The organism is Paenibacillus abyssi (assembly GCF_014640295.1).
In the GTDB taxonomy this organism is placed as follows: Bacteria; Bacillota; Bacilli; order Paenibacillales; family Paenibacillaceae; genus Paenibacillus_D; species Paenibacillus_D abyssi.
In genome coordinates this window covers 115,343-168,558 of record NZ_BMGR01000001.1, presented here as the reverse complement: position 1 = coordinate 168,558, position 53,216 = coordinate 115,343, and the positions used below count along the sequence as shown (strand labels likewise).

Here is a 53,216-nt window from a genome sequence, read left to right as displayed (position 1 = left end):
AGCCGCACATCCACGTCCTGCCGCCCGAACTCGATCGCGCCGTCATACGTTTCGTGCAATACGTCAATCCTGCGCCCTTTAATGTCCCCGCCGATGTCCTGCGCCGTCGCTTCGAATGTGCTTCCGTCGGCTAAACGCACTTCCACGACGGAGCCGAGCGGTATGACGGCGGGATCGGTCGCGATGATATTGCGTCCATCTTCGTCAAATATCGTGTGCCTTACGTCGAGTCCGCTCTTCGTGATTCCGATGCAGCCGCGGCATTTGGCGGTGTACGCGGTCGCCTCGTACGTTTGCCACGTTTCGGTCACGGGCGGATCGGGCGTTGGCTCTACGTTCATTCCCGCTAACAATGCGAGTAGTAGCGTGATGATAGCGGAAATATTAGCGGTCATCACCTCCGAATGCTTCGTCCAATTCACGGTCAATATCCGCAATTAAGCGATCACGTGCAGTTTCTCGCGTAACAACTTCGAGGTCTTCGTAGCGGAAGAAATCGTAGTCTGAACCGTCGATACGTTCACATCTAACCGGATGCTCGTCATCGTCGTCGTCGTAATCAACGTCTGTTACCTTTGCGATACAGCCAACCGGGATATCTTCGTAAACCCCCGTTTGTAATACTATTACTACGCTACCTACCGTAATCTCTTCGCGCATCTTCGCCTCCAACTCCGCTACCTCTGCGCGTTTCTTAGCCAACAATTGCGCCGTCGTTAATTTCGCCATTCTATCGTCCCCTTTTCGTTAATTTATCCGCGAGCCATTCGCAGACTTGACGTAATCGAAGCGATTCCGCGAATGCATCGAATAGTCCGCGCCAAGCTTTGCGCAGTTCTTCTAATCGTTCCTCGAACGTCACGCGGAACATCCGAAAAAGCCCGCTGTCCACGCGTCAACATTTACGATCTCCTCGCGGAGCCTTTCCGCCAGGTCAGCGATTTCCCACTGCGCTCCGTTGCCCGGACGCCGCTTACCGTAAAATTCGATCAGCGCGCGCAGATTAGCGGTCATAACGAGATTGCACGCGGCGGCATTCGGGAGGACATACCGGGCATCCTCCGCGAGCACTCCGCAAGCGCGCAGCCTATCGTACACGTCCTGCGCGTAGTCCATTACGGATTCGTACAGTCCTGCCGCATCAGAATCGTTATACGTGCGGTCCGGCTCGATTTTATCCGGCGTGATTGACGGAGGCGTAACGTAATCAAAGCCTTGGGAGCGGTCTTTGCTACCGAACTTAACGTAGCGCTGCGACTGGACGCTGAACGAGAATTGACGGTGACGCGTGAGTTGCGCGAGTAGCGACCGCGATACACCTTCGATTGCGAACGTATAACTGACGTGCTCCAAAGTAGACGAGTGCTTGCTCCGGATAATATGGCGGAATAACCGGTCAGCGTCCGTACCACCTTCGCCATCTGACGCGGAGGAACCGAAGTATTTATGCGACTCCTCCGTGATGATTTCGGATGGTTTCAGCGGTGAGTAACACGTTCGGATAGCGGTCAACGCTACGGCTGCGCGGTCAGACGGTTTATCGACCGTGTACATTTCGAGCAACTGCGCGAATCCGTCCGATAGCGCCGTGTGGGCGATGAGTTGTACGTTCAATTTGCGTCCTCCTTCGCTACTAATTCGTTGTATTCCGTAATCCAATCCGTAGGAATCCGAATACCGGCGTCCAGATAGCGGGTAATCGCATTTTGTATTTCGATTCTACGTTGTTCGTCGCGTACGAAACGCGGCACGAGGCCAATCGGTGGTTTAACGTTCATTCCGCTACCTCCTCAACCCGTACGTTTACGTCAACTTCCGCATTGTCATCCATTTCGCGGAGGAACATCTGTTGAGTATCCGCCTTCACTTCGGCGACACGTTCCTCGCGTTGTTCTGGCGTAAGAGATTCGTAGTACTGCGTCGTCTCTTCGTCAAGCACGGACCGAGCGTTCACTTCGATGGTCATTACGTATTTCATCCGATCGCCTCCTCGTTATAATACGTACACATTCGCGCTATTTCGGGACATCGCGCATCAAACGTTCCGCCGCCGCAATCGCCCACGCATTCCACGGTAAATCGTAGCCGGTCGTACCGTCCCATGCCGCGAACTCATCCGCAAAGGGAGCCGCCGCGCTTTCGTCCGGATAAAGGGCCTGCAGGTCCCGCAATTCGTACGCCCACCGATCGAACGTTGCATCGTCGATAACGGACGTACAGAAACGGTAGTATAGGACGGAGTGGACGTAGAGCTGGCGTCGGCGATGCGTTATGCGTGCGGTGATGTCCGCGCTACCCAACGTTGCCTCGCGCTTCTAGCTCCGCGAATTCCACCGGCATATCGTGATTCCGTAAGATACGCTCAACCACGTCGACGACCGGATGGCGCTGTACCTCCGTTAGATTAACGTGGTCAAAGTATTCGTGAGCTCCGACTTCGTATAATCCGGAGAGTAAGCGATACAAACCGTTCGTCTCCGGCTTACGCAGGCGTTCGTCGTCAATCTGCGCGAAGTTGCCGAGAAATACGATCTTGGTGCCGGTCGACGGACGCGTTGCGATCGTACCGATAACGTGGGGATCGAGATTTTGCGATTCATCCGTTATGACAAACGTATGGAGGAACGAGCCGCCACGCATCGTCTGGATCGGATCGAAAAAGAGCCTACGTTTATCCTCGCCGCCCGACGTTAAATAGTGATACGTTTGTTTGGCGGCCGGTGCCATCGCGTCCAGATTATCGAGGAACGGACGCATAAACGGGTACGTTTTCCCTTCGTGTAGGTCGCCCGGCAGGAATCCGAGATCTACGCCAACCTGCGTCTGCATCCGCGTGTACATCATCTTCCGGAAGTCCTGCGCGTCAGTTAGACGGTGAAGGCCGACCGCCTGCGTGATTAGCGTCTTACCCGTACCGGCAGGTCCCGTAAGAAACAGTAGCGGCTTATCGTTCATGAGTGCGCTGATTGCCGCACGCTGTCCGTCATTCCTTGCGCTGATTCCGTAGTATGCCATATGGCCGCGCCTCCTCGTTTATTTCGTAAACTTATCGTCAATCTTACGTGACTCTTCCGGTGTAACTCGGTCGATATCCGTAAACCTCCGGAGAAACGGATGCAGCCGTATAGACCGGAGAATTTCGTACATTTTTATCGATGCCATACGCTGCATCCCTCCGAAATTTAATCGCTATCTAATCGGACACGCTCCGGTAGAACAATCCGGATCACCCGCGTCAAGTTCAGAAATTCCCGTCGTCTCGTAGCGTGTCAGAATCGCGGGATCGAACGGCTTCATTTCGGTCGCCATCCGCTCATACGTTTCGCGGTCGATCGCTTCGTACGGAGCCAGCGCGTAGGAGCCGCCATCGAGCGCGAGGAACGATACCGCCGTAAATTCGTCCCACTTTTCGTATACGATCGATTCGACTTCCGCCCACTCATGCGGACGCACCGTAATCGTATTCGACGAGTTATGCTCGGTATAATAACGCTGGAATGCGAAGTACGTATCGAGCTGACGCGCGGCGCTTACGTCGTCCTTCGTTTCAGTCGCGCCGGACGCAACGGGGAAGTCGATTACGTACGTTCTCGCGTTTTTCATCCGTTCTTCGTGCGTTTCGCCCGGCGTTCCCACCTCCGGATTGACCGTCCATCCGAGATCGAGTACGGCGCGCGCTAACGGATCGGCCGCGTTAATGCGGATACGGCGGATATAATACGGCGAGTGTGACCAGTGGAGTCCGGACGAAACTCCGCCCGCCACTTGCGATATCGTACCTTCCGGCTTAACCGTCGTAACGAGTAGCGGCGATGATACGCGGAGTTGCTTGGCGTAACGGTCGGCCTCTTCCCTCGCCATCGTTCCGAGACGTTTAAGTAGCGATCTCCCCATAAACGAGGCATCCCCGGCAAACTTAGCGGTAGCGTCCTTTACTCCGGTCAATGACGTTCCTAGCAGTCTATCTCGTTGCTGTACCGCATCCCAATGCGGAATCTCAAGCTGCGCGAGTGTCATACGAAGGCCGGCCCGTGCGGACAACCGTTGCGCTTCGTAAATACCGTGTTTGTCCAATACGCCTCCGTCACTCATGAACGCCGTCATATTAACGGTTGTCAAGTTGCACACGCCGTATGAATCGAGCAGTATCTCCGCGCACGGATTAAGCCCCTCCGCATTCGGACGCCGTCTACGCGCTTCTTCGAGATTAACGAAGCCTGGCTCGCCTTCCGCCTGCATCATCGTGAACACAAGGTTCAATTGTTCGCGCGACGGCTGCGTTTCGAACGCGATCGAGTTATTCGACATCCGACGGTGATGTAGCGGCCGCGCATTCGGATCGAACAACGGTAGCGATTCGAGAAACGCCGCTTCCTTTTCGAGTCCGAGCGCGCGTGTCTTCCGGACAACGTCCGTGTGCTTATCTGCGTCCCATATACCGTTGAGTCCGTACTTAGCGAAGATACACTCGTAATCGTCCGCGTCCATAAGGAAGATTTCCGCTGTCCTACGCACCCCGCCGATCACTACGTTGTTACCAATGAGATTCGCGATATCAAGGATATGAATCGGCCGAACCCTTGCGTAACCTTTTTCAGCGTCGACGATTTCGAGCGGCTCAAGCAACGGGTCGATCCGGTTCTTTATTACGGAGTCGATGCCGTCAAACATTTCACGCAATGGTTCCGGTCCCGATGCCGTTCCGCCGAAAGTCTTCAAACGTTCACCGTGCGGACGTACGGAGTTGTACGAAATCTTAACGGTGTGGATATGTTCATACTCCGACTTCGTCAAGATGTCGAAGTAAATACGTAGGGAGTCCACCCAACCGAGCTTTGAATCACCTACGTAAAGCTTCGCGTATCCATTTCCCATATCACGTAAAACGGTATCCTCGTAACGGGCCGACTCTGGAACCGGATCATATTCCGAGTGAAGAAGTGTTGTATTCGCACGGATCGGCGCCATCTCTCTTGCGAATTTCTTCGTACTCTTCAGTCCGCAGCCGGTTCCAACCATTAGCAGATAAAAAATATCACCGAGGTCTGACCATGACCGAACGTTCGAGAAGGAGCAATTAAAATTGGATAGTGCTGACATTTCTGCTACCGGAGTTCCGCCGACCCATAACGTACGGCCAGATAAGAACTGGCGCAGATTGAACATGTTATCGAATAGCAACTCCGCCTCTTTACGGTGCCACTCGTAATCGACCGGATAGCCGATGCGCGTAAGGTGCTTTACCGCCAGGCTGACGTTATATTCCGCAGCGCGGCGGCACGTCTCGCGCCAGTTCTCGCGGCGGCCCTGCGTCGGAAGCCAACGTGAATAGGTGCGGTAGTATACGAATTGACCGAGCGCGTTCATGTGCGTTGGAAACTCGGGATAAGCGGCGATAAAGTCTTCCGTAAGTAAGCGTTCATTTTTCGTCAAAATTGGCGTTCTCCCCTTCGATTCGTTGTAGTTGCGCCTCAACTTGCGCCTTCCTTTCGTTCAGCCGCGCGATGTCCTCCGTACGAATCCGTAAGCAGTATTCGATTTCCGCGAGTTCGTGACGGAGGGAGCGCGCGTATCTGGCGTTGAATTCTACGTTCATTTGGCGTCCACCGCATTTACCGAATCCAACCGGATGTTGCCTACTGTCACATAATCCGTTTCGAGTTCGAACGCGATGAAATCGCGCCCTTCTTCCGCAGCCGCTACGCAAGTTGATGCGGTACCTGCGAATCCGTCTAATACAACGTCGCCCGGATCGCTTGAGTTGCGGATGAATCTACGCAACAACTCCGTCGGCTTTTCGGTCGGATGCGTCAGTTTTAAACTCGGGATCTTAGCGCAGTCGATCACGTCCGGCAATCGTTTGTCGCGTAAAAGTGACCGTCCTTTGTGACCGAACAGAACGAGTTCGTGCTTCGGCCCATACGAACCCTTCAGGTCGCCTGTACCGTGGACGTTCTTGTTCCACACAATAAGATTCTTTAGTTTAAAATGGCGTTCGAATTCTTGTTTAAAGAAATCGATATGATGCCAACTGCAGAACATATAAATCGCCGTATCGTCCTTCAGTACGCGATGACATTCGGCTAGGTATGCGACGATCAAATCCGTTGAATCGACGTCGTTAGCGATGTGACGGAACTTCTCGTTAGCAACGCGCCGATTGCTACGATAATTCATCAAGTACGGCGGATCGGTTACGACTAGATCAACGCTACCGTCCGGAATCATCCGCATGCCTTCGATGCAGTCACGTTGATATATCCGATTTAGTTCGAGTGAGCCAAGCAGTTTCTTCGTCAGATTACGTCACTCCTTCGTATCGATTAAGTTTTCCCGTATCAGCCACGCCAGTACCACAGCGGCCGCATCGCTATCATCGTAGCCCGCCGCGAATTTGTACTCCGCCGGTAACCGTAGCAATTTACGTACAGCCTCCGCTACTTCCGGCTTTTCGGCGCGACCGTTACCGGTTATGATCTTTTTGACCGACGTAGGCGATAGCGGCGGCTTAACGTCAGCGACCGTGTATCCGTACGTATGGAGCGCTCTGTCCGCCGCTGTCCACGCGTTAAATATCGTTTGCGTTGCGCGTTTATTACGTCCGGCTATGAAGTCCTCGCGAAGTACGAGATCGAACGGGCGGTATGCGTATATATTCGATGCGACGAACGATTCGACTACGGATGAACGGACAGCATCGTTATCGTCCGTAGACGTTGCGACCGACCCCGCGTAGACTAGCGTTGGGATGCGGTTTTTAACGTCGATGACCGCAAGGCCGGGGCTTAGCGAGAGGTCGAGTCCGAGATAGCGCGCTGTATCATTCCGTTTCTTTGCCGCCGTCGTCATCACGCTCCTCCCGTAAAAAGTCCGCGGCGATTGCGACGATCAAGGCGGCCGCGATAAAGATGCGTAACCATAGCGAAGTGTCAACGTCAAATATCGCTATAACTCCGAAGCCGATTCCGAACCCCGCCGCCATTCCCACGCCGAACGTGATGAAACCGTTTAGGATTGCGTGGAAGATACGTTTAATCATTCGGTCACCTCCAACGCGTCGAGTACCGCGGTCAATTCGTCGGCGAACTCGTTACGTCCGCGATAATCACGGCCGAGATTGCCCTCTACGAGACGGTGACGTAACACTGCAATACCCGTCTCTTCTGGCGACCACTGACCTTCGAGTCCGTAGCACGAGCAATGGCCCCCGTTGACCTCGTATAGATTGCCGTCGGATATCTTACGGGCTAAAACGAAGGCTAGACCCGAGTAGTCCTCGTACGAGTAATAACCGAACAACACTTCGTAATCCTCACGGTCGGATACCGGATGCTCATTACCGTAACCCTCGAAATCCTCAAACATCGAGTCCGTGTTCGACCAAATCCCTAAAAATTCCGCCATTACGCAATCGCTCCCTTCCGTATTTCGCGTATTTTATCGAACGCCTCCGCATACTGGCGCTTTTTAAAGTCCGGCAGCCCCGAGCGCATTGTCGCGGCCACTTCCCGTTCAAGTTGCGCCATCTCTTCGTCAGATAACGATAAGGCACACGCGCGCTTAAAGTTATTGAACGTGAAGTTACCGAGATCCAGCGGCGGCGGGCTTCCGTTATCCACCGCGTCGAGTATGTCCGCGAACCGGTCGAGTACGCCCGCCCGCATCTCGTCCGTGATGAAAAGCCCGTGCGCTTTGATATCCGGATTCTTCGCGTACTCATCGTCCGTCATCTCCCATGCCTTTTTCGAGCCGTTAACGTAGAGGATGACGTAATAATCGAGAGGAGCGTCGGCATTTCCGTACATGAGCGAATAGCATACGCATTGCTTAACGTGATCTTCCTTCGGACCGTTACGTTGCGAGTAATCGGACGTTTGCGCCGCCGTCGTTTGCTTCGATTTGATTTCGAGGCCGACGCGTATAGCCTCGCCGTCCTCCGTCACGTAGCGCAGGATGCCGTCGCAGAATCCGTACAATGCGAATGTCTTACCGTTATGCGTTAGCGTCTTGTTGCCGGGCGCGAAGTCCTCGAACATCGGCTCGCCGTATGCGTTGCGTTCGAACGTGAAGCGCGGCTTATCCCCGGTCAGCGCTTCGTAATGTTTCTCCGCGAACAGAATATCGCGCTGAATCATATCGCCTATCGCCGTTCCGACACGGGTCCAGCGCCCTTGGTGCGGAGGCTGACCGCCGCCGTCGCGTTTAGCACCGCGTAACTTTTCGTAAAGACCACGCGGATCAGCGTTGGCACTCGACGGGGAGAAATACGGAATGTCGCGCGGCGGCCACACTTTACGTTGCCTATTCGTAAGTATGTCCGCGTACCACTGGTGAATCTGCGCGTCGAGTGCATCGTCGTACGTTTCCGGTGCGCTGTGCCATGCGTCCAGAAACGCGGTAAAGTCGGCCGCGAGTTGTTCCGGGAGTGATTTCGTAGCCGCTGCGTTTCCTATACGTGTGAATATCGAGATTTAAACCGCCTCCCTTTCGTTTATAATCGTTCGCACAACGGCCGGCAGCGTCTTGCCGATCGCTCGGCGCAGCGCTTTTTCCCCGTAACCTTCCGGAAGGGAGTCCGCTTCTTCCTTCAGTATGTCGTCATATACGCGATTGCCTAGTTCGCGCAGCATAACGCCCATGTCTTCGAGCCCAAAGTCTTCCGGGATAACACGTTCGTCGACGAGTTTGTGCGCCAGTTTCTCGACGCGAGCTTGTGTCATAAACGTTTTAACGAACGTGCTCTCCGCCGTCTCTACGTTTGGGTCACGCGGAGCCTTCTGCGGCTGTATCTCACGGAACGAATCGGATACGAGTTTAACGAACGTTTGCTTGCCGTACTTGTCGCGGAAAGCCACGTTTTTAACGACAATACCTTCGCCGCCGTCCGGTTTCACTGCCAACGCTGACCGACCGACAAGCGACGTCAGGTGATCGTATGATATGAACGGGCCGGCGTAAAGTATCGGTGCAACCGCGATACCTAGGCGCGCAGCTTCCGCAATTACGAAATCAGTCGGCGCGTATGATTGCGTACCCTCGTCGTATATATCGAAGAGGTAAAACGTGCCTGCGTGCTGTCCGTAATCAACTTTATGCTTAACGAGCCATTCACCGTAGTAAACGTAATCAGGTTCCAATTCTCCGGTGTCTATACGCTGTGTCCATTCGTAGAAGCCGCGTAAGTTATTTTCCGGAGATAATTCCGTATTGCGCGAGAACGCTAGTGTCAGCGAATTGTCCCCATCCTCCGATACCCATACGCGAAATGACGCGTTCGCACCGTCAAGCTTCTCGTAAACGGTGATGTACGTTCCCTCGACGATAACGCCGGCTGAATCGCGGTGTCCCATCCGGATAACGTCCGTGTACTTACGTTGGTTATCGCTCATTCTCCGTCCTCCTTCGTATATTCTTCGTCTAACAACCGCTGTATCTCACGCCCCGGCACGCCGCCGTACTTACGTCGATGTAACGTACTGAACGCGAATGCATCCGGCTTAACGTTAATATCGCGGCAGTAATCGACGTAATCGCGTACGTCCTCCGGATCTAGCGCTTCTATAGCGGACGCGTAAGGCTCCCATCCGCAGATACATCCGTGGTCGCCGTATTCGTCCGCAAGTACACGGTGCTGACGTCGGCATTGCGGGCAGCGGTACGTGGCGGTTTCGCGGTTCATTACGAGATACCTACGATTGCTTTCGCCTGCTCCAACGTTTCGCACATCCAAAGTTGCGTACGTTTCTGTTCGAATTGTTTCGCTAGGTCGTCCAGCGGTTTTTTCCGAAGCTGCTCCGTTAGTTCTTCTACGCGTTTCTTATACGCCCCTCCGTCAATATCACGCTGACGACTGTAACTGTGACTGATCTGCGCGTAGGAGCCGTTACCAGTTACCTCATTCAATCTCGCTAGAATTTCGGATGCTTCCTCGACCAACTCTTTAACACGCGCCCGATCCGAAGCGATGCCGAATTCCTCGTCAACCATACGCGTAATCTCTTCGGAAGACGGAATTATAAGCGCCGCCTTCTCCTGTTTCTCCTTCGCGTCCAATACAGCCAACAATGCCTCTACACGTTTAACACCGAGAATCTTCAGTTCTGCCATCGTTTAATCACGTCTCCTATTCGTTCTCATCTTCGTTAAACCACGCGTCCGCATCGACCTTCTTCAGCCAGCGCTCCGGGTTGATCTCGACGTCACAACGGACCGGGCAACGTAGGTTAACCGCGTTCTCCATCGTTGACCGGATGTGGTCGAGCGCCGTCGCCGTAATCGTACGCGGGCAATCGAAGAGCAACTCGTCATGCACCTGTAATAGTATAAACACGTCATATTGCGGAAGGATTAGCTCTAGGTCCGCGATCGCCTGTTTTAATATAGTTCCAGCACCGGCTTGAATCGGAAAGTTACCACCCATACGTTGAGCCGCGAACACCTTCCACCTTTCTTTCGCCTTGATGTCCGTATGCAGCCGCCTTTTACGCCCGTACAGATCCGTTACGAATCCGTCCCTCATTACCTTCGCATGCTGTTCGTCCATATAGCGCTTGATGCCGGGATAGCCGCGGAAGTAATCGTCGATAATCGTTTGTGCGTCCGCCTTCGTAATTTCGAGCGTATCAGCGAGTTTGCCCGCGCCCATTCCGTATACGATACCGAAGTTAACGATTTTCGCCTGCTTTCGGAATTTCGCCGCGGCGTGACCGTCCGTATCCTTATAGCGCTCAATATCCTCGTAAGTGTACGCGCCTTTTGATATTAGCGCAGCCGTTGTCGAGTGGATATCGCGTCCCTGTTCGAACGCTTCGATGAGCACCGTCTCATTTGCCATGTGCGCCAGGACACGCAGCTCAATCTGCGAATAGTCGATCGAGACGAGGATACGGTCGGGACCGGACGCCATAAACAGGTGGCGTATCTCTGGACGTTTGGCGGGTATCTGCTGCGTGTTAGGGTTAGAACACGTAAACCGGCCTGTGGCTGCGCCCCACGTGTTATGCCACGGATGAATTTTACCGTCCGACTTAACGTTGTGCGGTAGTTTTGACGTGAACGCCTGGCGCAGTTTACCTACCGCGCGGTATTCGAGGATCAGCGGAACAATCGGATGTTCCTTCTTAATCCGTTTCAACGCGCGTACACCCGTCGAGCCGTTATCGTTGTCCGGCAGTTTCAAGTCCGTGAACAACTTACGCGATAACTGGACGGGAGAGTTAAGGTTGATATCTTCGCCCAGTAATGTGTAAATTTGCGTCTGCAGCTCCGATTCTTCACGCTCGAACTGCGCATCCAGAGCGTTGGCCATCTCCGTATCAAATCGTATACCGCGAATGTCCGAGCGGATGAACTGGCGGCATACCGGCATTTCGACGTTAAACACTAGCTGCTCGATACGCTTAAGGTCATCGCGCTTACCGTAATGGCCGCGAATCCAGTCGTACAGTTTTAACGTCTTTTCCGTGTCGCCCGCCGCATATGCCAGTGCAACGTCGAGCGGAATTTGGTTAAACGGTGTGCGTCCGAATAGTTGGTCGAAATTATCGCCGGGCATCCGTAGCCAATCCGTACACAGGTCCTTCAGCCGATGACTACGGTTTTCATCGAACGCCATCGCCATGATGCGCGTATCTGCGTGGAGTGTATCGATTAGGTTGACGCCGTATTTGACCGCGAACCATTTGCAATCGAACGGCGCGTTGTGCATGACGTTTGGAATGCGCTCCAGCAGCGGCTTTAGCCGCTCGAAAACGCGTGCCTCCGTCAACTTCGTACGCTCATCGTGGTTCAGCGGAATGTAGAACGAGTAGTCGCGCGTCGATACCGAGAAGCCCGCCATATTACCACTCCACGGATCGAGTGCGCCGTCCGGATTATCCGCGCTACCAAACGTCTCGCAGTCGATCGCGATTATGTCGGCCGCCGCGATAACGTCATGTGCCTGCGTTAACGTCTGATCGTCCCGTACTAATACGTAATGTGTCGGCGTGTTTTCGACTAGTACGCGCAGCGTCTCCGCCTTGTTGCGCTCATTTAATTCCGCCCACATACGGAGCGCTTCCGCCTTACTAAACCGTTTACCGGCGAGGGAGGGTGCTCTGCCTATAAGCCCCTCCGCCATTGCCGCACGCACTTGCCGTAATCGCTCCGCGTCGATATCCGTATTCTTCATCGATAGAATCCGTTGCCATGCGTCCTCTATCGGTTCCGGCACCGCCTCGGCCTTACGTTTGGCAGCTACGCGGAGAGCCACCTTGAGCGCGTTCTTGCCGGCGTCGTCATCCTCGCCAGGTGAGCGTATGTTAAGCGTTAGTTTAACGTCTATTTTCGCTCACCTCCGTTACTTATCGAAACGTTGCTCGACGGGTACGACGAGTTCTACATCGCCGGTATGATCGCGCACGTTCCCGCCGAACTCTACGGCAGTACGTTTTCCGCCACACCAAGACGCCGGCTGATCAACCACGAAACCTACCGTACCTACCGGATGACCGACGCAGCTCCGTACACACCGCACGATATCGCCCGCCTTATACTCGTTCACCTTACGTCCGATTGCGGCCCATTTCGCGGCTTCCTCCGCTTGCTTGCGTTCTGCCTCCGTAACCTTAGCGATTTGGTCCGGCAATGCGTACCCCTTACGGCCGCCTTCTTGCGTTATCTGAACGCGTTTTCCGCTACGGAACGTCGTCTTCGGATCGGAAACTTCGTATATCTCCCCGTTGCTGAATCCGGTTAGCGGATGGTCGCTGCCTCCGCTAATCAAGCGCACCTTATCGCCAATAGCAAATTTGTTGCGCGGATCGAGAGCGTATTTAGCCGCCGCAACCTCTTCGTCCGTGGCACGAACGAGCTGCGATAACAAATGTACGTCAGCTGACTCGCCGCTTAATTTCTCCGTCTGATATACGTATCCGGCGATGCTTTTACGGTCATTTTGCGTTACCTTGACGACTTTATCGTGGTTTCCGTGGCCGGGCTGGTCGACCTTCGCGTACTCTCCGACTTTCAGGCGGGGTGGTTTCGGTGGCTGAGCGGCCTCTACCGGTTCGAGTACGACGTATTCTTCGGACATCAGCGAATAGCCATCGTCAGCGATCGGTGCAAATGCGCCCATCCTCACGGCTTTCACTACGGTACCGCCGCGTCCACCGACGAAATCACGCGTCCTGTAAGCCAACTCACCAACGTTAGCCTCCCGCGCCACTTTACGGTAAGTCACTCCGTTGTGTACGACGAGGTCGGGGGCGGCGGGCTCCGCTACCTTTTCGAATACGGAGAAGTCGTCATCCACTTCGAGTTCGTCATCATCTTCATCTAGAATACGCGCTGACCCGTCCCGAGCTACACGGTAAATGTCGTAGAACGTTCCCTCCGGCAAGTAATTGTCGTAACCACTCGCGTCCATCCGTACGATATCGCCCGCCCGCGCCTCACGGTCAACCTTCGCATACTCTGCGCCCTCAAATTCGATGTGCTCCGCTACCACTTTAACGCCGGTCAATTTCGCCACTTAATCCGCTCCCTTATCGTTTAATTAACGTCACTGTTCGCGTCGATTACGCCGACCGCATCGTACACGCGTTCCATTGCGTATTCAGCCGCGCATTTCGTGCCCCAACCGTTGTGTACGAAGTCAAAGCTGTCGTCTATCCGCAAAACCTCGTCGCCTACGTATATCTCGCCGCGACAATGCGCACAGAACGCGATTACAGCGGCTTCACGCGGATACATCGAATACACTCCGATCTAACGCGATTGGCAACTCGATCCAACGGTTCGTCGCGTCGGCTTCTCCGCACCAGTACTCCCCGCAGAGCCGATTCTCGAACATGAATACGCGGGGAATCTCGCCATCCGATGCCCAGACGGCAACGAAGTAGTCAACGTCGGCTCGGTCGTAAGTGGTCCCGTTCCCTTTCTTCGCGTATACGACGAGGTCGCCGCCGCGGTCCAAACGTTGCCTAATCGTTTTGACCTGTATCTTAACGTGTGCGCCGGTTAGCGGGTCCGTCGCGAGTATATCGTACGCCTCGTCGGTCTCCGCCGTGTGAATCGTCCACCCCGCGGCGAGCAGCGCCATACGCGCCGCCAGCTCCGAATATCTACCGACTATTTCCGTTACATGTGCCGTGTTAATCACGCTCCCCTTCGTCCGGTACGAATATAATCTCGATATCACGCGGCGGCTCCTGCGGATACTCGATCGGACCAATCGCGGCGGCAGGCGTTGGATTCACGCTCACCGCCAGGTTAATATCGGCCGGCCCTACGTACTCCTCAATCGCGCTGAAGAACGCCTGTAACTGCGCGCCCAACCTCGGAAGAGACGCCGCGCTCTTAACGTTAATGCCGACGCTGATCTTGCGTTCGTTACGGTCATCCATCCGACCGCCTCCTCTCGTTAGTCACTACGTTTAATCCCGCTGAATACGAGGTTGGACGCGCTGGATACGAGGAACATTGCCGCGACCGTCCGCCAAAAGCCGATGTCATAATCGAACACGAACGCGATTAGTACGGACACGCCCCACGCTATCAGGGCGTACAGTCCGAGCGATACCAGTACCGCGGCGAGAATAACGATTCCTTTCACGCAATCACCTCCGTTTTATTAAAACGTCATTTCCGGTTCGTCGCCGTCTTCAATCGGAGTCGATTCGTCGGATTGCGTCGAGCTTGCGTTAGAAGCCGCGCCAATCGAAAGGCCTAATCGTGCGATATCAAATCCGGCGATGACGAGATTTTTCGTTTGTTCCGCCTCGTCCAGCATCGTTACGAAGCCTTCGAATTTCTCGAAATCGAACGGCTGGCCCGCTACTTTCACGAAGTTCTCTCGCTCCTTATCCGTCAGATCCTCGTCCATATCAAGGATCGGCGTTAGCGAAACGACCGTATTCGTAGACGCCCCTGTCTTCGATAACTCGAACGCGACTTTATCGAGTTTCTTGGCGTACTTAGCCAGGGCCGCGAAAATGCCGTCCGCCTGTTTTTTCGTCAGGTCGACGAAGCCTTGTTCGCCGTTCTCGAGGTTAACGAAGCCGACAAGATAACGCGGCTTGCTTTTCAGATTACCGGCCTGTCTACGCAGTTCTTCGGCCTTCTTCGCGTCCGACTCTGCTTTTGCATCGGCATAAAGCAAATCCGCGGCACGATCCCAGACCGAGGGATTCGATGTAACGTAGCCCCGCGCGTTCCGTTCCGGCGTTACTTTCGGTGCGAAAGTCGGAACTGTCGGGCTGTATAGACCATGCGCGAAATACTCGACGCTGTCCGTCGTAGACAGGAACCGTACCTTCAACGTCGTGCCGGCGTTAAACTTGACATGTGCGCTAACCTTTTCCTCTTTCGTTGCCTGCGCTGACGTTACGGCTTCTGCGCCTTTCTTCGTGAACAATGACAATTAACAACACCCCTCATCTTAGGTATGATCTATTTCTATACAAAACCCTCTCGGCCGTCCTTCTTGCTACGATTGCTTCCTCGACTGATGCATACCGCCCGACGTGCAGTCTCTTGCCGCCGGAATAAACGCTAACCAGCCATTTCAAATGAAACCTGTCCCAAGCTACGCCGGGATACCCGCTCTTGTCTTGTTGTCGCATCTTGTTCGAGCGTTCTGTTGATTCTCCGCACTTGTGACTCTCTGTAGCGCCCATCGGCAATTGTCTAAGGTGTCATGTAGGACGTGATCGATTTGAACCTTTGAGTCGTCTTCATTCAATAGCCAACGGTGCAATTGCGCTGTGGTCCTAACTCCTCGGTCATTGATGTACGCACCCTTGACATAAAAGCTAGCAACGTCTCTGCTCCAGCCGGCATACCATGTTCCTTCATACTCCTGCGCTCGCGGAAGATCACTCGTAGCAATCAGAGTCTCCATACGCCCGTATTTCGGACTGTTCAAGAATATGGCGGTCGTATCTCCGCGTATTTCGTACTCGTTCTTCAAGTACGTCCTCCTTTCGGATTATCTGGCGTAGTCGATGCGGTCTACATCGTACTCACTCCTCCATAATAAATTTGCGGTAGCGGTCCGGATAATCTCCGGACGGGACGGCCGCGCCGCTACCCTTACGCGGTGGACATAGGATTGCGCTAATCTACGTGTCGACTCCGTAAACTTGCGTCTTACGCTTCGGCAGATGCGCGGCACTAGGCGTACACATCTTTTACGCGTTGACGGATCAAGTCCGCCATTGGTACGCGGCTCCTACGCCCGCCAGACGGTATCAACGCAGATTAACGGTTAACACCGCCTGGCCGACGTAAGAATACGTGCGGCTTCTTACGTTATATGAATGCGCATATACCTTTCGCGATTGTCGTCTTCTCGCGCTTCACCGCGAATATATCAGCATCAACTCGCGCAATCTCAGCGTTAATGCCTGCGATTTCTTCGTCAATTTTGCGTATTAAAACAGTTCGCGTTGCGGTTAGACGCTGCAGATCGGCCTCGGCGCGTTTTACGGCTAGCTCCGCCTTCTTAATCGCCAGACGCTTCAGCTCGCGCGCTTCTGTCCGCTGGGCCGCCTTGAGCGCACGTTTAAGAACTTTCGCCATCGTTTCGCGTAAATCTTCCGGAGCAATATCGCGCGGGTATATCGTAATAACAGTGTCCTCCTGCGGAGCGACGACGATTGCCGTCCGTTTATATGCGTAGAGGCGGCCGCGATTACCGTCCTCGGCGAGAACATCGGAGTCAACTAGCGCAGCTTTACGTAAAAGGTCCATTACGTACATAGGCGCTTGGGAGCGTTCGATACCGAAATGCTCAGCGGCACGATCGCAGGCGTGTGGCTTTACGAATATCTTACCGGTAAAATGCGTGCCGGCCTTCGGATCAATGACGTGGCTCATCCGATACGCACCGCCCTTATCGTACGGATGTTTACGTAATCGGCCGCGTCTTCGTACAACTCGCAGCCTCCGTTATATAAAAACGTAGGATCGGCGGAAAATTTCGTGAAGATACGTTTATTTTTTGAAACCCTTGCGTGAGACTTGCGTATATTATCGTGTAACATCGTTAACGCCTCCTCTACCCGTGTTGACAACGGATATAAATTTAACGTATAATTAGCGAAGAAAATGAATAAAACATAAGACGGCGGGCCATAATTCTAAGAAACACCAAGCATTCAAGAGTATTTATGACTTAATGCCTAAAAGTCGAAAATATTTAGTTGATATGCCGGCTGTTTCAAACAAGCACCGCCGTGGTATAATATTACGTAAGGTTAAACGGCAAGGTACTCGCGGTAATCTCCGAAACGATTAGCGTCGTATCGACGAGACAATGCGCGTAGCTTTCGTTTAACAACCTCGTGGTGAAGTCCTAGCGCTTTAGCGAGCGCCGTGATGGACGGATACTGCGGAAACTTCGTTACAATTAGCGTTGTAACGGGGTCGACCTGGTCAGGGTCACTATTTACGAGGAAGTCGATCAGTTGGCGCTGGTCGGCTTCTTTTTTTCTATGCATTCGTTCGATTACATACTCTTCTAGACTAGGTCCGCTTTCTGCGACTTCGGATGTTGGCGCATCCTCATCTTCGTCTGTCTTTGCGATAGCTGATATCAAGCTAACTCTGCGGTAATATGTGCCGTCCCTCTCGCGGATAACGTCCATTGCTCTTCGCCGTAAGCATCCATTAATCCACGTAATTAGTGTCGCCCCATACGCACTGTCGTAGTCCCTATAAGCGACCCATATCTCTTCACTAAGCTGACTTACAAACTCTGCTGCCGGAACCCCGCTCTGCTTGCTATAGCGTAGACTAATATTATGTATGGTCCTCTTCATCTCGAGGAACACACGGTCAAACTCATTTTCCATTTGGCCATCTCCTTTTCGCTCTATATAGTATTATTCGGATATACTTCTCACTTCGCACACTTCGCATGAAAATTATGTTAATATATTTTTGAAGACTTTTACGGAGGGGCGCGCCGATGCGATACACAATCGGACGCTGTTACATTCCGGAATTACTACATAAACGTGGTTGGACACAACGCCGATTAGCTGATGTGTCCGGTGTTAGCGAAAAGACGATCTCGCACTATACAACCGGTGAGCGCAAGCATATGACGATCGACGTAGCCGTATCACTCGCGGACGCTCTAGGCGTAAGCCCGCGTGACCTTTTTGAATTTATTCCGGTTAAGCAGCGTTTAGGGTAAACTGCGGTTTACCTCCGGTATAAATTCTCCGTATAGTAGAATAATAACGCCTAATCCCCGCTGGTATCTACGTAAAATTCTGGAAACGTTCAAATTTCCGACACAATTTCTTCGAAATGACCTCCGTATTTGAGACGTTGTTTGCCCACTCGTTTACGTCCTTGTACGCGATAGGCACGACCGCCAGCCGCACGTCAATCCTCTCGCCTAATTCCGCTACGATACGGTTACGCCACGCGCGGCCTGCCGCATCATTATCGCGATATAACGTGATCTCTTCGATCGGCGACCGCAGGATTAAGTCGCGTTTGGCTGCGGTAAACGCTGTGCCGCCCGTTGCGATTGCCGGTATGCCCGCGCTCATTAACGTTAAAGCGTCAATTTCCGCCTCCACTATCGCACATTTCCGAATATTCTGACGATAGATGACGTCTATAGCATACAGCATCTCGCGTATCGGGCGCGAGTTACTTTCGTACCAGAACGTTTTGCTATCTACGTGTCGATATTTGACGTTTCCTAGCGTACCATCCGGATTAAACCACGGTATCGTTACGGCCCTACGTCTTTTGTCGTAGCCGATCCGCATTAGACGCTGGACCGGTTCGCTTATGCCGCGGCCGCCGAGGTACGGCGAGCGGAACTTATAACGGTCGAGTACCGCGCTGCTAATCCGCGTAACCCGTTTCACGTCCGGCTTTAATCGCGGCAGCTTTAGCGTTATTTCCGCTGATTCGTCCGGGGCTTGACCGTATTTCGCGTGAAGATAATCGCAAGTTTCCTCGTACGTCTCGTCGCGCAGGAATACGAGTAGTTTTACGAAGCCGCCCGACGAATACTCCGGATCACTTGCGCCGCTATCCGCCCAGCCTCCGTGTTCCAGGTTAACGAAGAAACTCGGCGTCCTGTCATACCGGAACGGGCTGGCTGCGATCAGCTTTACGCCGGACCATGACGGACGTATCCACGGAAAGTCTTCGAGTTCGGCGCGAATGTCTACGTCCAGTTCGGCGGGTCCGCTCGGGCCTCGTATCGTGAGCAATCGTCCTCACCTCTTTATTTTACGTGATCTGCGTTGTTTTGTCGCCCGGCCTTTCCTAAAAGTTTCCTGAAAATTGCGCAGCTATGTCCGCCGCTACCGGCTCACGTACGATTCCGTAATTCGGCAGATATACGATTTCAACTAATGCGTCCTCGCCGCCATCGCGCCCTTTTCCGATAGATATAACGCCGCGACCTTCGTTCGCCAACGTGTCGACTCCGATAAGCGCCGCGCCATCTTCGAGGAGCTGCTTCGTTTTCTTTACCTCCGCGCGTTTTGGCGGCTTCATTTCGCGCACACCATCGTCACCCTTTTCGGAGGCATCTTCGTCAGCCTGCGTAATGGCGATCGTAACAACATCGAGCGCGCCTGTCATGATCCGCAATTTTCGCGAGGTGGCCGCAGCGTCACCGCCCGCTGTCTTTGACGTATTCGTTTCGTAATCCAAGTAGTAAAACGGATCTACGATAACAACGTCGGCTCCCGTTTCGAGGATATCCGCTTTGAGTGCGGTAAGCGACCGGTCGATAAAGCCCTCATCGTTTGTCGCGCGGAGTATGATGCGGCCCGGAAGAATATCGTTCAACTCCGCGATAAACGACTCGAAGGCCGCCTCGTACTCTGCAGGTAATTTCGCCGTTCGTAGCGCCTTTGCGTCAAAACCTGCGTCGTAATCTACGCCTTCGATTGTCGCTGTCATCACGCCGCTTCTTCCGCTTATGGACGAAAATGCCCGCGCCATCCATTCGAACCAACTCATCTCTAGCGCCCATACGAGGACAGTCGCGCCTTGGAACGCGAACTCTATCGCCTCCTCCATCGTTACGACGGATTTGCCGCGGCCTGATCGCGCGTAGACAACGTACATGTTTGACGAAAAGTAGCCGCCAATTGCCTCGTTCACGCCCGGAAACTTCGACCGCCAGATTCGACCGGATAAGCCAGCGGCGCGTGCGCGATATTCCGCGAGAAACTTGTCCGCTTGGCGAGCGATGTCAATACCTACCGATTTACGAACGTTTGTTCTTATTTTAATCTCGGATAGGCGATCCGTCAATAACGAAATGAAGTCGTCTACGGTGCCGCTCTTACCGATAGATTCGTACTGGCGCTTGATCTCGCCGGTGCCATCGCTAAGGAACTCGCCAATAATCCGTTTACCGTACGATTCCTTCATTTTACGCGTCAGATACTCGTACGAATCGGTCACGGCGGGCACATACGTAAAGTCAGGCACGGCTACGGTTAGCGTTGCGTAAGACGGTGCGGTCCCGCCATTCTCCGCGCTATATTTGCGGATAAAATCGTACGCGGCGCACGTCACTTTGTCGTCAGCGAAGTGTTCGCGTAATAAACCGAATCGGTCAAGCGCAGGCACGTCGTTAGCGTCGATAATTTTCGATAGTAGCGGTTCAGCTACGCTCATGTTCGCATCCCCCTCCGTGATTCACCTTTGAACGTTATCTCCGCGCACAGATCCCGTATGCGGTCCGCGAGCCGACGGTCGAATAGCGCGCCGATCTCACTTAGCGGAATATTTGACGTATATATCGTCGGCAGCTCGGACGCCACTCGCGTATTGATCACCGTATGCAAATCGGCTCGGAATGCTTCAGATGCGTCACGTACGCCGATATCATCCGCGACCAGGAACGGTACATTCATTGATATACGTTGCGCTGCGTAATAACGCTCGGCGGCGGGCGCGGCTACGTCTTCGGGGACTCGCGGCCGGTTGAACGCGTTATAATCCGTCTGCCACTCGTTTACGTCGAGAAAGTACGCCGGCCGTTCGAGCGGCGTCAGCCCGCGCTTAACGCTACCTATATAATGCGCGATCAAATATTCGTTCAGCAGCGCGGCGGCCGTCGTCGTCTTACCGGTGCCGGGCGCGAGCGAGTACAGATATAACGATTTGATCCGGAGGTCGTCACCGCTAAATTGCCGCGTAAATGTCGCCGCGTACTTATCCGCAGATCGGTAGACGTCTGGTTGGCCTTCGCGTGCTGGACTCGTAGCAAGCGTTAGTAACCGATAAGCGTCCGGAACATTTGCCGCGCCGACACGTCCGGAAGCGCCGGCAAGTCCGTGTACCGCGATATAGGCGGCGCATAGGCGGTTGCAGGCGGGCGAGTCCGCGAGTGAACAGCGTGCGGCGAGTAGGCAGCGGCTAGCGTGTTTATCGCTCAAATTGCGTCACTCCTTCGTTATGCGGGCTATTAATGCCGCGAGACATATCGCTTCGGGCGCGGTCGGGGCCGAAACGTACCAGCCCGGATGGCCTAGCGATGCCGTTACGTCCCCGCCAAACCCTCCGATATCGAAGCGGTCGGACGTGTTGACGACCGCCCACGCTGCGGAAATGTCCGTCGTGTAGTACGGCAATGCTTGGCGTATACCAACGTCAGTAAAAACGGATATGCTACCGTTCGGCCTCCGTTCGCGTTCGACAGTCTTACCGAACGCGACCTCCGCCACCCACGCGTCACGTTCACGCGGCGTTAACGTTTCCCACTTTGCTACGACTTCATCGCGTGTCATCTACCGTCCACCTCCGTTAACAACTCGCCTATAATTCGCACGCCAAACGTCAGCCAGCCGCCTATTCCCGCGGTTATCCGCCATCTCCGCAAGCTGCAGGAACAATCGTGGCGGGCACTCTACGTAATCTACTACGCGGCTCATCTCGTCACCAATTCCGCCAGCCTAACGAGCCGGTCCGCTTGTTGGCGCGAGTATCCGATTGACGCGGTCCACTCGTAGAAGCCGCCAATTTCATCCGCTAGGCCCGACCGTTTGATGTGCGCCAGGTGCGCGCCGATAGCGAGCGATGCGTGCGTTTGCGTTATAGATGCGTTTGTGTTACGATTAATAGCGTTCATATTCGTATCCCCTTTCGTGTTTATCCGATCGACCGGATTTCACGTAGCTTTTGCATAATAGTAGACGTGCTTAACTTTAACTTCGTAATTGCGTGTGCAACCGCGCCCTCCGTAAATATCGGGTCTTTTGCGCGATTAAGATTTATTACGTTATCCGACGTGTCCATAAGCGTGAGTTTACTCGTAATGAGTCCCTTGCGTCTTTGGAAATAAAGCGAATCTTGGTGGTACTGTTGGATATATTCACGCATCTTTCCCTCGTCCGAAAATTGCCTAAGTGCTGAGTCATCGCGCAGATCTACCCCCATAGCGCGCATAAACTTACGGAAGTCAGGGATTTCTGTACTTAATCTGCGCATAAGTGCGATTCCGGCCGCTGTCTCAGCATGTCTCGATAGGTGGACTCCTGCGATATAGTCACACTGAATGCTTTCTACAAGAGCCGCGGCCCTGAATCCGTAAAACAAGTCGTGCTCCGTCTTCCTCCTTGCCCTGAGAGACGCCATCATCTTGCGGTGATTCGCGTTTGAATACTCCACAACGATCTCTGCTCGTTTATGTGCGTTTGAAACCGTAATTTTATGACCCTTACCGGATGACGCCCCGTACATTTGCGCGGAAAGATTAGTCGTAAATAGCGGTATTAAACATGAATGCTGTCCCCGCTCGATAACGCCTTTATCGGTAAGATGATGCGTGACGTTCGGTGATTGCAGTACCAGGTCAGCCGCAGTCTCTTCCGCAAACAAATCCATGCTGCTTTTCGCTCCGCTTTCTAAAAAGCGCTCGTAATTCGTGAATACCCGTCTGCCTAAGTTTTCGTTTTTCATCTACCGTTTCCTCCCATAGTTTCGGATATGATGCGTTGTCCTTCCTCCGTGCGCGACTCCCGTATAACCTCCGCAACTTGTTCCGCTAGCTCCCGTGTGTGTTCGTTATTATCAAACTCCGCGATCAACAGTAGCCCGCCTTCTATAACGCGCTTTAACTTCGTGATGTAAATGTCAGTGGACTCGCGGTCGGCTCCGAGAAGTGCATCGTAATCAGCCACGAAGCGTACGGCGTAATCGCGAAAATCACGTTCCGCGCGGTAGCGGAGAAGATTGTCTTCACTTAACGTAGATTGTCCGCCAACTTGCGGAACCTTTTCGTCCGCCTCCGCGTTGCGTTTAATTTCGTCAAGGCGCGATTTCTTTGCGGATGGGCGTTTCGGCATCTTTACAATATTTGACGGTGACTGCGATTCCTTGCGTTTCTTCGTCTCTGTGTACGCCTTATTTATCGTCATATCACCAGATTTTACTTTTGCAAATAGATCCGGCTCGTCACGCTGTACAGCCATCAGATACTCCATAGATGATTTCCCGATACTGGCCTTCTCCGCAAGTATACGACTTACAGTTGACTTTGGGGTCGCTTCTCCCAGATCTGGGATAACCGTATCTATTCGGCCTAACAGCATATTCGTTTCCTCTGCCGCCTTACGTTGACGTTCTCGGGCTTCCTCTCGCACCTTCTCGACCAATTCCGTAAATTCAAGTACGATCGCCGCACGTTGTCCCGGCTCTAGTTGGCGTCGCAACACCGCCGAATCCGCCATCCGTCTGAGCGCCTCGTCTTCGGTAATGTCAAAGAATAATACTGGAATCAACCGAATGCCGATCTCTTTCGCTTTCCGTAAACGGTGTCTGCCGTCGAATACTTTTCCGTTCTTAAGCGCGAATACCGGATCTGTAATCTCGCCTCGCTCCTCGACTCTCGTGCTAAAGTCCGTCCACTCTTCCGGAGACATTTCCGGAATGCGATGTGATTCGGGATGTTCGATTAAATCGTTAGGGTTAACGTACTGAAATATCGGTTCATTTTCTACTGCCATTTCGCCATCTCCCTTCGTGTTCTTATTTTATTAAGAACATGTGTTCTTGTCTACGATTAAAAATTAACGCAAGATAACCTCGCGCTGCTTACCGAAGTGGTCGGCGTAGCTGTTAGCGGATCTGCGTAAGAGGTACGCACATATTCCGTAACATTTTAAGCGGAGGTTTCTTGCGTAGATTGAACGCCGGGTGGCGGGGATGCCGGACCGTTGTTCTGCGGTATGTAATGCGAGGTGGGGCGGTTGTGGCGAGGTATATCGGTAGTGCTTACGTCTTTGTCGTTGGTTTACATTTCCAATATTACGCCCGTCCGCCTATTATGTCAAGCACTTTTCTTAACATGTTATGCATACAATTTAATTAGTTAATAATGATGCTATAATACTGATATCCCCCAAATGAAAAGGAGTCGTACCGTGTCGCTAATCCCTAGTTATAGGCCGTTCCGTGTGCGAATGGCTGAACGCAATTTGGACCGCCAGGATCTCGAAGAGAATACGGGGCTGAACCGTAATACGATTGGACGTTTATACAACGATAAGTCGGTGTCCATCGATACACTGGCGGTTGTTTGTCATTTCCTCGATTGTCGCATTGAAGACGTTGTCGAGTTCGTGGAAGATAGCGCTGGCAACCGTTAATACATAACGCTCCACGTACCCTTTCGCTCGACCTCCGTCATTTCTCCGGTACGAAACGCGACCGCCCACGGACCAAGCAACGTTATCGGCGCTAAGTCCGCGGCGCTGTACGTGCGGCCTACGTTTGATACGATTATTTGGCCGCGGGCCGCATCGTGTATCGCTTGCGTTAGGTTCATACCGTTACCTCCGCCCGGTTATCCGCTTCACGACCGTATACCCGATAAACGCGACCGCTACGATAATGTACGGATCGCTCACTTTGATTATCGTAAATAAATACGGATGTGCTTCGGCCCAGCGCCACATCATCGCTTCCGTAACGGTGCTGCCCGATCCCAATCCGAAGATACGTTCGATCATTCCCGCTCACTCTCCTTATATAGCTATAATCACACGCTGCTATCCCGTAATTCCCGCAATCTTCCCGCCAGCTTCACGAAAGCTGACTCGTCACGATCGCGCAAGGCTTCGTCAATCTGCGTTAGTAGCCACGCTTCCTCGCGCCTTCGTATCGCCTCATCCAACGCCATTTCCGCGAATAGTCCGAACATCACGAACGCGTGACTATCGTTCGGCCGCGTCATAGGCTCCGCCTCCTTTACGTTTGATTCGCTAAGATATCGGGATTTTCGTAGAAGTTTCCGATGACCTCATAACTGACTACCGATTCATCACTCTCACTTTTCAGCCAACCTAAAGCGTTCATTTCGCAGTCAATCCAAGGATCTAAATCAAATGCTGGATATCCACTCTCTGCGCCGTAAACAACTTTACCGAAGTAGAATGGTTTTTCTGCGAAATTCGTATCGAAAGTGATTTTAATGATATCCCCTTCATAAATCTCTTTCCCGTTCTTGTCGCGGAGTCCGATGTATTGACCGATTGTCTTGGGATCAACAGAGCACCACTCGCTAAGTCCGATATATTCTTCATCTACATCTACTGGCCCACTGACGATGATATCTCCATCCAGTAGGCTTCCATACACCCATTCGCCCGTTTCGACATGTCTTCCGCGAAACTCAATCGTTCTCACACTGCATCTCTCCCCGTTTGAATTTTTAAAGCCACGCCTCCAACGCGTCATAGTCCGTATCATCCACGCCGGCCTTTTCCGCCTCCGCACGCTCACGCTTGAGCCGCGGGATTATTCCGTTAATCCGGTACGCTACGCAAAAGCCCGCCGTCAATATCGGATAGTCGCGCGTCGGCCGGTAATCGCGGAAACATTCGTCGAAGGCTGCGCGTAATAATTCCGCCCCGTGCTCGGTGATCGCGCGTTTGAGTACGCCTTGTTCGAACGAGTAATTACGCATAGGCGCGTAGTCCATTCCGTAGAGCTCGCGATTCATGTCCGCGAAGTAAGCGTGAAAAGTCGCCGTATTCCACTCGGCGGTCGGTAGATTGCGCCAGTCCTTACGGTTAATCCGCGCCTTCGGGGCCTTCATAAGCGGTCACCTCCTCGTCAATCACGATTGTATGCGGCCTATACCCGACCAAATTAACGTTAGACTTACGCATTAGATGTTCAATCTCCGCTTTCAACCGTTTAATCTCCGCGGCGTGTTTCGATCTCATTTCGTTAATGAGGTGATCCACCGCATGGGGGTACGACTCCAACTCCGCCTTCAACCGTTCAATCTCCGCTAACGCCGCCGGCCATCCGGTACGGGCTTCCGCGATAAAACGTGCGTTCTCCGTCTGTTCACGCCTTGCCGTATCGCTTAACGTTGCCACACGCAATTCGCCGTAACCAGTATCCGGACCATCCACGTTGTTACCTTCGATCGTCCAAGGCCCCGGAGTCGCCGCGTCGCATATACGTTGATCAGCCGCAAAGTTTCGCTTATTTTCCGCCATCCCCGTCATCTCCTCGCATAAATTTAACGTTATCACACGCGGCCGCCACTACGCATTTACGCGCGATGTCACCGTAGGCCGCCGCCATGCCAAGCCGAAAATGTACGCCCGCCACCGGATCGTCGCGGTATTCCAATTCGCGATCCTCCGCGTAAGTCCGTAGCGCTTCGATATTCGTACGGAGGCGCGTGATCTCCGTTTTATACTCGTCAGCTATCCGTTGCCAGGCGAGCATCGACGTTTCTAGCGCGACTTGTTCCGGCGTCATACGCTCACCTCCGTCTTAACTTTACGAGGGCGGCCGCGCTTTTTCTTAACGGGTGCCTCCTCTGGTACCTTGCGCGCTGATCCGTGCATCGGAAATACGTTAACGAGTGCGGAAGTGATATCGCGCGCCATCTTCATTACGACGGATAGCCGCGTATTCTGCAGCACGAAGTATTCCATGAAGCCGCCAATGTTAACGATTCCGCTAATCGAATACGTGCCGGCATACGGTAGATCCTTATTGACGCCCGCGCCCGGCTTCAACGGACCATTAATCGCCATGTACGTGCCGACCGACGTTACTTGGCCGAGTGCCGCATCGATCGCAATTACCGTTTTATCAGCGGGCAGCTCCGCCATTCTCTCCGCAAGGTTCATCGCGTGCGTCGGATCGTCAATCGTACCGACTACGTTATAGCCGAGGCCCGCCAAATACGTTCCAACTAGCGGTCCCAAAGCGTCGCCCGTTGAGCGGTCCGTACCGATACATAGGAAGATTACGTCGGCCGCCGTTAAATTTGCGGGTATGAACGCTGATAGTGCGACCGTCAGTTCCTCCGGTGTTTGTGACCGTTTGATCGCCGTGCCTTTAAATACGTCCTCGTGCGCTACCATTTACATCGCTCCCTTTTCGTCAATTTTCGGAACCATTGCGTTAATGATCGTCGTTCGCAGCCGCGCCACCTCTTGCGTATATTCAGCGAGCAATTCCGCCAGTGTCCGCGCTTCCGTCCGGCCGTTCACTTCGTTGACGATTGCGTATTCAACCGCCGATAAGAGGCCGCCGTGATTGAGCGGATTTCTTCATATATCTTCAGCGATAGTGCCGCAAAACGTAGTCCAGACGGAGTTCTCGATATAATCACGTTAACCTCATACGTGAACTTACCGCTGTTCATTTACCGGTATCTCTTCCCGGCGCGTTGACGCCGCTTATTTTTACTCCGAGTTCGTTCAGTGCGTATTTGATTCCGTCCGCGAACGATAGTTGCTCCGCTATTTCGACGGCATCAATGAAATACTTAGCAGTATCAATAGCGATGTCGTAAACCCTTTTAATTCGCTCATGTGCGGCCTCCTCCGCCGTCTTCTCACGTTCGTAACCGTTGACGAGTGCGGATAAGAGCGTATCGAACGGGATTGAGCGTAGAGCATTCGAGCGATCATCGGTATAAATTTCCGAATCAATCACGTGCGTTATAATACTCGCGTTAGTTTCCGGCCAACTGCGGGCAAATTCAATCGCGTCAGCCACTTCGTTAGGGATCGTTACTTTCACGTTAACACCTCCGTAGCAGAATAGTTAATGTTACCGATTTCCAGCGCGGGGCCGGATCGTAGGTAAACGTAGTGTTCGCGAAAAGTCACTATTGACTTAACGGGAACTTTGCGTTATAATAAAAGATTTTAAAGATATTAAAAGCATTAAAGATTTAAAGATTAAAACATTACGTCTTAAATACTCCACTACGTTCCGTATTTAATCCGTACGTATCCAAACATTTACGCGTAAACGGTTATTAATACTATCTGGAGCGCATGGAACTTAAAATATAAAAGATAAAACCGTCCCCGAAACGCCGCGCCCCGCCGCCTGCCCCGCGCCTGAAATCCGCACGCCTACTTTTCGCCGCGATTTTACCGTGAAATTAGCGTTTAAATCCGTCGGGTGAAGTGTTTATACCCTACGCCTATTTCAGCGCCTAATTTCCCGTCAATTTTACGGTGATCGCGTTGAGGCGTATTTAAGCGGGCGGGCCACGAAATTGGAAACGGGTAAAATACGAGATAGCAGGATTGTTCATGTTAACGCCTCCTCTCCGTTTAGACCATCTCGTGGATACCAACGAAATGGTTACGTCGATCGCGAGCATTCCTCCTCTTCTGGCGGAAGTCAATCCGTAGTGGAAACGACATTCCGGTAGCCTCACGCCAAAGTTCGAGCGATGATACAACGTAGCCGTATCGTTCATTGTCCGCGCGGATGTCGTCAATACTGCGTTGATTTGCGTAGCACCAATCGACAAACTGCCTATATTCGTCGAGGGTGAGTCCGTTCTGATCCGCGAGGTACGAGATAAGCGCGTTCCAGCGGGAATCATCGAGTTCGAAACGTTGCCTATTCGTTTCGAACCAAGTGAATGGGTCAGCATCGTTCTTACTAAAGTTAATAGCAGAGAGAAGAGGTATTATATTCCCTCTAATTGTTCCTCCATGACCCGTGGCTATAGCTATAAAATGATCATCCACTAAATCCCCGCGCGTGTTAGTTAAAGCGCATTTATAGTTGAAATACCTGTAAGAATCAAATGTGGCTTTCCTGTGGTCATACCTTGGAAGTGCCTTAATAAGTGCGTTGCGATTAGCAGAGTATCTAGCGTAACGCTCTTTATTATTTTTCTTGTTGTTAATAGCCGCGCTTATCCTACAACTCTTACAAATAAACTCGTAGCCTCTTCCGCTTTTATAAAAATCAATTTCTTCTTTCTTGTTTTCAAAACACTCATTACATTTCTTGTACCTTACCCCCCTCAATAACCTCCCACATTACTTTACGTTGTTTGTAATTCCCTCGCGCTGATTCCTTTGCGCATTCTGAGCACCGATTACTGTTCGTGTTAAACTCCAGCAGCGCCTTCACTACGCCACACTTCGTACACTCCTTCGCGTCAACCTCTTCCGTCGTCCCGTCCGGATGCTTAACCGTAACCTTCACGATTTGCACCCGGTTACGTTTGCGTGGTAATGCCCGTTTAATTTCCTGCGCCATTATCAGCGCCTCCTTCCGTAAATTTCTCTGTTACTGTATTATTCGGATAGACATTTGTTCTCGCACACTTTTGCGGAAAACTTTTTCCTCCGTTACACGATCCGCGCAGATTGGGACATCCGTAGTTAAAATTTTCTCCGCGTCCTGAAACGTTTATGGTAAAATTACGTAGAAACTACCGAAGGAGAGGATGATATTATGCGGAAGAAACTCGTAATCGCGGCATTGTTAACGTCAATACTCGGAGCGTCCATCGGATTTGGTGCATTTGCCGCAACGAAGTTTACGCTAATTGTTAACGGTCAGGTCGCGAACGTCGAGCCGATCGTACAAAAAGGCGTTACCTACGTACCGGTACGGGCGGCGGCCGAAATGCTCGGCGCTAACGTACGATATGACGCGGCAACACGTACGGTATCCATAACGAGTAAGGACGGCGGCGCAACGGAAACAACCGCTACAGCCGCGAAATCGTACGACGTAAACGTGACGGTCAAAAGCGGGCCGATGACGCTGAAGGTGACGAAAGTAACGCTGAATCCTGCGTTTAAGTATGATACGTATTATAGTCCGGTGAATGCGGTTGTCTTTGACGTAGAGGTGGAGAATACTTCGAGCGACAACGTAGGCTGGTTCCCATCGGGCGAAATTGTGACGAATACCAAAGAGCAAGTCGCCGGTTACACTTATGAATCGCTCGGCGGTGAGTATAAAGGGAAGGTTATAAAGAAAGGAAAAATTATATTTGAAGTCAAAAGCGACATAAATCAAATCACCAGCCTGAATTATTTCGTGGACGCGGCATTTGATGGCGCGAGTTATTCATCTATAGGCGAGGATGTGGTGACAGAGATCATTCTTAAATAAACGAAGAAGCCCGCTCGGTTCCGTAATCGGTTCCTGGCGGGCTTTATTCGTTATACAGTACAGTTTATACCGACAAGGTGGTTACGCGTCTCTATACGCCTCTCAGCGCATTATACGACGTTCCTTACTAAGCTTCCCGGTAACGTTGTGAATAGGCGAGTATTTTACGTGCATTTCCGATACCGCTTTTTTCGATAAATGCGTGTACCGGAGTACCATCCGGAGGTCAGCATGTCCAAGTAATTCCGCTAAAAAACGGATCTCTCCGCCGTTCTCTAGGTAAAGGGTTGCCGCGCTATGCCGGAACAAATGCGGGTATACCCTAACGTCAATATTCGCTTTCCTCGCGTGCTGCTTAATTCGGTCCCGCATACGGTCATCCGAAATATTGTCGCCGTAGTTCGTGAGAAAAACGTAATCCGTCTCGAAATCCGCATTATCAGCGATCAGGTCGCGTAGCAGTTTCAGCGTCCCTCTCGATAACGGTACCGTTTTACTCTTGCGTGACTTGGCGTTTACAGCCGGGATTGTGACGAGGCCCGTTTCGAAGTTTATGTCGGATTCGCGGATCTTTAGCGCTTCATTAATGCGGAAGAATCCGTCAATCAATACGTTCATAAACACGAAGTCCCGGAAGCCGGCGTATGTCTTCCTGTCCGGAGATTTAAGTATACGCTCCATTTGTTCGGCGGTCATTATTTCTATTTCTTGCTCCGGCTCTTTGACCGGCTTTATTTTGTCGAATGGGTTGTAAGGTATCTCGTCCTCGGCGTACAAAAACGTGAACATAGTACGTAAACCTTTGAGCCGCGTATTAACCGTTACCGGCGAGAGGCCCACCGTTTTCTCATCTTCCGATTTGTGCGCGTGACCTTCCCACTTCCGCTTCTTCGTCAGCATCCAGTTAATGTAAGACCGGAGTAAATCCGTTGTCACCGAGTCAAATTCCCGCGGCAATCCTTCAAGCGCTATATAATCGCATAAAAAACGATAATTTTCCTCGTAAGTTTCGATCGTTCTGGCCGACACGCCTTCCGCTATCTTGGCGGTTACGAACGTATCGTACAAATCGTCGAGTGATGCCGGACCTTTACCGGAGCGCCTCGTGTTCTTATAGCGTCTGCCTATACGCTTGTCCAATGTAGATCCTCCCGCTAACTTTTACGTTACCGAACGGGAGTGTAACTTACGCGCACCCTACCGATACCCAGCCGCGCACCCATGCGTTAAAAATACCGCTTGTCGAACGGAGGATTTACCGCTAAGTTAGCGGATTTACCTAACGAAGCCATTACGAGACACCCCAAGGGTGCGCGCTACCAGGCTGCGCCATACCCCGACGAACCGATCTGAAACAACTGACGCCGTTCTTTGTGACAGTGACATCCGTTTCGCGTTTTGAATATTTGCAAAAATGAGTCTAAAGGATTTCTCAAAAAAAGTCAATAGACGCTAAGGACGCGAATTTGAAAACGCCCGAATGGAATCCATCCGGACGTTCAATTCATTTCATCGGTTAGTTGGATACAAGATCCTTTAAAGATTTACCTGGTTTAAATGCCGGCATCTTGCTAGCCGCGATTTCGATCTCTTCGCCTGTTTGCGGGTTGCGGCCTTTACGTGCCGAACGCTCGCGAACTTCAAAGTTACCGAAGCCGACCAGTTGAACTTTCTCTCCGCTTTGCAGAGCGTCAGAGATAGCATCAAAAACGGCGTCGACCGCTTTTGTCGCATCTTTCTTGGAAAGCTCGGTCGATTCAGCCACTTTGGCAATCAAATCCGTTTTGTTCATATCTTTCACCTCCCCTGACGGCAACCGTTGTCGCATCAATATCATTCTGTTTAACCGAAAGTTGCAAAAATATACCTTAAAGCCGAACAAATTTATAGTAATACAGCCGTTTCCGAATTTCAAGTAGATTAGGAAGTTTTCACGTTTTAATGCAAAAGTGTTGAAATGACTGATATTTAAGGATATTCAGGCTATGGACGGGCACCAGATAGTGAAACAAATAAAAAGACACGCTATCGCGTGTCCTCAGCTTGTCGATAAAGCTCTAATTCATCATCATTGGCAGCCTAAAGAATAATCGCAATCAGCCCGCCTGAGCCTTCATTGATAATGCGTCCGAGTGTCTCCTGCAACTTATATCGCGCATTGTCGGGCATCATCGCAATTTTTCCTTGAATGCCTTCTCTGACGATGGAATGCAGTGAACGGCCGAAAATATCGGACTCCCAGATTTTTATCGGGTCGTTCTCAAAATCCTGCATAAGGTAGCGCACCAGCTCCTCACTCTGCTTCTCCGTACCGATGATCGGCGCAAATTCAGATTCGACGTCGACGCGGATCATATGGATCGAGGGAGCGGTAGCTTTGAGGCGTACGCCGAATCTTGAGCCTTGACGAATCAATTCCGGTTCGTCGAGCGCCATTTCCGCCAAGGAAGGGGCGGCAATGCCGTATCCGGTCGTTTTCACCATTTCGAGCGCTTCGGCAAACCGGTCATATTCACGCTTGGCATGGGAGAATTCCTGCATCAGCTGAAGCAAATGGTCTTTGCCGCGAATCTCGACACCCACCACTTCCATCAGGATTTGGTCATACAGCTCATCCGGCGCATACAAGTCAATCTCTGCCACGCCTTGCCCCATATTCATCCCGCTTAATCCGGCGCGGGAGATGAAGTCATATTCCATGAACTGCGCAACCACCCGGTCAACATCCCGCAGACGCCGGATGTCCTTTACGGTATCGCGAACGGAATTTTCATAATTGCTGCGTACCCAGTGATTCTCATTAAGAACCATTACCCAGCTCGGCAGATTGACGTTGACCTCATGGACAGGGAACTCGTACAATACCTCGCGCAGTACGGAGATGACTTCCTCCTCTCCCATCGTGGCTACGCTCATGGTCATGACTGGAATATCATATTTCTCCTGCAGTTCATTTCTTAGCTGCAGAGCTTCATCGCTTTTCGGCCGGGTTGAGTTCACAATGAGCACAAATGGTTTGCCAACTTCTTTCAGCTCATTAATGACTCGCTCTTCCGCATCGATGTAGGAATTGCGCGGGATCTCCGCAATCGATCCGTCCGTCGTTACAACCACTCCAAGGGTGGAGTGCTCCTGTATTACTTTACGGGTTCCGATCTCGGCTGCTTCCTGGAACGGAATCGGATCCTCGAACCAAGGCGTCGTTATCATGCGGGGACCGTTCTCATCCTCGTAGCCTTTCGCGCCTTCAACTGCATAGCCGACACAGTCAACCAGCCTGACATTAACGTTAAGGCCTTCCGTCACTTTGATCTGAACGGCTTGGTTCGGCACAAATTTAGGTTCCGTCGTCATAATGGTCTTCCCGGCCGCGCTTTGCGGCAGTTCATCGATCGCTCTTATCCGGTCGGCTTCGTTTGTTATGCTGGGCAGTACAACCGTTTCCATGAAGCGTTTGATAAAGGTTGATTTGCCTGTACGTACTGCACCAACGACGCCGAGGTAAATATCCCCGCCTGTTCGTTCGGCTATGTCCTTGAAAATGTCAACTTTCTCCACTGAATATCCCCTCCCAATCAAATTTCCGAGTACAAGGTGGTACATCTCCTGCCGGAACGCTGACATTTACCTCGCACTGCCAGGGTTCGCCGCTATCCTTCGGATGATTGAAGCGGGCAAGCGACGCAACTCGTACAACCATTTGGACTAGTAACATCATATGTTGCCGCCCGGTATTTATGACGACTCCTTGATGAAATCTTTTAAAACGGCACACGCTCCGTCCTTCCATGAATTGATATATGAGGCGATGCGTCTCCCTATTCCAACAAATCGCCAGACAGAAGCAAATAATGATTTCCAGCGCAGCACAAAGAGGCCGTCTCCCCCGCAGAATGCACTGCGTTTGAGACGGCCACTTTTACAGGCAGAAACTTACTCTTTATCTTCCGGCATGGCGCGCGGTTCATTGTCCACCCAATGATACACAGTGGTTTTAACCGGAACAAAATCGTATTCAGCAGCCAGAAACTCTCTCAAATCCTGCTCCGGTTCAGGCGCTAAGCTGTTCCGCTCTATCGTTCTCATCAAATCAATCCCATAGTCGATATAGACGATACCTTGCCCGTCCATCATCGTACTGAGTGTTGTCCCGGAATACAGACTCGTTATTGCGGGCTCCTTTTTGCCAAGAGCACCGTAATCAATGCGGAAAAATCCAGGATATGCCTCATCTCCTACAGGCAGAGTGTTATTTCGCCGCTGGTAATCATTGACCCAGCTTTGGATATCGTTCACGGCTTGAAATGAAACAAGATCCATCAGTTTCACTGTTGGTTTCGTATCCTCATCAAGCAGCAGAAAATAAAATCGCCCGCCATTTTCAAAAGAAACCGACGGAAGATCACCAATGTACTGCATGCGCTGGAGCTTCGCCAGATCGATCACATACTTCTCGTACTTTGGCGTGTCAGGCGTACTATTCTTAATAGGCAGCACACCGGTTTGCTGCTGATATTGATCAATGACAGATTGCATATAGATAACTGCATCACGGGTCGATGCCATATTCTGCGCGCGGTTCTCCTCGGGATATAAACACCCTGTCATCAGGACAGCACATAAACCGATCAGCGCCAACAGGCTTACCGATTTTTTCACTGTTCTCATTGTTTCGATTACCTCCTGCTTACCACAATTCATCTTCCTGCTCTTTTTGTCTGGCCAACTGCTTTCGTACTGCCGAACGTAATGGATCCTCCGGCACTTCAATGGCCGCATTTCCCGTCACTTTTGCTTGACAGGCCAGACGCAAGCCCGATGATTCCAAACCTGCGAGCTTTCTTCGTTCATTTTCTCTTGGTGCCGATAGGCCGCCTACGGAGCAATGCGTCACTTTGCACATAAGGCACCCTGCTTTGCCTCCGCAGCGCGTTCTAATCGATATTCCAGCCCTTCTGGCCGCCTCAAGCACGGATACGCCAGGTTGGACGGTAACCTTTTTTCCTTCCGGCATGAACGTAACCTCAACGCCCATCTGTCCATTCCTCCGTTCCATGCTGACCGATCCATCCCTGCATACGGGCCAGCGTATCCTCCGACAGACGGTTGCGCTCCTTAATCGCCTGAAACGCCGGCATATGCCTTTGATATTCCTGTGAAATAGCAGATGCAATAAGCTGCGACCGGTCTTCCCGGGCGCGCAGCACATTAAAGCAAAGCTCATGGGCTAAAGGCACAATAGTAAAGCCGATCTGCCCCTTTGACACCTGTTGGCCGTACGGATCGAGCACCTCACGCACTTCCGCGCGATAAAGGTCATCCGCCGTCTGTACTTCGAAGCCGCCAACTAACTCAACCGCTATCCCATCGATCAAATAATGGCTCAAAATCGACCGGTACAGGCCTGATTCGTTCAGCACCTGCCGATCGACAGAATAGGGCTCCAAGGCGCTGTGAACGGCGAGCACGTCCTCTTCATCGGCGTAAAGATCCAGATCACGGGGCGGTTTGTCAAGCTCAAGCCCTCTAAGCAGCAAGCCCGCACTTCCCCCTACCACCCAAGGAGAGCCAGACTCAGATACCCTGCCCGCTATTTCGGATAGTACATGAAGCAAATGATCGGCGGTGTTCAAGCGCGACACCTCCTTTAGAAATACGGCTTATTAACCGCAACAATATGTCCTGCCGATGATTTGACCATCGCCTGACATCCCAGTCGATAGCCTTCGTCCAGCTCATGCTGCTCCAAACGGTCCCATTCCTCGTCCGTTACATCCTCCAGATATTCCATGCCCGATTCAATCAGGCAGCGGCAGCGGGCGCATGTCCCGCGCGTACAGGAAAATCCCCAATCAATATCATGTTTTAAGGCATGGTCAAGAATCGAAAGTCCACTTTCGCTTTCCACTTCTGCCGTTTTCATTCGTCCTTTGAGTTCAATCATGAAATTCTCCGTCCTCCTGCTCTGAATCGTTTATGTAATTGAGATAAAACCGTACAAAAATCCGAATAACAATAATACAAAAGCAATAATCGACAAAATAATACGCACTACGCCACGGGTTTTTGTCCTTGCTATCGTGATGACAACAGCTGCCAATGCCATCAATCCGATCCCAATGAAGGACACCCACATTTTGGTCATTGGATCCATGATCAAATCTACTCCTGCTCTATGGTCTAATAAAGTAATATTATAACATTGGATAAGTAGAAACGAAAACCGCGGTCTTGTCAAAGTCGTTACAAAAAAAAAGGACAAAAACGGCGTCCAGTAGAAAATACGTTTTCCTGGATCGTGTTTTTGTCCGTTATGCGATCATTTTTTAAGCATCATTTTCATTAAAGCTTCGAGATTGTTCATGTTCATGCCACTCTTTTTCACAGCTCCGACAATCTCGTTCACTGTTTCTTCTGTAACCGGAACTTTAGCCATTGTCGATACCTGCTTGATCAAGCGGCGCAGCTCCGCTTCGCTTTGGATTGTCTGCGAAGTTACACCGCTGGCAAGTTTTTTAATCGCATTTTCGCTAATTGGCTTGCCTGTTTTTTTCTTTACCGCATCAAGGACATCTTTAGGGATGTTTTTGTTGTTCATCGTACCCCTCCTCCTGCAAACATATGCCAGTACTGCTAGCATCATATGACAGGAGGTTCAGATTGGTGTAGGCCCCATGACTTGGCTACTTCCTCAATTTCATGTGTGCGTCCGCGACCCATTAAATCCTCAACCGCTTGTTTCGGCGGTTTGGATGCAAACAGCACTTGGTATAGTTGCTCGGTAATCGGCATCGGTACATCGTATTGTTCAGCCAATACATGCGCCGCGCGCGTGGTGCGGATCCCTTCAACAACCATGCCCATCTGCTTCAGAACTTCTTCAACAGCCAGGCCCTTTGCGAGCATCGAACCTGCACGCCAGTTACGGCTGTGCTGGCTCGTGCAGGTCACAATGAGGTCTCCTATGCCAGCTAATCCAGCGAACGTGAGCATATTCGCTCCCATAGCTGAGCCCAGTCGGCCGATTTCAGCTAACCCCCGGGTGATTAAAGCGGCCTTGGCATTGTCTCCGAAGCCGAGGCCGTCCGATAGCCCTGCCCCCAGTGCAATAATATTTTTGATCGCACCGGCAACCTCCACCCCGATGACATCCGGGTTGGTATAGACGCGAAAATAACTATTGATAAACAAATCCTGTGCGTACTCTGCCGCTTCCTGGTTAGATGAGGCTACGACAACGGTAGTCGGCTGCTTCCGTACAACCTCCTCGGCGTGGCTTGGCCCGGACAATACAACCAGTTCCTCTTCCTTCCGGTGAAGCTCCTCCGCCAGTACGGTTGTCATCCGTTTCAGACTGTCTGTTTCAAAGCCTTTTGTCGCGTGAATACAGCATGTATGCTCACTTATGTAGGGGGCTGCAAGCTTTGCAATCTCCCTCATCGCTGCGGATGGGGCGACAAATACGACCGCTTCTGCTCCCTTCAAAGCCTCAGCCAGATCGGTAGTCGCTTCGATCCCTTCAGGTAAAGCCGCCTCACCCAGAAAACGCATATTTTTCCTGGCGCCGTTAATTTCCTGCGCTTGCTCCGAGTTGCGTGTCCACAGCTTCACCTGGTGATCGTTGTCAGCGAGCACAGCGGCAAGCGCTGTACCCCAGCTTCCCGCAACGAGAACCGTTACTTTATGATTTGCCATGAGACACTCCTTTCTTAGCGCCCAGCTTGTTTTCTTTGCCTTGCACAAGCTTTACAATGTTGGTGCGGTGTCTTAGGAACGCAAAGGCACAGATGATCAAACTTGCCCATAACAGAGGGAGGGGTTTGCCAAGCAGCACAAGAAACAGGGGTGTAAACGCAGCGAACACTAGCGAGCCTAAAGAAACATAACGAGTGATAACAATTAATAAAATAGCGAGCAAACCCGCATATAATGTCGGCAGGAAAGACAAAGTCGCCATAACGCCAACCGTCGTGGCAATGCCTTTGCCGCCTTTAAAGCGAAACCAGATCGGCCAGTTATGCCCGACAATCGACGCAAGACCGCTCAGCACCATCGTCCATTCATTGCCGCCGCTAAGCCAATCACCGATAAATACGGCAAGAATACCTTTAGCGATATCGAGCAAAAATACGGCAATCGCCGGCCCTTTCCCCAACACCCGAAGCGTATTGGTCGCTCCGGCATTGCCGCTTCCATGCTGGCGAATGTCAATTCCCTTCACCCATTTTGCAATGAGTATGCTGAATGCGAGCGAACCGAGCAAATAACTGACCACAACTGCAATAAAGTCGAACAACTCTACTCTCCCCTAATCTTCATCGGACTTCCGACGCGTAAAAATACGGATCGGCGTACCCTCAAAATCAAATGCGCTGCGGATTTTGTTCTCCAAATAGCGCTGGTACGAGAAATGCATTAATTCAGGATCGTTTACGAAAACCACAACAGTCGGCGGTTTAACAGCCACTTGTGTGACATAATTGATGCGCAGGCGCTTCCCTTTATCCGACGGAGGCGGATTAATCGCAACCGCATCGGCGATGACATCGTTAAGCAGATGGGTCTGAATACGCATCGCATGCTGCTCCGAAACGTGGTTTACAACAGGAAGCAGCTTATGTAACCGTGATTTCGTTAACGCGGACAGGAACACGACAGGTGCGTAGGTCATGAACAAAAAGTGATCGCGCACGCTTTGCGTGAAATGCTGCATCGTTTTGTCGCCTTTTTCAACAACATCCCATTTATTCACTACAAATATGGAGGCCTTCCCAGCCTCATGGGCGAATCCTGCTATATGCTTGTCCTGTTCAATGATTCCTTCTTCGCCATTAATGAGAATAAGAACCACATCCGCGCGTTCGATCGCTTTCAGCGCACGCATAACACTATACTTTTCTGTTGCCTCGTAGACCTTACCCCGCTTGCGCATACCGGCTGTATCAATAAGGACATATCGCTGTCCATCGCGTTCAAACGGTGTATCAATCGCATCGCGCGTTGTGCCTGCAACGTTGCTTACGATTACACGCTCCTCACCTAACAGAGCATTAACAAGTGAAGATTTCCCGACATTCGGCCTTCCGATCAACGCAACTCGAATGACATCTTCGTCGTATTCGACATCTGTAAGCTCAGGCAGCTTCTCCACAGCAGCGTCCAATAAATCTCCGATACCGATACCATGCGCTCCGGAGATCGCAATCGGCTCGCCAAATCCAAGACTATAAAACTCATAAATATCGTCCATCCGGTTAAAATTATCGACCTTGTTGACGGCCACGACAACAGGTTTCCGTGAACGAAATAACATTTGTGCAACTTCATCGTCCGCATGGGTCAAACCGGTTTTGGCATCGACCATAAAAATGATGACGTCAGCTTCCTCGATCGCCAGTTCCGCTTGCATGCGGACTGACTTCATGATCTCGTCAACACCATCGATTTCAATGCCTCCAGTATCCACAATACTGAAAGCTTTGCCGTTCCATTCACCAGATCCGTAGATCCGATCCCTCGTGACACCCGGTTTATCTTCCACAATAGCCAACCGATCACCGATGACGCGGTTAAAAATTGTAGATTTACCCACATTTGGCCGCCCGACGATTGCAATAACGGGTCTTGCCATCTTTTCCACTCCTTCAAAAATTCTCACGCTATTCATCATAGCAAAAAAGCGCTGTCTTGGCTAACATTTCATTTATTTATGCTTCACCAAAATAAATGTGCCGTTTTTCAGATCATGAACAGCCGCATCCAATAATTTCTCCAGAAGAAAGGCCGTTTCCTCCATCTGCTTTACATTATCCGCAACAAAAATCGGAGCTCCGCCGCCGACCTGCTGTTTATGCATCGTTACGACCGCTTTGATCTCCCCCAATTTAGGATCCCTCCTGTTGATTGACCTTCGCTTCGGTCGGCATTCTTACCGCTGATTCAAGAATAGGCACCCGCAGCACAATCTCTCTTGCTTTGCTTGCGTTTTTTTCTTGAGGAAGCAAGAAAATCGCCAGCCTGCCGTCGCGCATGTCGAGTTTTGCCATCGGAATCAAGGCAGGCTCACCGTCATCGCGATAAACACCGAGTATTGTCGATAAGTCATATAAAATCGCTTGCCGCTGTCCAAGATTGCTAAGCGTCGCTTTTCCGTTCGGATTGTACGGCTTTATGATGACCCCGAGGCCACGCTCCGCAATTAATTCTTGATTTACTTTTAATCCCACATTCATAATGTAGATATCGCCCACGAGCAAATCCGGCCCATCCTGCTTTACGGGAACGGATTCGGCGGATGCGATATGGGAGATCGATTTGCCCGAACGAAGAGCAAGCACGATGATCATCGATACTATACCTGCCGCCAAGCCGTAATACCACGTAAAGGAGATGGCAAATAAACTGCTAAAGAAGGCTGTCATGATAACCAGATAGTTTCTTCCTTCGAATACCATCGCTATCCCTTCAATATAGGTTGTCCCCCTCTGCACAAGCTCCAGTTCATCGATTTTGGTCAGTGTATCCCGTTCCATTTTTCTTACATCCCGGAATTGTTGTGCGGCAAGCGTTAGGAACGTGATTGCCGTATAGTCTTTATTGAATAGCGCAGGTACAGCGACAGCCCCGAGGGCAGCCGCAATCACACCTAGCGATATATGGATAATCCGGCCATGCGGATAGGTTGGATACTGCCGATAATCCGTTCGAAGCATGAGTATTCTCGAGGCAAGTCCAAATATCACGCCAAGCATAATGCCAACTGTATATTTGTTTTCGATGAGAAAAGCGGTCATGATGAATGGCCTCCCCTGTCATGTAATCCGCCCCAGCGCAGCTTTGCTCTTAACCTTATCAAAATGGCTGCCAACCCTCCAACTATACGGGCAATCAATAATGCGCATAGCCAACGATCCCACCACATCCCATCACCAATATGCCCGAGCTTGCTGCCGTCAGCTACTATGTATTGAACCATTACTTCCCCGAATCCGGCAGAAAGAGCAAGCATGGCGTATTGATCTTTGAACCGCCCTGACATAATACCGGCAAACAGGCCCGAAACGAATGGCGCGTCCCAATTCGGATGAATAAATACGAAAACAGGATCCATAATATACATCTTCCGTATCCAAAACCAGATCACAGTAATTAATCCGGCGCCAAACAACAAAAAAGTGGCGTGATACCGATCTCTATGCGCATAAATTACAAGGACCGCCCAAAACAATAACCAAATCATCGTCCATTCCACGATAAAATACGGCACAATTTGCAGATGGAATGGCGAGAGGATCATCCAGCCGCCAGCAAACAAAAGGATGACTAACCAGGATAAATCATCGGTTATGACCCTTTTCCAACCGGTAGCGTTTAATATTAAAACAACAAGCAGCAGCCATAAGGATACATAACCGGCATTCATGCGGATCCCTCCCGTTGCCCTATTATGCGCCATTATGGCCAAAAAAAATCGGTAATCCCGCAAAAGGGATTACCGATTATAGAATTTATTTCAGTTTGCTAAGTTTGTCGCCGAAACGTTCTGCAAGCGTAAAGCTCATGCTTTGGTTGCTCAAGCTAACATTCGGGTTGTTCAATTCTTCTTTTGGAGCGCGGGATCTTTCAGATCTTTCGGATCTTTCCGATCTTGGCGCTTGTTCAGGCGCTTCTTCCGTTTCCTTGATGCTCAAGCTGACGCGTTTCTCAGCAGGATTGAAGTCAAGCACCTTCGCTTGCACTTCTTGGCCTTCTTTGAGCACTTCTTGCGGAGTAGCGATATGACGATGAGCGATTTGCGAGATGTGCACTAGGCCTTCAACTCCTGGTGCGATTTCAACAAATGCGCCGAAGTTTACCAGACGGCGAACGGTACCCGTTACAATATCGCCTGTGTTGAATTGGCCGGCAGCCGATTCCCATGGACCAGGCTGAGCAGCTTTAATGCTCAGGCTGATTTTTCCAACGGAAGGATCAACTTTAAGCACTTTTACGCGAACTTTGTCACCTTCGGATACTACATCCTTCGGATGGACAACATGCTGCCAGGAAAGCTCGGATACGTGAACCAAGCCGTCTACGCCGCCGATATCAACAAACGCGCCGAATGGCGTCAAACGCTGTACAGTGCCTTCCAGCTCTTGGCCGGCTTGCAGCGAAGCCATGATGGCTTGTTTGCTTTGCTCAAATTCTTCATCAAGCACTTCTTTTTGCGAAAGGATGACCTTGTTGTTCTCTTGGTCCAATTCTTTCACTTTCACACGCAGTGTACGGCCTTTGTAGTCGCTGAAATCTTCTACAAAGTGACGTTCAACCATAGAAGCAGGAATGAAACCGCGCACGCCTACGTCAATGACAAGTCCGCCTTTGACGACATCGGCCACGGTAACTTCCAGTACTTCGCCGGACTCAAAGCTCTTTTGCAGCTGCTCCCAAGCATTTTCACCATCAACCAATCGTTTCGAAAGAACAAGCTTTTCTTTCTCATCATCTATGCTGACTACTTTCAGCTCGACTTCTTGGCCGATCTGCACTGCATCCGATGCACTGCCGATCTGAACAGCAGAAAGCTCACGAAGTGGAATGACACCGTCATATTTATATCCAAGGCTTACAGTAGCTTGGTTATCTTCGATCTTGACGATTGTGCCTTTAACCGTATCACCTTTCTTCAGCGATACGAGATTGTCCAGCGCCTCTTGGCTAACGGTTTCTGCTTCAGTCTCTTGACTTACAGCTTCTTCAACCGCGGATTCTTGAATCTTTGTTTCTTCTGACATTTGAAATAACCTCCTCAATTCATACCCCAACTTTATTTAAACCCTTCTAACAGTAAGGAACTACTGAATTAGACGGGATTTAAAACTTATTCATTATTAACCGTTTATTAGCCCTTACGAACCAATTCACGGATGCTGACCATAATCTTCTCCGTCGCTCTCTCGAGCACATCGGGTGAAGAATCTCCAATAAACTCGGAAAGATCAACTGGCTTTCCATATACAATTTTTATTGGCCGGAATGGCCGGTATTTACCAATGATAGCAACCGGAATAACGGCAGCGCCGCTGCGAAGAGCAATCATGGCAGCGCCTTTCTTTCCCATCCCGTCTCCGCTGTTACGCGTTCCTTCAGGAAATATGCCCATGACGTTTCCATCTTTAAGCAGCTGCAGCGCCATGCGGATCGACTCCTTGCTGACACCGCCCCTTTTAACGGGAAAAGCGCCCAGCGCCCGCAAAAAAGCGCCGATCGGACGAAAGCTGAACAGCTCCGCTTTTGCCATATAATGGACCTTGCGGTTGACTTTTACCCCAACCGTGGTCGGGTCTATATTACTGATATGATTGGAACAAAGGAGTGCTGAGCCTTGTGCCGGAATATGTTCCAGCCCTTCCGCCTTCAAAGGAAACATCGTTGCAAATATGAACCGGAGCAGCATTCGGCAAAAACGATATAACATAGTTTACTTCGCCTCCGCCATTTTGGTTCGGCTTAATTCCACAATTTGTGAGACCACTTGTTCGATCGACAGATTTGTACTGTCGACGAGGATGGCATCCCTGGCACGCAAGAGCGGTGATACTTTACGTTCCTGATCCATTTTGTCACGCTGTGCAATTTCTTTCTCAAGCTGCTCTACACTCACCTGATGGGAATGCTTCGTTTCTTCATAGCGCCTTGCAGCCCTTACCTGCACGCTGGCAGTCAGAAATATTTTCAGTTCCGCATCGGGCAGCACGTGTGTCCCTATATCCCGGCCATCCATAACGATTCCCTTGCGAATGGCAAGCTGTCTTTGCATGTCCACTAATAGGGTGCGGACGGCTTCGACCGCAGCAACTTCCGATACCCTCAGCGTCACCTCTCTGGAACGTATCGCATCTGTCACATCGGATCCATTGAGCCATACCGTCTGCCCATGCTCGCCGGGTGACAGCTCAATCTTCAGATCACCTGCCAATTCTGTCAAACGTTCCAAATCTCCCGGCTCAATGCCAGATTGCAGAGCGCTTAACGTAACCGCCCGGTACATGGCACCGGTGTCGATATAGATGTAACCGAGCCTGGCAGCTACCTTCCTGGCAACAGTGCTTTTGCCTGCTCCTGCAGGTCCGTCAATCGCAATATTAATTCGATCCTGTTCCGTTTCAACCTGCATCATCAACGAGAATTTCCCCCTCAAAAATAGGGCGAAGCGAAGCTTCCAGCGTTATGCCAATACCCCTCAAGAAAAAAGCAGGCTCTGCCTGCGAACGTAAAAATTATACCACACTGCGAGTATATTTGCAAAAACGAGGCATCTGAAAAAGGAATCCCTTCGAGCCGGTCAACCCCTGTAATCCATACCCTTACGGCCCGGAATTGTAAAGCAAACTGGGAAATGATCAAGCTGAAGAGCAAAATGAAGATCAACACTTTAAGGAACTGTGAAATATAATCAGAAAGCTTGACCAGCTTGCGATTTTCCATAGTAACCATCCTTGTACATTTTCGTTTCGGATAGTTTATCCCTGCCATGGTTGTTTATGCGGGATTTCATCGATTCTTGTAATCCAGCTGGCGCTCGAAGCAAAAGCGTATTATTTTTTGTCGCTCCGTGTCGGATATATCGGAGAATTTGCACATCACTTGATTGCGTCCGGTTTCAAGCGGCTTGACGCGAACAATTTCACATTTAAAATTCACATGGTCGATCGAACCGTTTTTATAAGTCAGAAGCAGCCAACAGTCTAATAGATCACCCGATTTGATTGTGTATTTTCCGTCAGCGATAAAAGAAACTCCGCCGCCGCCGATATTGTCGGTTACCGCCAAAAATTTAATCTGACCGGAAAGCGTTACCGCGAGTTCAAGGTCAGCATTTACTCTGAAAAAGCTTCTCCGCTGCACCTTCGTAACTTGATCCGGATCCGGCTTTTGAATCGATATGAGCTTAATGACATCTTCTTTAAATCCAACGACATGGGTATTGAAATAATTTTTCATACCGCCCTCGGTTATAAAAAAGGTAGACAGCTCATCCCCCAGGAATAACTTTTTGAACCGGCCGGTCTGTTCGTTTATAGGAATTTCGATGAGAATGTCGTTTTCTCCGACATCTGCAATGCGCGATTTATATTCAATCTTTGCTTCTTCCTCATCAGAAGAAGCAACCTGTATGTACAAGATTTGATTTACTTTCGGCAACAATCAAGCTCCTCCTCCCGTTTCGGCAATTATACCATGATGGAGCATTGCGGGCTAGTAAAAAGGCGGGTACAACCGCTTCGCAGACTGGAAGCGTTCGTACCCGCCTTCTAAACCATAAACCGTTTACGGCTCTGAGGAAGCCCGTTTTCCGTTCATTCCCGGAAGCTGCTCAATCGACTCCTCAATCCCGGTGTCGCTATTGACATAAATCCGGTAGTAATGGCCATTGATTCGGCCCATGAACTCATAACACAGCACTTCTTCTGAAAGCTCGTTCTTAATTAGCGCTTTTTGCTCCTTTATGAGCTTGAACTCCGGATTTAATACTTTGCGCGCTTCTTCAACGGTCAGCTTCGGCTTAGGGATGTCCCGTTTATGATGCTCATATACGTAATCGGCTGCTTGCAAACCGACAGCTTCACCTTTATCCATCGCCACTTTAACCGTTAATTTTTCCGGATAGATCAGCACATCGTTTTGCTTTGCCACAAACGTGAAATTCCCTACATTGTCATATCCATCGTAATTCACGGCAGTCATCCCCGGATAACCATGCTTATCCAGAAACTGTAGAGCATTCTTCTCCGCAGCCTTCGCCCCTACTTTTTTTGGGCCGATATCCCTGGGGTCCATGAACCAGATCAGTTTACCGCCTTTTTGCGTGAAATCCATTTGCAGGTTGCCATGGTCAGTTGGTACAGTTGCAGAGAACGATGTATATTCCGTGCCTTTCCCGTTTTGTGTGACCTTAATTTTGCTGGCATCACGAATGCCGAAAAAATCTGCAGCCTTTGCCTGCACTTCCTTCGCGGTCACCAGATTGCCATCCAGCATGTTAACCGACCGCTTTTCGAACATTGCTGAAACGGAAGGCCCCCAATTGATTTCCGGGTATTCCTCCACTTTCTTGTCCACTGTTTTGAACCCGTCTATGATCGTGTTATCCCTGGCTGCTTGCTCTGATGCAATAGCAACCTCCACATCCATCCATCTAAGATTGTTCTGAAGCACCTTGCTTTGCATCATTTTCAGGTCCTTGGAAATATCCTCCGACTTTTCATAAAGGCTCTTCATCGTCTCGTATTCCTTCTCGGTTAACGGTTCCTTTGTCAGATCCCGTACTGCCGTGCGGTAAGTAAAACTCGCAATATGAGCCAGAAAATCCTCGGTTTGATTAAAGGGAAGCATAGTTAGAGGCAGTTGATTGATTTTGCTTTGTGCATCGCTAGTCAAACGCCACACGTTGACCAGACTTTTGCGGTGATAGCCCTGTGATGTGGAATTCACGGCAAGCGTATGGCCAAGCTGATTGTGAAGCTGATCCATATCATAGCTTAATTCATGAAACGCTCTCTGATATTGATTCTCCGCTTTAATCAGGATTGAATTTTTGTCCTGATGCTCTTGGTACCCCCAATACACCGAACCGATGAGAAACAGCGTCATGATCGGAAACAATACAGCGCTCAATCGTTGATACATAACACAAAAGCTCCTTTCTTGTGCAAAACCTGGTGTTAGTTTGGTTTGCGCAAAGGAGCTTTATGCATAGACTTTACCAATGTTGTTCTTTAACCTCGAAATCATCCGTGTTACTGCACAAGCATTGCTTAAATCCGGTATCGATTCGCTCTTTATCCCTTCTGCCGCGCAGCACGAACTTTTCGCCGCAATGATTGCACCGGATCGTCACCTTAACTTTTGATTCCTCCATGAAGGCCTCCACATCCAATATCCTTTTCTATTGGCATTATGGACGGAAGTTTCACAAATTAACCTCATCTTTTCGATTCACAAAGCGAAACGGCGATCTTGCGCTGGCTCTATGAATCTTGCGAAGTCCTTTAGACCATAAATAGACCATGAAAGGAATAATTAGCCACATCCAATTGGTTGTAAAAGTCAACATGATCCAGTTATACAAGCCATGCCAGAGAATCGGCAGCATCAGGGAATACACGAGAAATTTACGGGAACTGGCATTCTGCAAAAATTTGGCTTTGCCCATGTAATAACCCATGATGACTCCGAAAAGCGCGTGCCCCGATACCGGAAGCAGCGCACGCATCAACAGCGTCCCAAAGGACGACGGCTGCAAAAATGCGTACAATACATTTTCTAACGTTGCAAAACCTAATGAAATGGCGGCAGCGTAAACAATGCCGTCATAAGGCTCGTCAAACTCCGTGTGGTTATAAATAATGTGGTACAGGACGAACCACTTTAAGCTCTCTTCTACACCGGCGGAAATGATAAACGAGAAAACAAACGGGGACTCACCGAGCCACAACATGAGTCCGCGCTGCACGATTATGATTGGAAATGCAACCAATGCACCAAAAATAAACATCCTGACAACCATATGAATCGGCTCGGAATCGTATCGGTCCTTCAAATAGAGATAGGTTAATAACGAAACTCCTGGAGCCACTGCCGCTGTTAGCACGGAGAACAAAAGCACCATTCGTCCGTCACCTCCCGTCTAGCTTATATCCAACCGCGGTATCTTGCCGCTTCGGCCATCTTTCGCACTCCCGCCATGTAAGCCGCCAAGCGCATGTTGACGCCTCTGCTTTGGTGGATCTCGAAGACTTGTTTAAAACCGCGGATCATCATCTCCTTAAGCTTGTGGTCGACTTCCGCTTCCGACCAATAATACCCTTGATTGTTCTGAACCCACTCGAAATAGGAAACAATGACACCCCCCGCGCTTGCCAGCACATCCGGGATGAGCAGGATGCCGATATCGTGTAGAATGCGCGTCGCATCCAACGTCGTCGGGCCGTTGGCGGCTTCGACTATGATATTCGTGCGAAGGCGCGTCGCATTTTTCGCCGTAATTTGATTTTCGATTGCAGCGGGAACTAACACATCACACTCTAATTCAAGCAGTTCTTCGTTGGAGATCGTGTTCTTGAACAAGTTGGACACCGTTCCGAATGAATCCCTGCGGTCGAGCAGATATTCAATGTCCAGCCCTTCTTTATTATACAACGCACCGTTCACATCCGATATCCCTATTACCTTCGCTCCGGCATCATGCATAAATTTGGCAAGGAAGCTGCCCGCATTGCCGAAGCCTTGAATGACAACACGCGCATCGTGAAGCGGAATTCCTTTTACTTTCAGCGCTTCGTGAATCATAATGGTAACGCCTCTTGCAGTTGCCGTCTCACGGCCGTGCGAGCCTCCCAGGACAAGCGGTTTGCCGGTAATGAAACCGGGAGAATCAAACTCTCTTATGCGGCTGTATTCATCCATCATCCAAGCCATAATCTGCGAGTTGGTCATGACATCGGGCGCCGGAATATCCTTCGTCGGGCCGACGATTTGGCTGATTGCCCTTACATATCCGCGGCTTAACCTCTCGAGCTCACGGAAAGACATACTCCGCGGATCGCACACAATCCCGCCCTTTCCCCCTCCGTATGGCAGGTCGGCAATGCCGCATTTCAGGCTCATCCAGATGGACAGCGCTTTTACCTCATCCACATTAACATCCGGGTGAAACCGGACGCCTCCCTTAGTCGGACCGACCGCATCATTGTGCTGGGAACGGTAACCGGTAAACACCTTCACGCTTCCATCGTCCATACGAACAGGAATCCTTACGGTTAGCAGGCGCAGAGGCTCCTTCAGCAGTTCAATCATTTCTTCGCCGTAACCAAGCTTTCGCAACGCTTCCTCGATTACAATCTGGGTCGAGAGCAGAACATTATTTTCCGGCTCATTCATGTTCCCATCAACACCACCTTTGTTTGATTCTAATATGGGCGGTTCAAAGGGTTACTATGCGATGCGTAAACATAAAAAGAGCACCTGACAAACGGGATACCGCTGTCGATGCTCTCTATTGGGGATTCAGGGTTTGAAATGAGTGCAAATCTCGCGAACAGCCCCGGCAGAGATAATGACTTTGCCGTATTCTTCAAGAACGGCCTTTGTCACAGATGTGGCATCGCCATATTCAGCAAGCAAAGCGATGACAGCGTGAGTTTTGGCCGGCTCGGTTCCTGCCGGATCAAAAGCCAAAATCCAATTGCCTTTATAATTGTACAAGCGCCCGTCCTCTGATAATCCAGCGGAGAACAAATGATTACTTACCGAAATCACATCTTCAAAATCACGGAACGCATACATCAAGACATCACTTTGTTCGAGCGTTACTTCCATCTCGTACACATCTTCGTCACTGTCTTCATCGGGATCCGTATGTTCGTTATGCTGCGATTCCGCTTTTCCGCGGGTCACGATAACCACCATGCCCTGTGCGGGAAGGGCGAACACCTCAACAGCAAGCGGGCCGCTTGCGTCAAATCCGAGTTCACTGTATGCCTGGTCCATCATTTCACTGAACAGCTCATGCACCTTCGGAATTTCGCGCCACATGTCGTCCTTCTGGATCCCACGTTCCAACAGGTCGTCGAACGTCAGGAAAATCCGTATCTTGTCCTGACTCAATCGCTCGATCTTCATGACAGGATCCTCCTTTGCAGCATCGGTAATAACAACGTATGAAACAACATATAATATGTGATCACAATCATCATATGTAACTATGTTATCACTTTTGACAGCAGATTGCACTATCGCGATAAAAAAAAGAACCGCATGAGCCGACTGAATAATCAGCCGGCCAGACGATTCAAATCAGTCCAGAAATCTACGATTAATGATGCGGTTCTGCAGCAGTGTTATCCGCTAAAATTTTATCTGCTTCCTGTTTCACTTTCGGGTCTTTCTCGAGCAACTGCCCGATTTGGAGCCAAGCCTTACCTGATGCTTCTTCAGAGCCGCCTTCCGACTTTGGGACTGCTTTGTTTGAAAGATCAGCCATATTTGTTGTAACGATTTTTCCCAACCCTCTGTTTTTCATGCCTGACCATACATCTCCTGCAGCACTTGACATCCACGTAAGTGCTCCGGGGCGCTTATTGGCAAGAAATGCAACAGCTGTCATGCCCACGAGTCCACCTGCGATAAACGTGCTCCACTTCATACTTGTAACCTCCTTCGTTTTATCGGATTGGCGATTCCGCAGTTAGTTTCCCCTGCCTACATATCCGCCATACGATAGGAAATTAGTAATGTATGCTTGGCATAACGATAATGTTACAATAAGAGCAATAACCAATCGGAGGGATCTCTACACCATGAAATACGCAAAAGGGTTTATTTCACTCGTCATCGCAATCATTTTCCTTACCGCTTGTGCCACCCGTTCGGAACCGGTGCAGCCGTCTGCTCCAGATTCAAACATTCAAAGCGATACGAACCAAATAGACGTCGCTCCGGTTGAAGCATCCTCAGTTCCTAATGAGCCGGATCTGGAAGATAAACCCTCCAAGCAAGCAGCATCCGGTAAAGTAAATGAACCCGCAAATAACGAGCCCTTAAAGCCTGAATATCGAATGAACAGCGTATACCGGTTCGAGCCCCTCGGCTCTGATATACCAGCCAATAAGGTTCTGCTCACTTTTGACGATGGACCGAAGGATGCTGTAATGCTGAACAGCATGCTGGCCACGCTTGATAAACATCATGCCAAAGCCATCTTTTTCGTGAACGGTTACCGGGTAAAAGCAAATCCCGAGCTCTTAAAAAAGCTTCACGAGCAAGGCCAAACGATCGGCAATCATTCCTGGGATCATATCGACCTCAAAAAACAAGATAAAGCAGAGGTTGTCAAGCAAATCGGCGATGTCCAGGACATTGTAAAAGAGCTTACCGGCAAAGCGCCCCGGTTCTTCAGGCCGCCGTTCGGCTCAGGCAATGATGCAGTACGCCAAACAGCAAAAGACCATGGCATGTTGTACATGACATGGTCTAACGGTTCCCTCGATTGGGATCTGGACAAGGAAGAAAAGAATAAACCGGATAAAGTCATCCAAAACGTACTGGAGCAGCTGCACCCCGGAGCAAATATCCTGATGCATGAGCTGCCTTGGACTGCCGAAGCGCTCGATGAGCTTTTATCGAAGTTGGAGGAGAAGGGTTACGGCTTTATCGACCCCCAGACGATTGAGCTTGAACACGCTGATCCTTTGAACGCAGAATAAAAAGATGGGTCTCCGAAGGCGCGTTAAGGCGCATCGGAACCTTCGAGGTACCATAACCGCAGCTAACGAACAACCGGGTTGTCAGCAATCCGGTTGTTTTTTGCTGCGACTGCAGCTGGTACCAGCCTCTGCAGAAGGAAATCACCGAAGGAGAACGCAGGATGGGACCGATGACCGGCAGCGCAATCTGTCCGCCGTGAGTATGACCGGATAAAATGAGATCGATGGGCGCTCCGTCCAGCCGTTTTGCAATTAATGGGTCATGCGATAACAGAATCGTAAAACGTTTGTTCTCTGAGCCTGACTTTGCCATCCATCTGTCTTCAACATCAAGTGCCGGCTTTAACCGATCCCGCTCTGTAATTGGGTCATCCACTCCGCACAGCAGCACTTCACTGCCGTCCGCTTGTTCGAGCAGCACATTCTCGTTAACCAGGACATGAACACCTTCTTCACGCAGCAAAACTTCCAACTTACGGGAATCGTCATCATAATCGTGATTTCCGTAAACAGCATAGACTGGAGCAATACCCGCCAGTTTCCTCAGATTTTGGCGCGTTCTCTCAAGCGGAACGCCTCTTTCAGTCAGGTCGCCTCCGACCAGCACAAGATCCGCTCCGCCGGCCGCTGCAACCTTTCCGATCAATTCGTCCGTCACACGCCGCCTATGAATATCGCTAATGAAGAATAACCGGGTCCCGTCAAAGCTTTCGGGCAGGCGTTTTAACTTAACCTCTTCAACTACGACGTTGGTCTGATAGGCTTCAACAATCATCCAGACAAGTAGAGCAGCGCCCAGTACAATTCCGATCCATAGCCATAACATAAGCTAACCCACCCATCTCATCACGGAAGTTGACCGTCATTGCAATTTATTTTGGCCGTATAATAAAAGTCCCACAACTAAGGATACGAATAGAACGATGAGAAAATTATAAAATAATTTAGTCATTTGTTGTTTGTTGGAAGGGTGTTTGATTCTCCTCGAAGGAATCGTCACATCTTGTTGATCTTCCACTGAACGTTCTGATTTTTCCCGCCGGCTCTTAAGGCTGGCGGGCGTTTTATTGCGGTTTTTAAATTTTTCTGTTCTGCTCATGACTCCCTCCGAAAGCGAATGATGAGTCCCATCACTAAATCGATAACAAAATGGGCAATGATAGGCGCCCATAACGTTCCAGTTTGAATATAGATCCAGCCCAGGCCATAGCTGATCGAGAAAACAAGCCCGGTCGGTATCCAATGACGTAAATACCGCACATGAATCGCGGCAAATATGATACTCGTCCAATAAGGACCGATTGCAAATTGCAGCGCGCCGCGGAATAATATCTCCTCGCAGACGGCTACGATGAAAGAGAGCGCAATGATGTGCCATATAGGCCGATTGCGAAATATTCTTTCATTTACACCGCCATCATCCGTCGCGTCTTCCGGTACCCACCTTGAAATAAGCAAATCCACAATAATAACGATTGCGGCCAGTCCAATCCCCCAATAGAGAAACTCAATCCCTTCCGGAAACCGCAGCAAGCCTAACGGATTGCGGTGTTGAAACAAAATCCATATTAAACC

Annotated in this window: 79 protein-coding genes (2 of these 79 running past the window's edge); 4 read left to right on the top strand and 75 right to left on the bottom strand. The window is 50.7% G+C overall.

What is annotated here, in order from left to right; all coding sequences use genetic code 11:
- The 29 genes from IEW11_RS01015 to IEW11_RS00875 all read right to left on the bottom strand — a co-directional run.
- Window positions 1–422: the 5' portion of a 3D domain-containing protein gene (locus IEW11_RS01015; protein ID WP_188528149.1), read on the bottom strand. Its footprint begins 16 nt before the window's first position; the window shows 422 of its 438 coding nt (coding positions 1–422); it begins with the start codon at window positions 420–422; its stop codon lies off the left edge, out of view.
- Window positions 385–729 (bottom strand): hypothetical protein, encoded by a 345-nt coding sequence (locus IEW11_RS01010; RefSeq protein ID WP_188528147.1) that lies wholly within the window; start codon window positions 727–729, stop codon window positions 385–387. The genes IEW11_RS01015 and IEW11_RS01010 overlap by 38 nt, the downstream gene beginning before the upstream one ends.
- A 1-nt stretch (window position 730) precedes the next feature.
- Window positions 731–871, bottom strand: coding sequence for a hypothetical protein (locus IEW11_RS01005; protein WP_188528145.1), 141 nt, complete (start codon window positions 869–871; stop codon window positions 731–733).
- Entirely contained in the window at window positions 859–1,614 is a 756-nt protein-coding gene (thyX, locus tag IEW11_RS01000; RefSeq protein ID WP_188528143.1) for an FAD-dependent thymidylate synthase, read from the bottom strand. Before thyX ends, IEW11_RS01005 begins: the two co-directional genes overlap by 13 nt.
- Complete coding sequence (locus tag IEW11_RS00995; RefSeq protein WP_188528141.1) at window positions 1,611–1,778, bottom strand: hypothetical protein; 168 nt, start codon at window positions 1,776–1,778, stop codon at window positions 1,611–1,613. The genes thyX and IEW11_RS00995 overlap by 4 nt, the downstream gene beginning before the upstream one ends.
- Window positions 1,775–1,978, bottom strand: a complete 204-nt coding sequence (locus tag IEW11_RS00990) for a hypothetical protein (protein WP_188528139.1) — start codon at window positions 1,976–1,978, stop codon at window positions 1,775–1,777. The genes IEW11_RS00995 and IEW11_RS00990 overlap by 4 nt, the downstream gene beginning before the upstream one ends.
- A gap of 37 nt (window positions 1,979–2,015) precedes the next feature.
- Window positions 2,016–2,300, bottom strand: a complete 285-nt coding sequence (locus IEW11_RS25270) for a DNA ligase LigA-related protein (RefSeq protein ID WP_373289280.1) — start codon at window positions 2,298–2,300, stop codon at window positions 2,016–2,018.
- Window positions 2,293–3,015, bottom strand: coding sequence for a PhoH family protein (locus IEW11_RS00980; protein WP_188528135.1), 723 nt, complete (start codon window positions 3,013–3,015; stop codon window positions 2,293–2,295). The genes IEW11_RS25270 and IEW11_RS00980 overlap by 8 nt, the downstream gene beginning before the upstream one ends.
- 18 nt (window positions 3,016–3,033) lie before the next feature.
- Window positions 3,034–3,162, bottom strand: a complete 129-nt coding sequence (locus IEW11_RS25100) for a hypothetical protein (RefSeq protein WP_268237352.1) — start codon at window positions 3,160–3,162, stop codon at window positions 3,034–3,036.
- Window positions 3,163–3,189: 27 nt separating this feature from the next.
- On the bottom strand, window positions 3,190–5,433 hold the full coding sequence (gene nrdJ, locus IEW11_RS00975) for a ribonucleoside-triphosphate reductase, adenosylcobalamin-dependent (RefSeq protein WP_373289278.1): 2,244 nt from the start codon (window positions 5,431–5,433) through the stop codon (window positions 3,190–3,192).
- A complete protein-coding gene (locus tag IEW11_RS00970; protein WP_188528807.1) occupies window positions 5,420–5,596 on the bottom strand; it encodes a hypothetical protein in 177 nt (58 codons plus the stop codon). Before IEW11_RS00970 ends, nrdJ begins: the two co-directional genes overlap by 14 nt.
- The gene (locus tag IEW11_RS00965; protein ID WP_188528131.1) at window positions 5,593–6,177 is read right to left on the bottom strand and encodes a DNA-methyltransferase; all 585 of its coding nucleotides are present in this window, start codon (window positions 6,175–6,177) and stop codon (window positions 5,593–5,595) included. Before IEW11_RS00965 ends, IEW11_RS00970 begins: the two co-directional genes overlap by 4 nt.
- Before the next feature lie 129 nt (window positions 6,178–6,306).
- Entirely contained in the window at window positions 6,307–6,849 is a 543-nt protein-coding gene (locus tag IEW11_RS00960) for a crossover junction endodeoxyribonuclease RuvC (protein WP_188528129.1), read from the bottom strand.
- The gene (locus tag IEW11_RS00955; RefSeq protein ID WP_188528128.1) at window positions 6,821–7,039 is read right to left on the bottom strand and encodes a hypothetical protein; all 219 of its coding nucleotides are present in this window, start codon (window positions 7,037–7,039) and stop codon (window positions 6,821–6,823) included. Before IEW11_RS00955 ends, IEW11_RS00960 begins: the two co-directional genes overlap by 29 nt.
- Complete coding sequence (locus IEW11_RS00950) at window positions 7,036–7,404, bottom strand: hypothetical protein (protein ID WP_188528126.1); 369 nt, start codon at window positions 7,402–7,404, stop codon at window positions 7,036–7,038. The genes IEW11_RS00955 and IEW11_RS00950 overlap by 4 nt, the downstream gene beginning before the upstream one ends.
- Window positions 7,404–8,291, bottom strand: a complete 888-nt coding sequence (locus IEW11_RS00945; protein WP_229724901.1) for a hypothetical protein — start codon at window positions 8,289–8,291, stop codon at window positions 7,404–7,406. Before IEW11_RS00945 ends, IEW11_RS00950 begins: the two co-directional genes overlap by 1 nt.
- Window positions 8,292–8,471: 180 nt before the next feature.
- Window positions 8,472–9,389 carry an RNA ligase family protein gene (locus tag IEW11_RS00940; RefSeq protein ID WP_188528124.1) on the bottom strand — a complete coding sequence of 306 codons (918 nt, stop codon included), beginning with the start codon at window positions 9,387–9,389 and terminating at the stop codon, window positions 8,472–8,474.
- Window positions 9,386–9,679, bottom strand: coding sequence for a hypothetical protein (locus tag IEW11_RS00935; RefSeq protein ID WP_188528123.1), 294 nt, complete (start codon window positions 9,677–9,679; stop codon window positions 9,386–9,388). Before IEW11_RS00935 ends, IEW11_RS00940 begins: the two co-directional genes overlap by 4 nt.
- A complete protein-coding gene (locus tag IEW11_RS00930; RefSeq protein ID WP_188528121.1) occupies window positions 9,679–10,107 on the bottom strand; it encodes a hypothetical protein in 429 nt (142 codons plus the stop codon). Before IEW11_RS00930 ends, IEW11_RS00935 begins: the two co-directional genes overlap by 1 nt.
- A 16-nt stretch (window positions 10,108–10,123) precedes the next feature.
- A complete protein-coding gene (locus IEW11_RS00925) occupies window positions 10,124–12,253 on the bottom strand; it encodes a DNA polymerase (RefSeq protein WP_229724900.1) in 2,130 nt (709 codons plus the stop codon).
- A gap of 87 nt (window positions 12,254–12,340) precedes the next feature.
- A complete protein-coding gene (locus IEW11_RS00920) occupies window positions 12,341–13,513 on the bottom strand; it encodes a hypothetical protein (RefSeq protein WP_188528119.1) in 1,173 nt (390 codons plus the stop codon).
- Between the two features lie 20 nt (window positions 13,514–13,533).
- The gene (locus IEW11_RS00915; RefSeq protein ID WP_188528117.1) at window positions 13,534–13,734 is read right to left on the bottom strand and encodes a hypothetical protein; all 201 of its coding nucleotides are present in this window, start codon (window positions 13,732–13,734) and stop codon (window positions 13,534–13,536) included.
- On the bottom strand, window positions 13,721–14,083 hold the full coding sequence (locus tag IEW11_RS00910; protein WP_188528115.1) for a PDDEXK-like family protein: 363 nt from the start codon (window positions 14,081–14,083) through the stop codon (window positions 13,721–13,723). Before IEW11_RS00910 ends, IEW11_RS00915 begins: the two co-directional genes overlap by 14 nt.
- A 52-nt stretch (window positions 14,084–14,135) precedes the next feature.
- Window positions 14,136–14,387, bottom strand: coding sequence for a hypothetical protein (locus IEW11_RS00905; protein ID WP_188528113.1), 252 nt, complete (start codon window positions 14,385–14,387; stop codon window positions 14,136–14,138).
- A 17-nt stretch (window positions 14,388–14,404) separates the two neighbouring features.
- Window positions 14,405–14,596 (bottom strand): hypothetical protein, encoded by a 192-nt coding sequence (locus IEW11_RS00900; RefSeq protein ID WP_188528112.1) that lies wholly within the window; start codon window positions 14,594–14,596, stop codon window positions 14,405–14,407.
- 18 nt (window positions 14,597–14,614) lie between these two features.
- Entirely contained in the window at window positions 14,615–15,403 is a 789-nt protein-coding gene (locus IEW11_RS00895; RefSeq protein WP_188528110.1) for a hypothetical protein, read from the bottom strand.
- 890 nt (window positions 15,404–16,293) lie between these two features.
- Complete coding sequence (locus IEW11_RS00885; protein ID WP_188528107.1) at window positions 16,294–16,860, bottom strand: hypothetical protein; 567 nt, start codon at window positions 16,858–16,860, stop codon at window positions 16,294–16,296.
- Window positions 16,857–17,027, bottom strand: a complete 171-nt coding sequence (locus tag IEW11_RS00880; protein ID WP_188528105.1) for a hypothetical protein — start codon at window positions 17,025–17,027, stop codon at window positions 16,857–16,859. Before IEW11_RS00880 ends, IEW11_RS00885 begins: the two co-directional genes overlap by 4 nt.
- A gap of 213 nt (window positions 17,028–17,240) precedes the next feature.
- Window positions 17,241–17,837, bottom strand: coding sequence for a sigma factor (locus tag IEW11_RS00875; RefSeq protein ID WP_188528103.1), 597 nt, complete (start codon window positions 17,835–17,837; stop codon window positions 17,241–17,243).
- A gap of 116 nt (window positions 17,838–17,953) precedes the next feature.
- Here IEW11_RS00875 and IEW11_RS00870 point away from each other — a divergent pair, with 116 nt between their 5' ends.
- Entirely contained in the window at window positions 17,954–18,184 is a 231-nt protein-coding gene (locus IEW11_RS00870; protein ID WP_188528101.1) for a helix-turn-helix domain-containing protein, read from the top strand.
- A gap of 67 nt (window positions 18,185–18,251) precedes the next feature.
- On the opposite strand, the gene IEW11_RS00865 is transcribed toward IEW11_RS00870, so the two are convergent.
- The 7 genes from IEW11_RS00865 to IEW11_RS00835 form a co-directional block, all read right to left on the bottom strand.
- On the bottom strand, window positions 18,252–19,226 hold the full coding sequence (locus tag IEW11_RS00865; RefSeq protein WP_188528099.1) for a toprim domain-containing protein: 975 nt from the start codon (window positions 19,224–19,226) through the stop codon (window positions 18,252–18,254).
- Between the two features lie 55 nt (window positions 19,227–19,281).
- Window positions 19,282–20,652: a DnaB-like helicase C-terminal domain-containing protein gene (locus tag IEW11_RS00860; RefSeq protein ID WP_188528097.1), complete on the bottom strand. Its 1,371-nt coding sequence runs from the start codon at window positions 20,650–20,652 to the stop codon at window positions 19,282–19,284.
- A complete protein-coding gene (locus IEW11_RS00855) occupies window positions 20,649–21,416 on the bottom strand; it encodes an ATP-binding protein (protein ID WP_188528095.1) in 768 nt (255 codons plus the stop codon). The genes IEW11_RS00860 and IEW11_RS00855 overlap by 4 nt, the downstream gene beginning before the upstream one ends.
- A 6-nt stretch (window positions 21,417–21,422) precedes the next feature.
- The gene (locus IEW11_RS00850; protein ID WP_188528093.1) at window positions 21,423–21,767 is read right to left on the bottom strand and encodes a BC1872 family protein; all 345 of its coding nucleotides are present in this window, start codon (window positions 21,765–21,767) and stop codon (window positions 21,423–21,425) included.
- A 140-nt stretch (window positions 21,768–21,907) separates the two neighbouring features.
- Window positions 21,908–22,108, bottom strand: a complete 201-nt coding sequence (locus IEW11_RS00845; protein WP_188528091.1) for a hypothetical protein — start codon at window positions 22,106–22,108, stop codon at window positions 21,908–21,910.
- A gap of 20 nt (window positions 22,109–22,128) precedes the next feature.
- Entirely contained in the window at window positions 22,129–22,938 is an 810-nt protein-coding gene (locus tag IEW11_RS00840; protein ID WP_188528090.1) for a hypothetical protein, read from the bottom strand.
- Entirely contained in the window at window positions 22,935–23,984 is a 1,050-nt protein-coding gene (locus IEW11_RS00835; RefSeq protein WP_188528088.1) for a ParB N-terminal domain-containing protein, read from the bottom strand. Before IEW11_RS00835 ends, IEW11_RS00840 begins: the two co-directional genes overlap by 4 nt.
- A gap of 417 nt (window positions 23,985–24,401) precedes the next feature.
- Between IEW11_RS00835 and IEW11_RS00830 the strand changes: the two genes are divergently transcribed.
- Window positions 24,402–24,626: a helix-turn-helix domain-containing protein gene (locus IEW11_RS00830; RefSeq protein WP_229724899.1), complete on the top strand. Its 225-nt coding sequence runs from the start codon at window positions 24,402–24,404 to the stop codon at window positions 24,624–24,626.
- On the opposite strand, the gene IEW11_RS00825 is transcribed toward IEW11_RS00830, so the two are convergent.
- The 11 genes from IEW11_RS00825 to IEW11_RS00780 form a co-directional block, all read right to left on the bottom strand.
- The gene (locus tag IEW11_RS00825) at window positions 24,623–24,805 is read right to left on the bottom strand and encodes a hypothetical protein (protein WP_188528086.1); all 183 of its coding nucleotides are present in this window, start codon (window positions 24,803–24,805) and stop codon (window positions 24,623–24,625) included. The two genes, IEW11_RS00830 and IEW11_RS00825, sit on opposite strands and share 4 nt — an antisense overlap.
- Window positions 24,806–24,809: 4 nt before the next feature.
- Window positions 24,810–24,989 carry a hypothetical protein gene (locus tag IEW11_RS00820; RefSeq protein WP_188528084.1) on the bottom strand — a complete coding sequence of 60 codons (180 nt, stop codon included), beginning with the start codon at window positions 24,987–24,989 and terminating at the stop codon, window positions 24,810–24,812.
- Window positions 24,990–25,018: 29 nt separating this feature from the next.
- Entirely contained in the window at window positions 25,019–25,213 is a 195-nt protein-coding gene (locus IEW11_RS00815; protein ID WP_229724898.1) for an IDEAL domain-containing protein, read from the bottom strand.
- Window positions 25,214–25,227: 14 nt separating this feature from the next.
- The gene (locus IEW11_RS00810) at window positions 25,228–25,665 is read right to left on the bottom strand and encodes a YopX family phage-derived protein (RefSeq protein ID WP_188528083.1); all 438 of its coding nucleotides are present in this window, start codon (window positions 25,663–25,665) and stop codon (window positions 25,228–25,230) included.
- Window positions 25,666–25,690: 25 nt separating this feature from the next.
- Complete coding sequence (locus tag IEW11_RS00805) at window positions 25,691–26,077, bottom strand: hypothetical protein (protein ID WP_188528081.1); 387 nt, start codon at window positions 26,075–26,077, stop codon at window positions 25,691–25,693.
- The gene (locus IEW11_RS00800) at window positions 26,052–26,489 is read right to left on the bottom strand and encodes a hypothetical protein (protein WP_188528079.1); all 438 of its coding nucleotides are present in this window, start codon (window positions 26,487–26,489) and stop codon (window positions 26,052–26,054) included. Before IEW11_RS00800 ends, IEW11_RS00805 begins: the two co-directional genes overlap by 26 nt.
- Window positions 26,476–26,757 (bottom strand): hypothetical protein, encoded by a 282-nt coding sequence (locus tag IEW11_RS00795; RefSeq protein ID WP_188528077.1) that lies wholly within the window; start codon window positions 26,755–26,757, stop codon window positions 26,476–26,478. Before IEW11_RS00795 ends, IEW11_RS00800 begins: the two co-directional genes overlap by 14 nt.
- On the bottom strand, window positions 26,754–27,371 hold the full coding sequence (gene yyaC / locus IEW11_RS00790; RefSeq protein ID WP_188528075.1) for a spore protease YyaC: 618 nt from the start codon (window positions 27,369–27,371) through the stop codon (window positions 26,754–26,756). The genes IEW11_RS00795 and yyaC overlap by 4 nt, the downstream gene beginning before the upstream one ends.
- Window positions 27,372–27,500 (bottom strand): hypothetical protein, encoded by a 129-nt coding sequence (locus tag IEW11_RS25095; protein ID WP_268237350.1) that lies wholly within the window; start codon window positions 27,498–27,500, stop codon window positions 27,372–27,374. It lies immediately after the preceding gene.
- A 151-nt stretch (window positions 27,501–27,651) separates the two neighbouring features.
- The gene (locus IEW11_RS00785) at window positions 27,652–28,035 is read right to left on the bottom strand and encodes a hypothetical protein (protein WP_188528073.1); all 384 of its coding nucleotides are present in this window, start codon (window positions 28,033–28,035) and stop codon (window positions 27,652–27,654) included.
- A gap of 1,227 nt (window positions 28,036–29,262) precedes the next feature.
- Window positions 29,263–29,526, bottom strand: coding sequence for a hypothetical protein (locus IEW11_RS00780; RefSeq protein WP_188528070.1), 264 nt, complete (start codon window positions 29,524–29,526; stop codon window positions 29,263–29,265).
- Window positions 29,527–29,724: 198 nt separating this feature from the next.
- Here IEW11_RS00780 and IEW11_RS00775 point away from each other — a divergent pair, with 198 nt between their 5' ends.
- Entirely contained in the window at window positions 29,725–30,393 is a 669-nt protein-coding gene (locus IEW11_RS00775) for a stalk domain-containing protein (protein WP_188528069.1), read from the top strand.
- Window positions 30,394–30,495: 102 nt separating this feature from the next.
- Here IEW11_RS00775 and IEW11_RS00770 read toward each other — a convergent pair whose 3' ends face one another.
- The 25 genes from IEW11_RS00770 to IEW11_RS00650 all read right to left on the bottom strand — a co-directional run bounded on the left by IEW11_RS00770 (window position 30,496) and on the right by IEW11_RS00650 (window position 50,581).
- Window positions 30,496–31,533, bottom strand: coding sequence for a tyrosine-type recombinase/integrase (locus IEW11_RS00770; protein ID WP_188528067.1), 1,038 nt, complete (start codon window positions 31,531–31,533; stop codon window positions 30,496–30,498).
- A 376-nt stretch (window positions 31,534–31,909) separates the two neighbouring features.
- Window positions 31,910–32,185, bottom strand: coding sequence for a non-specific DNA-binding protein Hbs (gene hbs, locus IEW11_RS00765; RefSeq protein WP_188528065.1), 276 nt, complete (start codon window positions 32,183–32,185; stop codon window positions 31,910–31,912).
- A 287-nt stretch (window positions 32,186–32,472) separates the two neighbouring features.
- Window positions 32,473–33,951: a stage IV sporulation protein A gene (gene spoIVA / locus IEW11_RS00760; protein ID WP_188528063.1), complete on the bottom strand. Its 1,479-nt coding sequence runs from the start codon at window positions 33,949–33,951 to the stop codon at window positions 32,473–32,475.
- Between the two features lie 375 nt (window positions 33,952–34,326).
- Window positions 34,327–35,061 (bottom strand): YphF family lipoprotein, encoded by a 735-nt coding sequence (locus IEW11_RS00755; RefSeq protein ID WP_188528061.1) that lies wholly within the window; start codon window positions 35,059–35,061, stop codon window positions 34,327–34,329.
- A 19-nt stretch (window positions 35,062–35,080) separates the two neighbouring features.
- The gene (locus IEW11_RS00750) at window positions 35,081–35,428 is read right to left on the bottom strand and encodes a 2Fe-2S iron-sulfur cluster-binding protein (protein WP_188528059.1); all 348 of its coding nucleotides are present in this window, start codon (window positions 35,426–35,428) and stop codon (window positions 35,081–35,083) included.
- Window positions 35,418–36,026: a nucleotidyltransferase family protein gene (locus IEW11_RS00745; RefSeq protein WP_188528057.1), complete on the bottom strand. Its 609-nt coding sequence runs from the start codon at window positions 36,024–36,026 to the stop codon at window positions 35,418–35,420. The genes IEW11_RS00750 and IEW11_RS00745 overlap by 11 nt, the downstream gene beginning before the upstream one ends.
- Before the next feature lie 14 nt (window positions 36,027–36,040).
- Window positions 36,041–36,337: a 2Fe-2S iron-sulfur cluster-binding protein gene (locus tag IEW11_RS00740; protein ID WP_188528055.1), complete on the bottom strand. Its 297-nt coding sequence runs from the start codon at window positions 36,335–36,337 to the stop codon at window positions 36,041–36,043.
- A 30-nt stretch (window positions 36,338–36,367) separates the two neighbouring features.
- Window positions 36,368–36,547: a DUF2768 family protein gene (locus tag IEW11_RS00735; RefSeq protein WP_188528053.1), complete on the bottom strand. Its 180-nt coding sequence runs from the start codon at window positions 36,545–36,547 to the stop codon at window positions 36,368–36,370.
- Window positions 36,548–36,712: 165 nt separating this feature from the next.
- The gene (locus tag IEW11_RS00730) at window positions 36,713–36,991 is read right to left on the bottom strand and encodes a stage VI sporulation protein F (protein ID WP_188528051.1); all 279 of its coding nucleotides are present in this window, start codon (window positions 36,989–36,991) and stop codon (window positions 36,713–36,715) included.
- 41 nt (window positions 36,992–37,032) lie between these two features.
- Entirely contained in the window at window positions 37,033–38,088 is a 1,056-nt protein-coding gene (locus IEW11_RS00725) for an NAD(P)H-dependent glycerol-3-phosphate dehydrogenase (protein ID WP_188528049.1), read from the bottom strand.
- Window positions 38,075–38,689 carry a glycerol-3-phosphate 1-O-acyltransferase PlsY gene (gene plsY, locus IEW11_RS00720; protein WP_188528047.1) on the bottom strand — a complete coding sequence of 205 codons (615 nt, stop codon included), beginning with the start codon at window positions 38,687–38,689 and terminating at the stop codon, window positions 38,075–38,077. Before plsY ends, IEW11_RS00725 begins: the two co-directional genes overlap by 14 nt.
- A 12-nt stretch (window positions 38,690–38,701) precedes the next feature.
- The gene (gene der, locus IEW11_RS00715; protein ID WP_188528045.1) at window positions 38,702–40,024 is read right to left on the bottom strand and encodes a ribosome biogenesis GTPase Der; all 1,323 of its coding nucleotides are present in this window, start codon (window positions 40,022–40,024) and stop codon (window positions 38,702–38,704) included.
- Between the two features lie 72 nt (window positions 40,025–40,096).
- Window positions 40,097–40,276, bottom strand: a complete 180-nt coding sequence (locus IEW11_RS00710) for a capping complex subunit for YIEGIA (protein WP_188528043.1) — start codon at window positions 40,274–40,276, stop codon at window positions 40,097–40,099.
- A gap of 1 nt (window position 40,277) precedes the next feature.
- Complete coding sequence (locus IEW11_RS00705) at window positions 40,278–41,186, bottom strand: YIEGIA family protein (RefSeq protein ID WP_188528041.1); 909 nt, start codon at window positions 41,184–41,186, stop codon at window positions 40,278–40,280.
- Window positions 41,183–41,815 carry a YphA family membrane protein gene (locus IEW11_RS00700; protein WP_188528039.1) on the bottom strand — a complete coding sequence of 211 codons (633 nt, stop codon included), beginning with the start codon at window positions 41,813–41,815 and terminating at the stop codon, window positions 41,183–41,185. The genes IEW11_RS00705 and IEW11_RS00700 overlap by 4 nt, the downstream gene beginning before the upstream one ends.
- 85 nt (window positions 41,816–41,900) lie before the next feature.
- The gene (gene rpsA, locus IEW11_RS00695; RefSeq protein WP_188528037.1) at window positions 41,901–43,169 is read right to left on the bottom strand and encodes a 30S ribosomal protein S1; all 1,269 of its coding nucleotides are present in this window, start codon (window positions 43,167–43,169) and stop codon (window positions 41,901–41,903) included.
- 107 nt (window positions 43,170–43,276) lie between these two features.
- A complete protein-coding gene (locus IEW11_RS00690; protein ID WP_188528035.1) occupies window positions 43,277–43,852 on the bottom strand; it encodes a lysophospholipid acyltransferase family protein in 576 nt (191 codons plus the stop codon).
- A gap of 3 nt (window positions 43,853–43,855) precedes the next feature.
- Window positions 43,856–44,554 (bottom strand): (d)CMP kinase, encoded by a 699-nt coding sequence (gene cmk / locus IEW11_RS00685; protein ID WP_188528033.1) that lies wholly within the window; start codon window positions 44,552–44,554, stop codon window positions 43,856–43,858.
- A 374-nt stretch (window positions 44,555–44,928) separates the two neighbouring features.
- Window positions 44,929–45,582 (bottom strand): flagellar brake protein, encoded by a 654-nt coding sequence (locus tag IEW11_RS00680; protein WP_188528031.1) that lies wholly within the window; start codon window positions 45,580–45,582, stop codon window positions 44,929–44,931.
- A 123-nt stretch (window positions 45,583–45,705) separates the two neighbouring features.
- Window positions 45,706–47,064, bottom strand: a complete 1,359-nt coding sequence (ypeB, locus tag IEW11_RS00675) for a germination protein YpeB (protein WP_188528029.1) — start codon at window positions 47,062–47,064, stop codon at window positions 45,706–45,708.
- Window positions 47,065–47,137: 73 nt separating this feature from the next.
- Complete coding sequence (locus tag IEW11_RS00670; protein WP_188528027.1) at window positions 47,138–47,296, bottom strand: hypothetical protein; 159 nt, start codon at window positions 47,294–47,296, stop codon at window positions 47,138–47,140.
- A 51-nt stretch (window positions 47,297–47,347) separates the two neighbouring features.
- On the bottom strand, window positions 47,348–48,043 hold the full coding sequence (gene prsW / locus IEW11_RS00665) for a glutamic-type intramembrane protease PrsW (RefSeq protein ID WP_188528752.1): 696 nt from the start codon (window positions 48,041–48,043) through the stop codon (window positions 47,348–47,350).
- A gap of 26 nt (window positions 48,044–48,069) precedes the next feature.
- Window positions 48,070–49,317, bottom strand: coding sequence for a Glu/Leu/Phe/Val family dehydrogenase (locus IEW11_RS00660; RefSeq protein WP_188528025.1), 1,248 nt, complete (start codon window positions 49,315–49,317; stop codon window positions 48,070–48,072).
- A gap of 126 nt (window positions 49,318–49,443) precedes the next feature.
- Window positions 49,444–50,058 (bottom strand): genetic competence negative regulator, encoded by a 615-nt coding sequence (locus tag IEW11_RS00655; RefSeq protein ID WP_188528023.1) that lies wholly within the window; start codon window positions 50,056–50,058, stop codon window positions 49,444–49,446.
- Between the two features lie 193 nt (window positions 50,059–50,251).
- Window positions 50,252–50,581: a hypothetical protein gene (locus tag IEW11_RS00650; RefSeq protein WP_188528021.1), complete on the bottom strand. Its 330-nt coding sequence runs from the start codon at window positions 50,579–50,581 to the stop codon at window positions 50,252–50,254.
- A gap of 154 nt (window positions 50,582–50,735) precedes the next feature.
- On the opposite strand from IEW11_RS00650, the gene IEW11_RS00645 reads away from it, so the two are divergent.
- Window positions 50,736–51,641 (top strand): polysaccharide deacetylase family protein, encoded by a 906-nt coding sequence (locus IEW11_RS00645; protein WP_188528019.1) that lies wholly within the window; start codon window positions 50,736–50,738, stop codon window positions 51,639–51,641.
- Here IEW11_RS00645 and IEW11_RS00640 read toward each other — a convergent pair.
- The 3 genes in view from IEW11_RS00640 to IEW11_RS00630 are tightly spaced (at most 36 nt apart) and all read right to left on the bottom strand, a layout consistent with a single transcriptional unit that may run on beyond the window.
- Window positions 51,586–52,467, bottom strand: coding sequence for a metallophosphoesterase (locus IEW11_RS00640; RefSeq protein WP_188528017.1), 882 nt, complete (start codon window positions 52,465–52,467; stop codon window positions 51,586–51,588). The genes IEW11_RS00645 and IEW11_RS00640 overlap by 56 nt on opposite strands.
- Window positions 52,468–52,503: 36 nt before the next feature.
- The gene (locus IEW11_RS00635; RefSeq protein WP_188528014.1) at window positions 52,504–52,740 is read right to left on the bottom strand and encodes a hypothetical protein; all 237 of its coding nucleotides are present in this window, start codon (window positions 52,738–52,740) and stop codon (window positions 52,504–52,506) included.
- Window positions 52,737–53,216, bottom strand: partial view of a CPBP family intramembrane glutamic endopeptidase gene (locus IEW11_RS00630; protein ID WP_188528012.1) — the 3' portion only. It continues 114 nt past the right edge of the window; 480 of the gene's 594 nt are visible here — the last part of the coding sequence; its start codon lies beyond the right edge, outside the window — the gene reads right to left on this strand; its stop codon occupies window positions 52,737–52,739. The genes IEW11_RS00635 and IEW11_RS00630 overlap by 4 nt, the downstream gene beginning before the upstream one ends.

Bases quoted from the DNA above. Each gene is read 5' to 3' on its own strand.
- IEW11_RS00660 (WP_188528025.1), bottom strand. From the start codon at position 49,317: ATGAATGAGCCGGAAAATAATGTTCTGCTCTCGACCCAGATTGTAATC.
- IEW11_RS00750 (WP_188528059.1), bottom strand. From the start codon at position 35,428: ATGGGCGTTGAGGTTACGTTCATGCCGGAAGGAAAAAAGGTTACCGTC.
- cmk (WP_188528033.1), bottom strand. From the start codon at position 44,554: ATGATGCAGGTTGAAACGGAACAGGATCGAATTAATATTGCGATTGAC.
- IEW11_RS00725 (WP_188528049.1), bottom strand. From the start codon at position 38,088: ATGGCAAATCATAAAGTAACGGTTCTCGTTGCGGGAAGCTGGGGTACA.
- IEW11_RS00705 (WP_188528041.1), bottom strand. From the start codon at position 41,186: ATGACCGCTTTTCTCATCGAAAACAAATATACAGTTGGCATTATGCTT.
- IEW11_RS00735 (WP_188528053.1), bottom strand. From the start codon at position 36,547: ATGGATCCAATGACCAAAATGTGGGTGTCCTTCATTGGGATCGGATTG.
- IEW11_RS00825 (WP_188528086.1), bottom strand. From the start codon at position 24,805: ATGAACCTAACGCAAGCGATACACGATGCGGCCCGCGGCCAAATAATC.
- IEW11_RS00800 (WP_188528079.1), bottom strand. From the start codon at position 26,489: ATGGCGGAAAATAAGCGAAACTTTGCGGCTGATCAACGTATATGCGAC.
- IEW11_RS00970 (WP_188528807.1), bottom strand. From the start codon at position 5,596: ATGAACGTAGAATTCAACGCCAGATACGCGCGCTCCCTCCGTCACGAA.
- IEW11_RS00940 (WP_188528124.1), bottom strand. From the start codon at position 9,389: ATGAGCGATAACCAACGTAAGTACACGGACGTTATCCGGATGGGACAC.
- IEW11_RS00835 (WP_188528088.1), bottom strand. From the start codon at position 23,984: ATGGCAGTAGAAAATGAACCGATATTTCAGTACGTTAACCCTAACGAT.
- IEW11_RS00805 (WP_188528081.1), bottom strand. From the start codon at position 26,077: ATGAAGGCCCCGAAGGCGCGGATTAACCGTAAGGACTGGCGCAATCTA.
- IEW11_RS01010 (WP_188528147.1), bottom strand. From the start codon at position 729: ATGGCGAAATTAACGACGGCGCAATTGTTGGCTAAGAAACGCGCAGAG.
- IEW11_RS00650 (WP_188528021.1), bottom strand. From the start codon at position 50,581: ATGAAGTGGAGCACGTTTATCGCAGGTGGACTCGTGGGCATGACAGCT.
- IEW11_RS00700 (WP_188528039.1), bottom strand. From the start codon at position 41,815: ATGAATGCCGGTTATGTATCCTTATGGCTGCTGCTTGTTGTTTTAATA.
- rpsA (WP_188528037.1), bottom strand. From the start codon at position 43,169: ATGTCAGAAGAAACAAAGATTCAAGAATCCGCGGTTGAAGAAGCTGTA.
- IEW11_RS00840 (WP_188528090.1), bottom strand. From the start codon at position 22,938: ATGAAAAACGAAAACTTAGGCAGACGGGTATTCACGAATTACGAGCGC.
- IEW11_RS00730 (WP_188528051.1), bottom strand. From the start codon at position 36,991: ATGAACAACAAAAACATCCCTAAAGATGTCCTTGATGCGGTAAAGAAA.
- IEW11_RS00995 (WP_188528141.1), bottom strand. From the start codon at position 1,778: ATGAACGTTAAACCACCGATTGGCCTCGTGCCGCGTTTCGTACGCGAC.
- IEW11_RS00880 (WP_188528105.1), bottom strand. From the start codon at position 17,027: ATGTTACACGATAATATACGCAAGTCTCACGCAAGGGTTTCAAAAAAT.
- IEW11_RS00915 (WP_188528117.1), bottom strand. From the start codon at position 13,734: ATGTATCCGCGTGAAGCCGCTGTAATCGCGTTCTGTGCGCATTGTCGC.
- IEW11_RS00965 (WP_188528131.1), bottom strand. From the start codon at position 6,177: ATGAATTATCGTAGCAATCGGCGCGTTGCTAACGAGAAGTTCCGTCAC.
- IEW11_RS00780 (WP_188528070.1), bottom strand. From the start codon at position 29,526: ATGGCGCAGGAAATTAAACGGGCATTACCACGCAAACGTAACCGGGTG.
- IEW11_RS00820 (WP_188528084.1), bottom strand. From the start codon at position 24,989: ATGATCGAACGTATCTTCGGATTGGGATCGGGCAGCACCGTTACGGAA.
- der (WP_188528045.1), bottom strand. From the start codon at position 40,024: ATGGCAAGACCCGTTATTGCAATCGTCGGGCGGCCAAATGTGGGTAAA.
- IEW11_RS00645 (WP_188528019.1), top strand. From the start codon at position 50,736: ATGAAATACGCAAAAGGGTTTATTTCACTCGTCATCGCAATCATTTTC.
- IEW11_RS00870 (WP_188528101.1), top strand. From the start codon at position 17,954: ATGCGATACACAATCGGACGCTGTTACATTCCGGAATTACTACATAAA.
- IEW11_RS00775 (WP_188528069.1), top strand. From the start codon at position 29,725: ATGCGGAAGAAACTCGTAATCGCGGCATTGTTAACGTCAATACTCGGA.
- IEW11_RS00990 (WP_188528139.1), bottom strand. From the start codon at position 1,978: ATGAAATACGTAATGACCATCGAAGTGAACGCTCGGTCCGTGCTTGAC.
- IEW11_RS00845 (WP_188528091.1), bottom strand. From the start codon at position 22,108: ATGAACGCTATTAATCGTAACACAAACGCATCTATAACGCAAACGCAC.
- IEW11_RS00960 (WP_188528129.1), bottom strand. From the start codon at position 6,849: ATGACGACGGCGGCAAAGAAACGGAATGATACAGCGCGCTATCTCGGA.
- IEW11_RS00905 (WP_188528113.1), bottom strand. From the start codon at position 14,387: ATGGATGACCGTAACGAACGCAAGATCAGCGTCGGCATTAACGTTAAG.
- ypeB (WP_188528029.1), bottom strand. From the start codon at position 47,064: ATGTATCAACGATTGAGCGCTGTATTGTTTCCGATCATGACGCTGTTT.
- IEW11_RS00935 (WP_188528123.1), bottom strand. From the start codon at position 9,679: ATGAACCGCGAAACCGCCACGTACCGCTGCCCGCAATGCCGACGTCAG.
- IEW11_RS00860 (WP_188528097.1), bottom strand. From the start codon at position 20,652: ATGAGCGTAGCTGAACCGCTACTATCGAAAATTATCGACGCTAACGAC.
- IEW11_RS00930 (WP_188528121.1), bottom strand. From the start codon at position 10,107: ATGGCAGAACTGAAGATTCTCGGTGTTAAACGTGTAGAGGCATTGTTG.
- yyaC (WP_188528075.1), bottom strand. From the start codon at position 27,371: ATGGTAGCGCACGAGGACGTATTTAAAGGCACGGCGATCAAACGGTCA.
- hbs (WP_188528065.1), bottom strand. From the start codon at position 32,185: ATGAACAAAACGGATTTGATTGCCAAAGTGGCTGAATCGACCGAGCTT.
- IEW11_RS00690 (WP_188528035.1), bottom strand. From the start codon at position 43,852: ATGTTATATCGTTTTTGCCGAATGCTGCTCCGGTTCATATTTGCAACG.
- IEW11_RS00740 (WP_188528055.1), bottom strand. From the start codon at position 36,337: ATGATTGAACTCAAAGGACGAATGAAAACGGCAGAAGTGGAAAGCGAA.
- IEW11_RS25100 (WP_268237352.1), bottom strand. From the start codon at position 3,162: ATGGCATCGATAAAAATGTACGAAATTCTCCGGTCTATACGGCTGCAT.
- IEW11_RS00950 (WP_188528126.1), bottom strand. From the start codon at position 7,404: ATGGCGGAATTTTTAGGGATTTGGTCGAACACGGACTCGATGTTTGAG.
- IEW11_RS00640 (WP_188528017.1), bottom strand. From the start codon at position 52,467: ATGTTATGGCTATGGATCGGAATTGTACTGGGCGCTGCTCTACTTGTC.
- IEW11_RS00850 (WP_188528093.1), bottom strand. From the start codon at position 21,767: ATGACACGCGATGAAGTCGTAGCAAAGTGGGAAACGTTAACGCCGCGT.
- IEW11_RS00955 (WP_188528128.1), bottom strand. From the start codon at position 7,039: ATGATTAAACGTATCTTCCACGCAATCCTAAACGGTTTCATCACGTTC.
- IEW11_RS00885 (WP_188528107.1), bottom strand. From the start codon at position 16,860: ATGAGCCACGTCATTGATCCGAAGGCCGGCACGCATTTTACCGGTAAG.
- IEW11_RS00875 (WP_188528103.1), bottom strand. From the start codon at position 17,837: ATGGAAAATGAGTTTGACCGTGTGTTCCTCGAGATGAAGAGGACCATA.
- IEW11_RS00980 (WP_188528135.1), bottom strand. From the start codon at position 3,015: ATGGCATACTACGGAATCAGCGCAAGGAATGACGGACAGCGTGCGGCA.
- IEW11_RS00755 (WP_188528061.1), bottom strand. From the start codon at position 35,061: ATGAGAACAGTGAAAAAATCGGTAAGCCTGTTGGCGCTGATCGGTTTA.
- IEW11_RS00670 (WP_188528027.1), bottom strand. From the start codon at position 47,296: ATGGAGGAATCAAAAGTTAAGGTGACGATCCGGTGCAATCATTGCGGC.
- IEW11_RS00635 (WP_188528014.1), bottom strand. From the start codon at position 52,740: ATGAGCAGAACAGAAAAATTTAAAAACCGCAATAAAACGCCCGCCAGC.
- IEW11_RS00910 (WP_188528115.1), bottom strand. From the start codon at position 14,083: ATGGCGCTGCTCGCCGCGGGGTGGACGATTCACACGGCGGAGACCGAC.
- IEW11_RS00795 (WP_188528077.1), bottom strand. From the start codon at position 26,757: ATGACGCCGGAACAAGTCGCGCTAGAAACGTCGATGCTCGCCTGGCAA.
- IEW11_RS00655 (WP_188528023.1), bottom strand. From the start codon at position 50,058: ATGAAGATCGAGCGATTGAGTCAGGACAAGATACGGATTTTCCTGACG.
- IEW11_RS00815 (WP_229724898.1), bottom strand. From the start codon at position 25,213: ATGACGCGGCCGAACGATAGTCACGCGTTCGTGATGTTCGGACTATTC.
- IEW11_RS01005 (WP_188528145.1), bottom strand. From the start codon at position 871: ATGTTCCGCGTGACGTTCGAGGAACGATTAGAAGAACTGCGCAAAGCT.